This is a genomic window from Novosphingobium sp. ERW19, from assembly GCF_012641315.1.
GTDB lineage: Bacteria > Pseudomonadota > Alphaproteobacteria > Sphingomonadales > Sphingomonadaceae > Novosphingobium.
Genome location: NZ_JABAIC010000012.1, coordinates 55,856 through 113,526, shown reverse-complemented (window position 1 = coordinate 113,526; position 57,671 = coordinate 55,856). Strand labels below are relative to the sequence as shown.

The 57,671-nt window shown below is 63.8% G+C and carries 49 protein-coding genes (1 of these 49 cut by a window edge); 25 read left to right on the top strand and 24 right to left on the bottom strand.

What is annotated here, in order from left to right; translation table 11 throughout:
* The first annotated feature begins 18 nt into the window (after positions 1-18).
* The 11 genes from cobA (at position 19) to HGI46_RS18995 (ending at position 10,666) form a co-directional block, all read left to right on the top strand.
* On the top strand, positions 19-789 hold the full coding sequence (gene cobA, locus HGI46_RS19045) for a uroporphyrinogen-III C-methyltransferase (RefSeq protein ID WP_084280642.1): 771 nt from the start codon (positions 19-21) through the stop codon (positions 787-789).
* A complete protein-coding gene (locus HGI46_RS19040; protein WP_168905433.1) occupies positions 786-1,082 on the top strand; it encodes a DUF2849 domain-containing protein in 297 nt (98 codons plus the stop codon). The genes cobA and HGI46_RS19040 overlap by 4 nt, the downstream gene beginning before the upstream one ends.
* A 1-nt stretch (position 1,083) precedes the next feature.
* Positions 1,084-2,736 (top strand): nitrite/sulfite reductase, encoded by a 1,653-nt coding sequence (locus HGI46_RS19035; RefSeq protein WP_168905432.1) that lies wholly within the window; start codon positions 1,084-1,086, stop codon positions 2,734-2,736.
* Positions 2,729-3,160: a DUF934 domain-containing protein gene (locus HGI46_RS19030; RefSeq protein WP_062343640.1), complete on the top strand. Its 432-nt coding sequence runs from the start codon at positions 2,729-2,731 to the stop codon at positions 3,158-3,160. Before HGI46_RS19035 ends, HGI46_RS19030 begins: the two co-directional genes overlap by 8 nt.
* A 23-nt stretch (positions 3,161-3,183) precedes the next feature.
* Complete coding sequence (locus tag HGI46_RS19025) at positions 3,184-3,984, top strand: phosphoadenylyl-sulfate reductase (protein WP_118074187.1); 801 nt, start codon at positions 3,184-3,186, stop codon at positions 3,982-3,984.
* Between the two features lie 72 nt (positions 3,985-4,056).
* Positions 4,057-5,460 (top strand): DASS family sodium-coupled anion symporter, encoded by a 1,404-nt coding sequence (locus HGI46_RS19020; RefSeq protein ID WP_168905446.1) that lies wholly within the window; start codon positions 4,057-4,059, stop codon positions 5,458-5,460.
* A 177-nt stretch (positions 5,461-5,637) separates the two neighbouring features.
* On the top strand, positions 5,638-6,303 hold the full coding sequence (locus tag HGI46_RS19015; RefSeq protein WP_168905431.1) for a DUF4331 domain-containing protein: 666 nt from the start codon (positions 5,638-5,640) through the stop codon (positions 6,301-6,303).
* A 35-nt stretch (positions 6,304-6,338) separates the two neighbouring features.
* Entirely contained in the window at positions 6,339-7,046 is a 708-nt protein-coding gene (locus HGI46_RS19010) for a DUF4331 family protein (RefSeq protein WP_168905430.1), read from the top strand.
* A gap of 16 nt (positions 7,047-7,062) precedes the next feature.
* Positions 7,063-8,409, top strand: a complete 1,347-nt coding sequence (locus tag HGI46_RS19005; protein ID WP_168905429.1) for a hypothetical protein — start codon at positions 7,063-7,065, stop codon at positions 8,407-8,409.
* Between the two features lie 43 nt (positions 8,410-8,452).
* Positions 8,453-9,517, top strand: coding sequence for a HupE/UreJ family protein (locus HGI46_RS19000; protein ID WP_168905428.1), 1,065 nt, complete (start codon positions 8,453-8,455; stop codon positions 9,515-9,517).
* A gap of 51 nt (positions 9,518-9,568) precedes the next feature.
* Positions 9,569-10,666, top strand: coding sequence for a potassium channel protein (locus tag HGI46_RS18995; protein WP_168905427.1), 1,098 nt, complete (start codon positions 9,569-9,571; stop codon positions 10,664-10,666).
* A 118-nt stretch (positions 10,667-10,784) separates the two neighbouring features.
* Here HGI46_RS18995 and HGI46_RS18990 read toward each other — a convergent pair whose 3' ends face one another.
* The 12 genes from HGI46_RS18990 to ccoN all read right to left on the bottom strand — a co-directional run bounded on the left by HGI46_RS18990 (position 10,785) and on the right by ccoN (position 23,726).
* Complete coding sequence (locus HGI46_RS18990) at positions 10,785-13,568, bottom strand: phosphoenolpyruvate carboxylase (RefSeq protein WP_168905426.1); 2,784 nt, start codon at positions 13,566-13,568, stop codon at positions 10,785-10,787.
* Positions 13,569-13,592: 24 nt separating this feature from the next.
* A complete protein-coding gene (gene eda / locus HGI46_RS18985) occupies positions 13,593-14,207 on the bottom strand; it encodes a bifunctional 4-hydroxy-2-oxoglutarate aldolase/2-dehydro-3-deoxy-phosphogluconate aldolase (RefSeq protein ID WP_118074194.1) in 615 nt (204 codons plus the stop codon).
* Positions 14,208-14,340: 133 nt separating this feature from the next.
* The gene (gene hemN / locus HGI46_RS18980) at positions 14,341-15,690 is read right to left on the bottom strand and encodes an oxygen-independent coproporphyrinogen III oxidase (RefSeq protein ID WP_240946891.1); all 1,350 of its coding nucleotides are present in this window, start codon (positions 15,688-15,690) and stop codon (positions 14,341-14,343) included.
* Positions 15,680-15,940: a hypothetical protein gene (locus tag HGI46_RS18975; protein WP_162896087.1), complete on the bottom strand. Its 261-nt coding sequence runs from the start codon at positions 15,938-15,940 to the stop codon at positions 15,680-15,682. The genes hemN and HGI46_RS18975 overlap by 11 nt, the downstream gene beginning before the upstream one ends.
* Entirely contained in the window at positions 15,937-16,086 is a 150-nt protein-coding gene (ccoS, locus tag HGI46_RS18970) for a cbb3-type cytochrome oxidase assembly protein CcoS (RefSeq protein ID WP_039335141.1), read from the bottom strand. Before ccoS ends, HGI46_RS18975 begins: the two co-directional genes overlap by 4 nt.
* On the bottom strand, positions 16,083-18,206 hold the full coding sequence (locus HGI46_RS18965) for a heavy metal translocating P-type ATPase (protein WP_346766777.1): 2,124 nt from the start codon (positions 18,204-18,206) through the stop codon (positions 16,083-16,085). The genes ccoS and HGI46_RS18965 overlap by 4 nt, the downstream gene beginning before the upstream one ends.
* Positions 18,203-18,673 (bottom strand): FixH family protein, encoded by a 471-nt coding sequence (locus HGI46_RS18960; RefSeq protein WP_168905425.1) that lies wholly within the window; start codon positions 18,671-18,673, stop codon positions 18,203-18,205. Before HGI46_RS18960 ends, HGI46_RS18965 begins: the two co-directional genes overlap by 4 nt.
* Positions 18,670-20,187 carry a cytochrome c oxidase accessory protein CcoG gene (gene ccoG / locus HGI46_RS18955; protein ID WP_168905424.1) on the bottom strand — a complete coding sequence of 506 codons (1,518 nt, stop codon included), beginning with the start codon at positions 20,185-20,187 and terminating at the stop codon, positions 18,670-18,672. The genes HGI46_RS18960 and ccoG overlap by 4 nt, the downstream gene beginning before the upstream one ends.
* A 23-nt stretch (positions 20,188-20,210) precedes the next feature.
* On the bottom strand, positions 20,211-21,146 hold the full coding sequence (gene ccoP / locus HGI46_RS18950; RefSeq protein ID WP_168905423.1) for a cytochrome-c oxidase, cbb3-type subunit III: 936 nt from the start codon (positions 21,144-21,146) through the stop codon (positions 20,211-20,213).
* Entirely contained in the window at positions 21,139-21,309 is a 171-nt protein-coding gene (locus tag HGI46_RS18945) for a cbb3-type cytochrome c oxidase subunit 3 (RefSeq protein ID WP_118074199.1), read from the bottom strand. Before HGI46_RS18945 ends, ccoP begins: the two co-directional genes overlap by 8 nt.
* A complete protein-coding gene (gene ccoO, locus HGI46_RS18940; RefSeq protein ID WP_168905422.1) occupies positions 21,306-22,055 on the bottom strand; it encodes a cytochrome-c oxidase, cbb3-type subunit II in 750 nt (249 codons plus the stop codon). Before ccoO ends, HGI46_RS18945 begins: the two co-directional genes overlap by 4 nt.
* A 24-nt stretch (positions 22,056-22,079) precedes the next feature.
* A complete protein-coding gene (ccoN, locus tag HGI46_RS18935; RefSeq protein WP_118074808.1) occupies positions 22,080-23,726 on the bottom strand; it encodes a cytochrome-c oxidase, cbb3-type subunit I in 1,647 nt (548 codons plus the stop codon).
* Positions 23,727-23,961: 235 nt separating this feature from the next.
* Between ccoN and HGI46_RS18930 the strand changes: the two genes are divergently transcribed.
* Positions 23,962-24,648: an OmpW family outer membrane protein gene (locus HGI46_RS18930; protein ID WP_118074201.1), complete on the top strand. Its 687-nt coding sequence runs from the start codon at positions 23,962-23,964 to the stop codon at positions 24,646-24,648.
* Between the two features lie 312 nt (positions 24,649-24,960).
* Entirely contained in the window at positions 24,961-27,432 is a 2,472-nt protein-coding gene (locus HGI46_RS18925) for a TonB-dependent receptor (RefSeq protein WP_168905421.1), read from the top strand.
* A gap of 78 nt (positions 27,433-27,510) precedes the next feature.
* Here HGI46_RS18925 and HGI46_RS18920 read toward each other — a convergent pair whose 3' ends face one another.
* The 3 genes from HGI46_RS18920 to HGI46_RS18910 all read right to left on the bottom strand — a co-directional run bounded on the left by HGI46_RS18920 (position 27,511) and on the right by HGI46_RS18910 (position 29,918).
* Positions 27,511-28,206 carry a Crp/Fnr family transcriptional regulator gene (locus HGI46_RS18920; RefSeq protein WP_168905420.1) on the bottom strand — a complete coding sequence of 232 codons (696 nt, stop codon included), beginning with the start codon at positions 28,204-28,206 and terminating at the stop codon, positions 27,511-27,513.
* A 254-nt stretch (positions 28,207-28,460) separates the two neighbouring features.
* A complete protein-coding gene (locus tag HGI46_RS18915; protein ID WP_168905419.1) occupies positions 28,461-28,949 on the bottom strand; it encodes a flavin reductase family protein in 489 nt (162 codons plus the stop codon).
* A 57-nt stretch (positions 28,950-29,006) separates the two neighbouring features.
* On the bottom strand, positions 29,007-29,918 hold the full coding sequence (locus HGI46_RS18910) for a CmcJ/NvfI family oxidoreductase (protein ID WP_168905418.1): 912 nt from the start codon (positions 29,916-29,918) through the stop codon (positions 29,007-29,009).
* A gap of 256 nt (positions 29,919-30,174) precedes the next feature.
* Between HGI46_RS18910 and HGI46_RS18905 the strand changes: the two genes are divergently transcribed.
* Positions 30,175-31,947, top strand: a complete 1,773-nt coding sequence (locus HGI46_RS18905) for a DEAD/DEAH box helicase (protein WP_168905417.1) — start codon at positions 30,175-30,177, stop codon at positions 31,945-31,947.
* Between the two features lie 63 nt (positions 31,948-32,010).
* Here HGI46_RS18905 and lepA read toward each other — a convergent pair whose 3' ends face one another.
* Entirely contained in the window at positions 32,011-33,828 is a 1,818-nt protein-coding gene (gene lepA / locus HGI46_RS18900; protein WP_118074206.1) for a translation elongation factor 4, read from the bottom strand.
* A 343-nt stretch (positions 33,829-34,171) separates the two neighbouring features.
* Here lepA and HGI46_RS18895 point away from each other — a divergent pair, with 343 nt between their 5' ends.
* Both HGI46_RS18895 and HGI46_RS18890 read left to right on the top strand, forming a co-directional pair.
* Entirely contained in the window at positions 34,172-35,572 is a 1,401-nt protein-coding gene (locus HGI46_RS18895; protein WP_240946894.1) for a porin, read from the top strand.
* 213 nt (positions 35,573-35,785) lie between these two features.
* Positions 35,786-36,160, top strand: a complete 375-nt coding sequence (locus HGI46_RS18890; RefSeq protein WP_118074207.1) for a glycine zipper 2TM domain-containing protein — start codon at positions 35,786-35,788, stop codon at positions 36,158-36,160.
* A 51-nt stretch (positions 36,161-36,211) separates the two neighbouring features.
* Here HGI46_RS18890 and HGI46_RS18885 read toward each other — a convergent pair whose 3' ends face one another.
* On the bottom strand, positions 36,212-38,260 hold the full coding sequence (locus HGI46_RS18885; protein ID WP_168905416.1) for a S46 family peptidase: 2,049 nt from the start codon (positions 38,258-38,260) through the stop codon (positions 36,212-36,214).
* 136 nt (positions 38,261-38,396) lie between these two features.
* Between HGI46_RS18885 and HGI46_RS18880 the strand changes: the two genes are divergently transcribed.
* The 5 genes from HGI46_RS18880 to HGI46_RS18860 all read left to right on the top strand — a co-directional run bounded on the left by HGI46_RS18880 (position 38,397) and on the right by HGI46_RS18860 (position 44,345).
* Positions 38,397-39,671, top strand: a complete 1,275-nt coding sequence (locus HGI46_RS18880; protein WP_118074209.1) for a cyclopropane-fatty-acyl-phospholipid synthase family protein — start codon at positions 38,397-38,399, stop codon at positions 39,669-39,671.
* Positions 39,672-39,752: 81 nt separating this feature from the next.
* Positions 39,753-41,270, top strand: coding sequence for a carboxyl transferase domain-containing protein (locus HGI46_RS18875; protein ID WP_168905415.1), 1,518 nt, complete (start codon positions 39,753-39,755; stop codon positions 41,268-41,270).
* 115 nt (positions 41,271-41,385) lie between these two features.
* Complete coding sequence (locus HGI46_RS18870) at positions 41,386-42,729, top strand: aldehyde dehydrogenase family protein (protein WP_168905414.1); 1,344 nt, start codon at positions 41,386-41,388, stop codon at positions 42,727-42,729.
* A 107-nt stretch (positions 42,730-42,836) separates the two neighbouring features.
* Positions 42,837-43,013, top strand: coding sequence for a hypothetical protein (locus HGI46_RS18865; RefSeq protein WP_162896088.1), 177 nt, complete (start codon positions 42,837-42,839; stop codon positions 43,011-43,013).
* A 102-nt stretch (positions 43,014-43,115) separates the two neighbouring features.
* The gene (locus HGI46_RS18860) at positions 43,116-44,345 is read left to right on the top strand and encodes an argininosuccinate synthase (RefSeq protein ID WP_168905413.1); all 1,230 of its coding nucleotides are present in this window, start codon (positions 43,116-43,118) and stop codon (positions 44,343-44,345) included.
* A gap of 875 nt (positions 44,346-45,220) precedes the next feature.
* On the opposite strand, the gene HGI46_RS18855 is transcribed toward HGI46_RS18860, so the two are convergent.
* From HGI46_RS18855 to HGI46_RS18830, 6 genes are all read right to left on the bottom strand, one after another.
* Positions 45,221-45,652, bottom strand: coding sequence for a CHRD domain-containing protein (locus tag HGI46_RS18855; RefSeq protein ID WP_168905412.1), 432 nt, complete (start codon positions 45,650-45,652; stop codon positions 45,221-45,223).
* A gap of 126 nt (positions 45,653-45,778) precedes the next feature.
* A complete protein-coding gene (locus tag HGI46_RS18850) occupies positions 45,779-46,447 on the bottom strand; it encodes a pilus assembly protein TadE (protein ID WP_168905411.1) in 669 nt (222 codons plus the stop codon).
* Positions 46,441-47,025: a TadE/TadG family type IV pilus assembly protein gene (locus HGI46_RS18845; RefSeq protein WP_168905410.1), complete on the bottom strand. Its 585-nt coding sequence runs from the start codon at positions 47,023-47,025 to the stop codon at positions 46,441-46,443. Before HGI46_RS18845 ends, HGI46_RS18850 begins: the two co-directional genes overlap by 7 nt.
* On the bottom strand, positions 47,022-48,971 hold the full coding sequence (locus tag HGI46_RS18840; RefSeq protein WP_168905409.1) for a Tad domain-containing protein: 1,950 nt from the start codon (positions 48,969-48,971) through the stop codon (positions 47,022-47,024). The genes HGI46_RS18845 and HGI46_RS18840 overlap by 4 nt, the downstream gene beginning before the upstream one ends.
* 142 nt (positions 48,972-49,113) lie before the next feature.
* On the bottom strand, positions 49,114-50,304 hold the full coding sequence (locus HGI46_RS18835) for a CoA transferase (RefSeq protein WP_168905443.1): 1,191 nt from the start codon (positions 50,302-50,304) through the stop codon (positions 49,114-49,116).
* Positions 50,305-50,317: 13 nt separating this feature from the next.
* Entirely contained in the window at positions 50,318-51,865 is a 1,548-nt protein-coding gene (locus HGI46_RS18830) for an acetyl-CoA acetyltransferase (protein WP_168905408.1), read from the bottom strand.
* A gap of 100 nt (positions 51,866-51,965) precedes the next feature.
* Between HGI46_RS18830 and HGI46_RS18825 the strand changes: the two genes are divergently transcribed.
* On the top strand, positions 51,966-52,934 hold the full coding sequence (locus HGI46_RS18825; protein WP_206065826.1) for a LysR family transcriptional regulator: 969 nt from the start codon (positions 51,966-51,968) through the stop codon (positions 52,932-52,934).
* Here the strand turns inward: HGI46_RS18825 and HGI46_RS18820 are convergent.
* Positions 52,916-53,965: an AraC family transcriptional regulator gene (locus HGI46_RS18820; protein WP_168905406.1), complete on the bottom strand. Its 1,050-nt coding sequence runs from the start codon at positions 53,963-53,965 to the stop codon at positions 52,916-52,918. The two genes, HGI46_RS18825 and HGI46_RS18820, sit on opposite strands and share 19 nt — an antisense overlap.
* Before the next feature lie 149 nt (positions 53,966-54,114).
* Between HGI46_RS18820 and HGI46_RS18815 the strand changes: the two genes are divergently transcribed.
* The 3 genes from HGI46_RS18815 to HGI46_RS18805 form a co-directional block, all read left to right on the top strand.
* A complete protein-coding gene (locus HGI46_RS18815) occupies positions 54,115-56,538 on the top strand; it encodes a TonB-dependent receptor (protein WP_240946890.1) in 2,424 nt (807 codons plus the stop codon).
* Positions 56,539-56,657: 119 nt separating this feature from the next.
* Complete coding sequence (locus HGI46_RS18810) at positions 56,658-57,395, top strand: SDR family oxidoreductase (protein ID WP_168905404.1); 738 nt, start codon at positions 56,658-56,660, stop codon at positions 57,393-57,395.
* An 11-nt stretch (positions 57,396-57,406) separates the two neighbouring features.
* Positions 57,407-57,671 carry the 5' portion of an acyl-CoA dehydrogenase family protein gene (locus HGI46_RS18805; RefSeq protein WP_168905403.1) on the top strand. It continues 962 nt past the right edge of the window, so the window shows 265 of its 1,227 coding nt (coding positions 1-265); the start codon lies at positions 57,407-57,409; its stop codon lies off the right edge, out of view.

The following is a 57,671-nucleotide window of genomic DNA, read 5'->3' as shown; positions in this document are numbered from 1 at the left end:
CGCGCCCATCTGGCGGCCATGAGCAATCCCTCTTCAAGAGTCGGAACCGTATTCCTTGTCGGCGCAGGCCCCGGTGATCCGGATCTGTTGACGCTGCGTGCGGCGCGGCTGGTGATGAATGCGCGGGTGCTGGTGCATGACGGGCTGGTCGATCCCGCGATCCTTGCCATGGCGCCAAAGGGTTGCCGGATGATCTCTGTCGCCAAGCAGCGGTCGCGCCACACGATGCGGCAGGAAGAGATCAACGCCCTGCTGGTGCGCGAGGCGCTGGCCGGGAACGACGTGGTGCGCCTGAAAGGCGGCGATCCGTTCGTGTTCGGGCGTGGCGGCGAAGAAGCGGAAGACTGCTTTGCCGCAGGCGTGCCGGTGCAGGTCGTCCCCGGCATCAGTGCAGCGATGGGCGCGGCGGCTTCGGCAATGATCCCCCTCACCCACCGCGACGCGGCAAGCATCGTCTCGTTCGTGGCGGGCCAGTGCAAGGGGCTGACCGACCAGAACTGGGCAGGTCTTGCCGGGGTTGGCAGGACGCTGGTGATCTATATGGGCGTGGCGACTTCGGAAGCGATTGCCGAAAAGCTGATGGCAGACGGGCTTGCGCCCGACATGCCGGTGGCGGTCATCGAGAATGCCGCGCGGCCGCAGATGCGGGTACTGCGCGGGACGCTGGCGGCTTTGGGGCCGCTGGTATCGGACAACAAGGTCAAGAGCCCTGCCCTGATCGTGATCGGCGAAGTGGCAGGCCGGGGAGACATGATGGAATTGAAGCAAGTTTTGGAGGCGGTTCAGTGAAGATCATTACCGGAAGTGATCTGCGCACCGGCGACGTGATCTGGTGGACCGGTGAAGGCTGGTCGCGCCATGTCAACGATGCGGTGGAAGCAGGCGAACATGCCGAGGCGATCATCGCCCGCGAGAACGCCAAGCAGATCGTCACCGACACGCAGGTGATCGAAGCCACCGTGACCGACGAAGGCGTGCGCCCGGCGCACATCAAGGACCGCATTCGCGCCCTCGGGCCGACCGTCCGCCTCGACCTTTCCCTCAAGCCTGCCGACCCTGACGCCGGCACCTGGGTGATCTGAGATGTATCAGTACGACCAATACGACCAGGCGATGGTCGATGCCCGCGTCGCGGAGTTCCGCGATCAGGTGGAGCGCCGCCTCGCCGGTGACATCACCGAGGACCAGTTCAAGCCGCTGCGGCTGAAGAATGGCCTCTACCTGCAGCTTCACGCCTACATGCTGCGCGTGGCCATTCCCTATGGCACGCTGAGCAGCCGCCAGATGCGCATGCTGGGCGATATCGCGGACAAGTATGACCGCGGCTATGGCCACTTCACCACGCGCCAGAACATCCAGTACAACTGGATCAAGCTTCAGGACGCGCCGGACATTCTGGCCGATCTCGCATCGGTCGAGATGCATGCGATCCAGACCAGCGGCAACTGCATCCGCAACACCACCGCCGACCAGTTCGCCGGTGCCGCTGCGGACGAGCTGGTCGATCCGCGCCCTTATGCCGAGCTGCTCCGCCAGTGGTCGACCTTCCATCCTGAGTTCGACTACCTGCCGCGCAAGTTCAAGATCGCCATCATCGGTTCGGAAACCGACCGCGCGGCGATGAAGCTGCACGATATCGGCATCCAGCTGGTGCAGAACGATGCGGGCGAGATCGGCTGCCGCTTCTACGTTGGTGGTGGCATGGGCCGCACGCCGATGATCGCTCCGGTGATCGGCGATTTCGTGCCGCCGCTGCAGATGATCTCGTACCTCGAAGCGTGCCTGCGCGTGTACAACCGCTATGGCCGCCGCGACAACAAGTACAAGGCGCGCATCAAGATTCTCGTCCACGAGATCGGTGCCGACGAGTACCGTCGCCAGGTCGAAGAAGAGTTCAAGCATATCCTGACGCTGGGCCTCGAACCGCCGGCGGCGGAGCTTGAGCGCATCAAGGGCTTCTTCGAACAGCCGGGCTTTGACGCCAATGCGCCTGACGAGCTGGACCTCAGCGATCCCGACTTCGCGCTGTGGGTGGATCAGAACGTCCATGCCCACAAGCAGCCAGGCTATGCCATCGTCAACATCAGCCTGAAGCCGGTTGGCGGCATTCCGGGCGATGCCACGGCGGACCAGATCCGCCTGATGGCCGATCTGGCGCTCGAGCATTCGTTCGACGAACTGCGCGTGACCCACGCACAGAACATCGTGCTGCCGCATGTGAAGAAGGCCGATCTCTACGGCCTGTGGCAGAAGCTCGACGAAGCTGGCCTGGCGTCTGCCAATCTTGACCTGATCGGCGACATCATCGCCTGCCCGGGCCTGGATTACTGCGCACTGGCCAATGCGCGTTCGATTCCGGTGGCGCAGAAGATCTCGGAGCGCTTTGCCGACCTCGGCCGCCAGCGCGAACTGGGCGAGCTGAAGCTGAAGATTTCAGGCTGCATCAACGCCTGCGGGCATCACCACGCAGGCCACATCGGCATCCTCGGCGTCGATCGCAAGGGTGTGGAGAATTACCAGCTCCTGCTCGGCGGATGCGAGGGCGCGGACACCTCGCTGGGCACGATCACCGGTCCCGGTTTCAACGAGGACGGCATCGTCGATGCGGTGGAAAAGGCCACTGATGTCTATCTCGCCCAGCGCGCCGAAGGGGAGCGCTTTGTCGATACCTTCCGCCGCATCGGCATGGCTCCGTTCAAGGAGGCGATCTACGCCAAGGAGACTGCAAATGGTTGAGCAGAACCTGCGTTTTCGCGATGACGAACCCGTGGGCGATCCGGCGGTGACGGTCGACGCCTTTGCCGACCAGAGCAACGCAACGGCTGTGCGGATCGAGCCGGGCGACGATGCGCGCGCGCTGCTGCCGCATCTCGATCGGCTCGCGCTCGTGGAAGTGAACTTCCCGGCCTACACCGACGGGCGCGGCTATTCGGCGGCACGTATCCTGCGCGAGCATGGCTATGCCGGCGAACTGCGGGCCGTGGGCGACGTGCTGCTGGACCAGCTTTCGCACATGCGCCGCTGCGGGTTCGACAGCTTTGCACCGAACCAGCCGATCAGCGTGGAGGCCGCCGAAAAGGCCTTCGCGACGTGGCCTGAAGTCTACCAGAAGACCGTCGACGGTCGCCCGGCAATCTGGGCGAAGCGTCACCCCGCCTGAGCTGCGGGAGAAGGACAGAAAGTATGGACAGCACCGTAAATCGCAAGATCGATCTGATCGATGTCCGCCCGCGCTTTACCGAGACGGACGCGATCCGCCTCAACAACCTGTTCCGGGGCACCGACACGCACGAGATGCTGCGTTCGGTGATCCGCGACGGGCTGGCGGGCGATCTTGCGGTGGTTTCGAGCTTCGGCGCGGAAAGTGCTGTCCTGCTTCACCTTATTGCCGAGGTCGACCCTTCTGTGCCGGTGCTGTTCCTTGAAACCGGCAAGCACTTCCCCGAGACCGTCGCTTACCGTGACGAGCTGATCGGGTTCCTGGGGATGACCAATCTCCAGATCATCGAGCCTGACCCCGAAGTGATCGCCAAGAAGGACGAGAACGGGCTGCGCTGGTCGTGGGACCCCGATGGCTGCTGCGAGATCCGCAAGGTCGAGCCGCTGGCCAGGGCGCTGCTGCATTTCGATGCCTCGCTGACCGGGCGCAAGGGCTTCCAGTCGAAGACCCGCGCGGGGCTGCCGCGCTTCGAGATCGACCATTCCGACGCGCAAGGGCGGTTGAAGATCAACCCGCTGGCGTCGTGGGACAAGGCGGCGCTGGAAAGCTACTTCGCCCAGCACGGCCTGCCCGCACATCCGCTGGTGGCGCAGGGCTATCCGTCGATCGGTTGCGCGCCCTGCACCAGCAAGGTCGCGCCCGGTGAAGATCCGCGTTCGGGCCGGTGGAAGGGCTGGGACAAGACCGAGTGCGGGATCCACTCGCCCACAGACGCCCAGAAGCCGGGCGACGAACTGCCTCCGGGCTACGACCCGATCTTCTGATCGGCATTTGCCAGTCGTGACAGTGCTCTGCTAGGTCCCTTCGCCGGGACATGGGGGAGTGATCGGTTGGCACTGGATGCGCGCAGGATCGGGTTCGGGGCAGGGCCGCTGGGGTTTGCTGTAACGCAACTGGCGGCAGCGCCGGCCGGCATGCCCGATACGGCGTGGAGCGCGGCGGGCCTCGTCTGGTGGATGGCGGCCTGGTGGATGACCGAGGCCATGCCGCTTTCGGCAACGGCCTTCCTGCCCTTTCTCGTACTGCCGCTGACCGGCGTGGCCGATGCCAACAAGACGGCGGGCGCCTATTACTCACCGATCATGTTCCTGTTCGTGGGCGGCGCGTTTCTGGCGCTGGCGATCGAGCGGACCGGGCTGCACCGGCGGCTGGCGCTGTTCATCATGGGTCTGGCGGGTGCGAAACCGGGGCAATTGCTGCTGGGCGTGATGACGGCGACCGCCGTGCTCTCGAGCTTTATCTCCAACACATCGACTGCCCTCATCATGATGCCGATGGCGATCGCCATGCTTCGCGCGGGCGGCGTGCGCGAGGGCGAGACCGGAGGCATGGCCGGGGCGCTGCCCATGGGCATTGCCTTTGCCGCATCCATTGGTGGCCTTGCCACTCTAATCGGCACGCCGACCAATGCCATCGCGGCGGGACTGATCGAGAAGGCGCTGGGGACTAGGGTCACCTTCCTGCAGTGGGCGATGTACGGCGTGCCGATTGCGGTTGCCGCCGTGCCGATTGCGGCGTGGATCATCGCGCGGGTGCAGAAGCTGAAGGACGATGCGTTCGATCCTGCGGCCGCGCGGGATGCCATCGGCCATTCCGCGCAATGGAGCGTGGCCGAGCGGCGGTTGCTGCCGGTGGTGCTGCTGGCCTTCCTGGCATGGGTATTCCAGCCGCTGATCGAGGGCGTGTTTCCCAAGGGCGGCTTCACCGATGGCACGGTGGCGGCGATTGCCGGGCTGATCCTGTTCTTCCTGCCTGATGGCACCGGCCGCCCGATGCTGACCTGGCCGGAAGCCAATCGCGCGCCGTGGGACGTGGTGCTGATGTTCGGGGGTGGCCTTGCCATGGCGATGGGCATGACCGAGAGCGGGCTGACCAAGTGGATGGGCGAGATGCTGCTGCCGCTTGCCCATGTCCCGCTGCCGGTGGTGGCAGTGGTGCTGGTGGCCTTCGTGATCGTGGTAACCGAGTTCGCCAGCAATATTGCGGCGGCGAGCGGGATCATGCCAGTGGTGGCAGCACTGGTGGCGGCGCTGGGGGCCGATCCGATCCTGCTGGCTCTTCCGGCAGCCTTCGCCGCGACCTGGGGGTTCATGCTCCCGGCGGGCACCGGCCCCAACGCCCTCGCCTGGGCTACCGGACACTGTTCGATGCGCGCGATGGTCAAGGCCGGCTTCGCGCTCGACGTGGTCGGGGTGTTCCTTCTGGTCGGCGTGGTGTGGAGCGTCGCAGCCTTTTCATGATCATGTTAGGTATTCTTGCTTGATTTGGGCTTCACCAATCGGTGCAAAATAGTCTAACGTCGAAGAAAGAGGCCTCCCGCTGACTCCCTGTGAACAAGTTCACAGCAGACGGCGCAGAATGAGGCGAAAGAGTGGTCGCACGTTCTTTCGTCTGATTCCGAAGTGGGGAGATTCGCCGTGCGCCGCATTTTCAAGACACTGCTGGCGGGCAGCGCCGGGGCCGCAAGCCTCGCTGCGCTGATGCTGGTGCCGACTGGCGTCGCAGAAAGCGCCGACCACCTTGATCCGGGCGCCCGGACCGACGCTGGCGTTGACCCAACGCCCGATATTCCCGCCGACATAGCCGACGTCTTTGCCTGGCATGCCAATGGGACGACTCGCATCGTGATGACGTTTGCCGGGCCGGTGCCAACCACCGCGCCGACCTATTATGACCGCGATGTGCTCTACAAGATCAACATCTCGACCCAGGCACCTGGCAATACGCCCGAGTTCGTTATCAAGGCCCGCTTCGGCAGAGGCCAGGGCGCAAACGACTGGGGCGTTCGGTTCGAGGGCATTCCCGGTGTTGCCGGGGCGCTGGAGGGACCGGTCGAGACGACGCTGACCAGTGGCGGCGTCAAGGCTACCGCTGGCCTATTCGACGAACCGTTCTTCTTCGACCTCATCGGCTTCCGCGAAACGCGCTCCTTCGGAACAATCCGCATCCGCAACGACCGCAATTTCTTCGACGGACAGAACGACACGGCAATCGTCTTCGAGATTCCCGATGCGAACCTCGGTTCCAACGTAAGCAAGATCGAAGTCTGGGGCCAGACCGCGCGCTGGGGGGGGAACCTGTGATGTTTTCCAAGTCAAGCTCTTCCATGCGCAAGCTCGTGAAAATCGCAACCCCGCTCGCGCTGGCCACCATGCTGGTGTCCTGCGGTGAAGACGGCGCAGGCAGCCAGGTCGTCGTTCCGGCGCCGCTGCCGAGCACGACCGCAACCGGCACGCCAACGCCAACGGCAACGGCGGTCAATTACAACGTCGACCGCTGCTTCACGCAGACAATTCAGGGAGAGAACGGGGCGACACTGACCTCCATCCTGATCCCGGATACGTTGAAGCTCGACCTGACGCGGACATCGCACTTCCCGAATGGGCGCGATCTGGACGATCAGGTAATCGACATCCTGCTGGCAACGCTGTTGCTGGACATGACGGTAACCGGACAAGGCCCGAACACGCTTGCGGGCGTCCCGCTAAACCCGCCTGCCAATGACAAGCCGTTCAGCATCACCTTCCCGTTCCTGGCCCCGCCAAATGGCGCACCGCAACTGGCATCGGGCACCGGCAGCGGCTTCAACTTCCGCAATGATCCGGACTCAGGCTACGTATCCGTTGACCGCATGGGCAACCCGGCGGTTGCCACGGCGCTGATCGGATCGTCGATGAAGCTCACCTTCAACGACGACACCCCGACCGGCGATGCCACGAACCAGAAGTATCTGGCCGAGTACAAGAACGAGTTGCACAAGCTGTTCGACCTGATCGGCGACGATCTGGAGAAATTGCAGCTGAGAATCTGCGCAGACAAATCCTGAGCGAAGGCTTCTGGCGATGACCATTGGGCGCGGCCTGAAATGGCCGTGGATCCTGTTGGCGGCGGTGTTCATCATCACTGCCGCCAGCATCGTTTCCGACAAGATGAAGTCACGGCAGGGGCCACCTGATCCCCTGCCATCGGAAATCAAGCCATGGTTTGGTCCACGCAACCAGACCGAAGCTCTGGCGGCGGCGGACAATGGCGTGAACAACGCCCGCGAAAGGCTGAAACAAGGGCCGGACGAATGGCTGCGGCTCGAAATGCTGGGGCGCGCGCTCGCCGCACGCTTTCGGGTAAGCGGCGACTATGCCGACCTGGCCGAGGCCGACAGCTTTCTGGCAAAGGGCATGGCGAAGTCCGAACCTCCGGCTGGGCCAAGCCTTTCGCGCGGGGCGGTTGCGGTTCTTGCACACCGGCTTGATGAGGCTGACGAAGCCTTGAAGCGCTTCGATTCGCAGAAGGGTGAGCCGACGTCCGACGAACAGGCCGATGGCTGGGCGATCAAGGGCGACATCGCGTTCCAACGTGGCGACATGAAGCGGGCACGCCTCACGTATGCGCGGGCAGAGGAAGCAGAAAGCAATGCCAGCGTCGCTTTGCGCCAGTCCATGCTGGAGCTGCGCTATGGCGATGCCCTGCTCGCCCGCAGGCGGGTCAACGCCGTTCTTCGCGCAGAAAAGCTGACGCGCAGTGCGAAAGCACAAGCGGCGCTGATGCGGGCAACGATCGCCTACGGCACCGGCGAGTGGAACATGGCAGGCGAATGGGCCCGTTTTGCCGACGGCTTTTTCCCGGGCAATCCCTTGGCGATGGCATACGTTGCACAGCAGAAGGCTCTCGAAGGGGACGTGGCTGGAGCAGTTCGGCAATATGAAGCGATTGTGGCCAAGGCCCCCTTGCCCGAGATCATGGACGCGCTTGCCTTTACCCTTCGCTTGCAGGGCCGCGGCGCCGAAAGCCGGGCGTGGGCCGAGAAGGCCGGCGCGCTGTGGGCCGGACGCTATCGCCTGATGCCAGAGGCGGCAGCGGCGCACGTGGTGGAGCACGAACTGGCCTTGGGCGATCCGGCCAAAGCCCTGCCAATCGCGAAGGCCGATGCACGGGCGCGTCCGCACGGGGCCAGCCTGATCCTGCTGGCACGGGCGCAACTTCTGACCGGCGACGCCAGAGGCGCGCTTGCAACTCTCGAACGTGCCGAGAAAACCGGCTGGCGAACGGCAGGACTTTACCTTGCCTTGGCGGACGTCCACACCGCGCTTGGAGATACCGATGCCGCCGAAGATGCGCGGGAGGACGCGCTTGATCTCAATCCCAAGGCCATGGATCCCGCGGCGCGCTACATCTGGTTCGGTCACGATTAGGGCGCTGCTGGCTGCCCTGGTCTGGCTTTGCCTCGCCAGCCCCGTGGCTGCCCATCTGACGCCCAATTCGGAAATCCGGCTCGACTTTGCGCCGGGGCTGGTCAAGGCCGACGTGGTCGTGCCGCAGGCCGAGTTCGGTTATGCGACCGGCCTGTTGACCGACAACAGCCCGGACAGTCTTGCCATGGCGCGGGCGCGGGTGCTGGCGGACATGGCGGTGCTGGATGCGCAAGGGCGGCCGTGGCGCATTGCCGTGGATCGCATCGCCTTCGAGCAGATTGCAGGGCCACCCGACCTGCATCTCGAACTATCGCTATCGCCGCCGCCCGGAGCTTCGGACCGGTCACTGCTGTGGCGCTGGCACGTGGTCACGCGCGAGGCTCCGAGCCACTTTGCGCTGCTGGTGGTCGATGGAGATCTGGCGGGCGGTGTACTGGGCGAACGCGAACTGGTCGGCGCGCTGACGGCGGGGCGCAGCGAATTGCTGGTCAACCGTGGCCACGCTAGCCTCGGCAGCCTGTTTGCCAACGCCTTCGGGCTTGGCGCGCATCATATTGCCGAAGGCTATGATCATCTGCTGTTCCTGCTGGCGCTGCTTCTACCGGCCCCGCTGCTCGTGTCAGACGGGCGCTGGGGCGAGGCGCGGCCGGCAGCAGCCACGTTGCGCAAACTGGCGTGGATCGTCACGGCCTTCACGGTCGGTCATTCGACGACGCTCATCCTGGCCGCATTCTTCGGCGTTCGGCTTCCACCGCAGCCGGTTGAAGCGGGTATCGCGCTTTCGGTTCTCGTCTCGGCCATTCATGCGGCGCGGCCCGTCTTTCCTGGCAAGGAGCCACTCGTTGCGGGGCTGTTCGGCCTTGTCCACGGGCTTGCCTTCGCCACGCTGGTCAGCAACTTCGGCCTTGGCACAACCACGCGCGTCGTCGCCATCCTTGGCTTCAACCTTGGCATCGAGGCGGTGCAGCTTGGCGTTGTTGCGCTTGCTCTGCCGGTCCTTTTGATGCTGGCCCGCTGGCGACATGGACATCGCGCAAGGCTGGCTCTGGCAGTGCTGACCGGTATCGCCGCCCTTGTCTGGCTGACGGAGAGACTGGGCCTTTCCTGATATGGACATATCGGGCCGCGGCACCCTATCAGGAGGCCGAGGGGGCTGTGAATGATACGCGATGATGACAGCTCTGCCCTGACGCAGGGGGCAAATTCAGTGCTCGGATCGCCGTTGCGCCTGCTGACGGGGACGCTGATCTTTGTGCTCGCCGTCTATGTCGTGTCGACGTGCGGGTTCGTCTACGCGGGCTGGCCGTTCGGCGATGCCGCCTACATGGTGCTGCTGACGGTGTTCTCCGTGGGCTATGGCGAGATCCGCCCGGTCGACACCCTGTTCCTGCGCTGGTGGACGAGCGCGACGATCATGCTGGGCTGCACCGGAATGATCGTGCTGACCGGCGCGCTGGTGCAAGTGTTCACCCTCTTCCAATTTCGCCGCCTGCTGGGCCTGGACAAGATGATGACCGAAATCGAGAAGCTGACCGGCCACGTGATCATTTGCGGTTATGGCCGCATCGGCGTGCAACTGGCCAAGGCGATGACCGAGGCGAAGAAGCCATTCCTGATCCTCGAGCGCGACCATGCCAAGGCAGAGGATGCCAAGGCGCAGGGCTTCCTGTGCATGGTAGGCGAGGCAACGCACGAGGAGACGCTCAAGGCTGCCGGGATCGCGCGGGCGAAGGTGCTGGCATCGGTCCTGCCCGACGATGCGGCGAACGTGTTCATCACGCTATCGGCGCGCAATCTCAATCCGGGCATCGAGATCATCGCCCGCGGCGAGGCGCCGACGACCGAGAACAAGCTGTTCCATGCCGGCGCCGACAAGGTGGTGATGCCGACGCATATCGGCGCCGAGCGCATCGTCGAGATGATCCTTTACCCCGCCACCGGGCAGCTGGACGACATCGGCGCAGTGCGGCGCAACCTGCACGACTTCGGGCTCGACATCGAAATGGTCGAGATCGCGGCGGACAGCGCCCTCAATGGCGAGACTGTCGGCGAGGCCGAGCGCCGCGGCAACGGGGCGTTCTTCGTGGTGCAGATCGATCGGGCGAGTGGCCAGTCGATCCAGCACCCCGGAGAGGATGTGACGCTGGAACAGGGCGACAAGGTGATGCTGGTCGTGCGTGGTAGCAGGCTGTCAGCCGGGGCCGTGTTCAGCGCGGTGAAGGCACCGGTGCGGCATGGGCGGACGTTTGTGGGGTAACGAATTGCCCCTCCGTCAGCGCTGACGCGGCCGCCTCCCCATTTGTCCTGCAGAAAAATGGGGAGGATCATAGGTATCTGGCCCATTCGTCCTGCGGAAAAATGGGGAGGATTCTCAGTTACCCGTGGGCGCCGAAGTAGTTGGCGATGGCGACGGCGACGCGGATGTTGAGGGCGTGGGCGCGGTCGATCGGGTCGATGAAGCGGGCGCGGATGGCGCCGTAGTCCTCGCCGCGATGGTCGGGATAATCGGTCGGCTCGTCCACCGGGAAATCGGTGATTTCGGGCTCGATCACCGGATAAGCGCGGCGCAGCTGGGCGAGCGCGTCGTCCACGCGGAGCGACAGGACCATTTCCAGCACGTCCTCGCGGCTGACGTCGTTCGAGCGGGCGAACGGCGGGACCTGAACAGCGCGGATGAACATGTGCATCAGCAGGGCAAGGCGCACCGATTGCAGCAGGCCGATGTTGCGGCGGTCGGCGTCCTGCGCGGCATCGCGTCCGGCCTTTTGCCCGGGCACGAGCGAGAGCAGGCGGTGGACCTTCATCCAATCGACCCGCAAGCGCGAGGTCAGGCGGCGGAAGACCCCAGACCTGTCATCCTTGGTCAGGTATTCGGCAAGCGCGAGACATGCGCCTTCCAGCGCGGTTTCGGTGCCGCGATAGGGACGGCTGGCCCAGTAGGCAGAGTTGAACAGCTCACCATGAGCGGCCACGGTCTTGATCGAGGCGAGACCGTTGGCGGCGCGCAGCAGGCGCACCAGCTGGTTGCCACGTTCGGAGCGCCCGAGCAGTTCGGCGACCGACTCCATCTCCTCGCCGGCAGCGGTCCCTGCTCCGGCGATGACGTTCACCGGATAGCCGATCTGCTGGAGGATCGCGTTGTGCGGGATCGCGCGGATCTGACGCAGGCTCATCGTGCGGTCGGCGCCAATGTCGGACTGGCGGCGCGAGACACGGCTGCCCGTGCCTTTGAGGAGGCCCAGACCGAACGCCGTCAACGCCCGCGAATAGGTCGCGCTTTCAAGATGTTCGCGCTGAACGCGGCGGATCGAGCGGTAGAAATCGAGGCTGAGATCGGTGCGGTCGTAGAACGGGTCCTTGGCCGAAAGATCCTGATCGCGCGCCTCGTGCTCGGCAATGCGGGTAAGCGTAGCGAGGGCGAGTTCATCGTTGCGGAAGAACAGGTAGCCGTCGCCACCCTGAAAGCTCGCTTCCGGCTCGATCGTCACGCCAGCGCGGGCAAAACGGCGGCGCGCCCAGCCGGACAGCGGCCAGGTCAGGCGGTCGGCAAATCCCGAGGGATGTGCGCCGCGGCCCATGGATTCGCCATGGGTATTGAAGATCAGCGCGGCGACGTCGGTCAGGCCGTTGGCCTTCATCGCTTCGGCAAGGCGGCCCTGCAGGCGTTCGATGGCGAGCGCTGCGGGGATTTGCCCCATGAAGCGGCCAGCGTCGGAAAAGCCGGTCTGGATCGAAACGCGACCGCGCTTCCGGGCGTAGCTGCGGTAGGATTCCTCGGACAGCAAAGCTTCGAGGAAGCGGCCACCGTGTTCCAGCGCGGTCTCGGTCTCGAACAGGGGGGAGACGTCGACCTTGCCTTCGATGCCGAACAGCTTGGCGAAATAGAGCGCGGCCAGAACCGTCTGCGGTTGTTCGCATTCGGCGATCAACATGCGGATCGGCGCATCGGCGTCGATGTGCTGAAGCATCTTCGCCATGACCAGGAACTGGCGCATAGCGGTGCTGGTCTCGATCGCGAGCGCGCCGAAGTTGACGCGCAGCGGCTTCACGTCGGCCAGGAGTTCGCGCAGGCGCGACAGCGCGCTCTTGCTGCCGAGATCGAGCGTGCCTTCCGGGTCGATCCGGCGGCGCAGCGCATTGAGCAGCTGCGACGAGTTCACGCGGAAGTGGATCCAGCCGATGCCGAGGCCATCGGCGCGCATCGCCGCGGCGAGCGTGGCAAGCGGGATGGACTTGGCCTCGTCGGCCTTCTTCGCTTCGCTTTCCAGCGACTCGATCAGCGGAGCAAGGCTGAGCAGCTTGGCATCATCGTCCGCGCTCAGGCGGTTGGCGGCGGCGGCAAGCGCTTCGGGGCTGTCGAGCGGCGAGGAGAAGAGCTCGGCCATCTCGGATGAATGAGCGTGAGCGGCATCGAGCGTGGCGAGCAGCGGGTGGGAATCGTCGATCGCGCGCAGCGACGCCGCATAGCTGCCCAGCCGCAGCGCCTTCTCGCGCAGGCGGAAGGCGATAGACGTGGTCCACCCGATATCGGTGCGGCCATCCATGTCATAGCCGACCCAGGTGGCGAAGCGGAACGGCAGCGGCCTGAAATCGAGCCAACGGCCCGGCCAGCGCTGACGGGCATGGCCGAGCAGCGTGGCGTTGATCGCGTCACGAGCCTTCGCGGCGCGCTGGATGGCGTTGCAGACTTCGACATGCTCGAACTCGAGCGTGATCTTCGGGCCTTCGTGCGGGACGGTGCAGACGGTCGAGGCCTGCGGATCATCAGACAGGGCGGCTGTGGCAACAGCGTCGGACTGCGCGGGGCTGAGCAGGAATGTTGGGTGCGCGGTGAATACCGCGTGGAGCAGCGGCTTTTCCCAACGCTGGCGGAACTCGGAAAAGCCCGCCTCTTCCGGATTCAGCGCTTCGATCTGCGCGAGGTTTTCGGTAGCGGAGGTCGGCGCGACAAGGCGCTTGAGGCGCGCTGCACGGCTCTTCAGCGCCTCGCACTCCAGCTCGGCAACCAGCGCGTCCATATCGGACAAGGAAATCTCGCCACCTTCAAGCGAACGCGAGAGATCGTGGCTGAGCTGGAAGACCGGGTTGAACAGCGGCGTTTCGGCCGTCCGCTCATGGAGTTTCTGCAACCTGGCCTTGAGCTTGGCGACCGTCTTCATGGCCCTTGTATTCCCTTGAATTCGTTACTTCCCCAAAGCCGAGGCTTCGCGCGCTGCGGCTTCGATCGCTGCTTCATCGGGCGTGCCCTTGCCGACCACCCAGCTGCCACCGACGCACAGGACCGGATCGAAACCCAGCCATTCCGGCGCGGTGGCGGCGGTAATGCCGCCGGTGGGGCAGAACTTGCACTGGTAGAACGGCGCAGCCAACGCCTTGAGCGCGGGAAGTCCGCCCGAAGTGGAAGCGGGGAAGAACTTGAAGTGGTTCAGGCCAAGGTCGAGACCGCGCATGATATCGCCCGCCGAGGCGATGCCCGGCAGGAACGGGATGCCCGAAGCCACGGCGGCCTTGCCGAGATTTTCGGTGAGGCCGGGCGAGACGATGAACTCCGCTCCTGCATCGATGGCAGCCTTGAGCTCGTCGGGATTGGTCACCGTTCCGGCGCCGACAATGGCACCCTCAACCGCTTTCATCGCGTGGATGACATCGAGCGCGGCAGGCGTGCGCAAGGTAACCTCGAGCACGCGCAGCCCGCCCTTCACAAGCGCGCGGGCGACGGGAAGCGCGTGGTCGACGTCCTCGATCACCAGAACCGGGATGACCGGCGCGGTGCGCATGATGGATTCGATCGGCTTCATGGCGTCTCCCCTGGCGCAGAACTGCCTGCGCGCTTCCTTTGATGGAAGCGGGCTTAACCCGACTCAGCCGGATTGTGCACCTGCTAAGGGCAGGCGCATAGCTATTCTTGGGAAACGCAGGACTGCAGGAACGTCACACGGCCGAGCTGAACTGGCGCTCACCGGTGCGATAGGCATCGAATACCGAGGCGATTGACCGGGCGTAAGGTTCATTGCCCGGCAAGAGGATGAGCACGTTGCCTTCGAGACGGGCGAGGCCCCGCGCGACGAACGGCTCCAGGCGGCTGCGGTTCATGGCCAGAAGATCAGCGTCGATCTCGGCCCGGCCCCGGCAAAGGATATCGTTGATGATCCCGCCGCGACGGCGATCTTCCGCCGTGCGCACGATCCCCTTGCGTCCCGGCAGCTGATCGGCGCCGACCAGCATGCGGTAACGGCCGGCGTTCTTCTCGGTTTGCACGTAAAGCTCGGGGAATTCGCTGATCGAGGATGCGCCGAGGCCGATGAGGACTTCGGACTGGTCTTCAGTGAAGCCTTGGAAATTGCGCCGCAACGTGCCCGAGCGCGAGGCAACGGCAAGATCGTCGTCCGGCAGAGCGAAATGATCAAAGCCGACGGCCTGATACCCGGCACCGACCAGACGCTGATACCCTTCGGCGGCCATGCGAAAGCGCGCGCGCTGGTCCGGCAGTTCGCTGGCATCGATCCGCTGCTGGCGGGGGATCATGTGGGGCACATGGGCATAGCCGAACAGGGCAAAGCGATCGGCACCCATGGCGACCGACTGGTCCAGCGTTTCGGCGAGAATGTCGTCGTTCTGGAACGGCAGGCCGTACATCAAGTCAAAATTGATGGAATCGACCCCCGCCTTGCGCAGGCCTGCGACGGCGCGCTCGATATCGTCCCGCGGTTGAACCCGGCCGATGGCCTGCTGGACGCGAGCATCGAGAGTCTGCACGCCGAGGCTGGCCTTGATCACGCCGATACCGCGGATCGCCATGAACCAGCCCGGCTCCAGCGTGCGGGGATCGAGCTCGATCGACAGGACCGGCTTCTCGAGACGGAAGCTGAGAGTCAGCTTGTCGACGAGGCGGACGAAATCGGTGGGCTTGATGGCGTTGGGGCTGCCGCCGCCGAAAGCAATGCGCGAGACCTTTACCGATGGGTGCAGCAGGCGCGAGACCAGATCGATCTCGTGGTGGAGCGCCTCCATGTACGCAGCGAGGCGCTGGGTCTTGTTGGCGGCGCCGGTATTGCAGCCGCAGTACCAGCAGATTTCCTTGCAGTAGGGGATGTGGAGATAGAGCGAGACCGTACCGCGCAGGGCCTGCAACGCTTCGCGCTGACGATCCTCGAAGCTCTCCTCGACGAATTCGGCAGCGGTGGGATAGCTGGTGTAGCGCGGGACCGGGCGTTCGAGCAGCTCGGGCCAATAGGTCCACTGGCCGAAGACTTCAGGCCCGGTCATCATGTCAGCAGCCATCGCCTTCGCCTTCTCCGTCATCGCCATTGTCACAACAGCTATCGGCGCTGGCGCGCTTGCGCATTGAGATATGACAAATCTTGCAGCAGGGCAGATTCTCGCTGCCATCGTCCTTGGCGGGGATGCGGATCGGGATTGGCGCACCGCTGCCGCCGCAGGAGGCGACCATCATGACGCTGGCGTGCGACGGCGCGGGGCTGGCCATCTGCAGAACGGCCAGTGGCGCGAGAAAGCGCATGAGTCGGCTCATGGCTGATCCTCTTCCTCGATAAGGATGCGCGCCGCAGCGCCATCGAGATCGCTGAACTGGCCACGCTTCAGGGCCCAGAAGAAGCCGGCCAGCCCGAACAGACCCATGCCGAGCGCGATCGGGAGCATGAAAGCGATGCCGTTCATTTCGTCTCTCCGGCAAGGCGCAGCGAGTTGGCGACGACGATCAGCGAACTGGTCGACATGGCGACGGCCGCGATCAGCGGGGTGACGTGGCCGAGGATGGCCAACGGCACGGCCAGCACGTTGTAGCCGATGGCGAGCGCGAAGTTTTGGCGGACGACGCGCATGGTCGCCCGCGAGACTCGGACCGCGCGGGGGATGGCGAGGAACGACTCTCCGGTGAAGACCATGTCCGCCGCTTGCCGTCCGACATCGCTGGCCGAGCCGGGCGCGATCGAGGCGTTGGCGGCAGCGAGCGCGGGACCATCGTTCAGGCCGTCGCCTGCCATCATTACCTTCCAGCCGACACGTTGCAGGCGCTGGAGCGCTTCCTGCTTGTCGGCCGGAGAGGCGGCGGCTTGCGCCGTCAGGCCAGTGGCGCGGGCAACGGCGGCCACCGCCGGGACGGAGTCGCCCGACAGGATCGAAGGATCGACGCCAAGAGCCTGCAACTGCGCAAGCGCTTCGGGCGCATCGGGGCGCAGGCGGTCGGCGAAGGGGATGACGCGGACGGCATCGCCTTCGATGCGGAAGGCCGTTGCCATGCCTTGCGACGAGGCAGGACGGCCCAGCGCGACCGCCAGACCGTTCCAGCGTGCGGTGATGCCCTGCCCTGCTTCCTCGCGCACATTTTCCAGGACTGCCGCCCGCACGCCGCGTGCACCAAGCGCCTGGACCAGTCCGAGCGACAGCGGATGGCGGCTGTGGCTGGCAAGGGCCATGGCCACCGAGGCCTGCGCATCCGTCAGCGCACCGAGCGCGACCTCATCCGGCACGGGACGGCCGAGCGTGAGCGTGCCGGTCTTGTCGAGCAGGATGCGGTTGACTTCGGCCATGCGTTCGAGCGCGGAACCGTCCTTGACCAGAATGCCCTTCTTCATCAACGCGCCTGCCGCGACGACTTGCGCCACCGGCACGGCGAGGCCGAGTGCGCATGGGCAGGTGATGATCAGCACCGCGATGGCGATGACGAGCGACTGGTAGACCCCTGCCCCGGCGATCATCCATCCGGCGAACGTCAGTGCAGCCAAGGTGTGGACAGCGGGCGCGTAGAGCCGCGAAGCGCGGTCGGCGATGCGCACGAACTTCGAGCGCGACTGGCCTGCCGCTTCCATCAGCCGGGCGATTTCGGACAGGGCGGTGTCGTGCCCGGTGGCAGTGACGCGCACGTCGACCGGGGCATCGACGTTGAGCGTTCCGGCGTGGACCAGCGTGCCCGGAGCCGCTTCGACCGGGGCGCTTTCGCCGGTCAGCAGCGACTGGTCGAAGCGGGTGGTGCCGCGCAGGACTTCGCCATCGGCGGCGAGGCGTTCGCCGGCTGCCACGCGCATGAGCATGCCGGGCTGCAGCGATTTCGTATCGAGCCAGCGGGTTGCGCCGTCTGCCTCGACGACCATAGTGCCGGTAGCCACCTGCCGCAGGAGTGCATCGACGCCCGAGCGGGCGCGGTCGCGCATCATGGCGTCGAGCACGCGGCCTGCCAGCAGGAACATCAGCAGCATCAGCACGCCATCGAACCATGCCTCAGTGCCGCCGGTCAGCGTTTCGTAGAACGACAGGCCGGTGGCGATGGTCACGCCGATGGAGATCGGCACGTCCATGTTGGTCCTGCCGTGGCGCAGCACTTTCCACGCCGAGGTGAAGAACGGGCGTCCGGCATAGACGATGGCCGGCACGCCGATCATCGCCGAGACCCAGTGGAACAGCGACCGCGTGGTGCCATCGGCGCCGGACCAGACGCTGACCGACATCAGCATGACGTTCATGCAGGCAAAGGCAGCGACACCGAGCGGTGCAAGCAGCGGCTTGACCGCCGAGACAGGCTCGGCCTCGATCTCGCGCGGTTGCGCCTCGAAGCCAGTGGCGGCGAGCGTGGCGACCAGCGTGGGCATTTCGACCTGGCGGGCGTGGACCACGTCGACCGTTCGGGCAGTGAGGTTGGTCCGGGCGCTGGCGACCCCATCGAGCGAGGCTAGCGCGCGCTCGACCTTGCCCATGCAGCCTGCGCAGTGCATCCCCGGAACCGCAAGGACGGTGTGGATCGCATCGTCAGGCACGGCACGAAGGCGGGAAGGCGCAGTCACAGGACTTCTCCCACCGTGCGCCAGACCTTGCCCTCGGCCTCGACCATCACGCGCAGGCGCCAGCGGCCGGCTTCCAGCGGAGCGGCGTAAGTGCCCAGTGCGGTCTCGCGTAGGGTCAGGTCCGTCTCGGGACGCTGGCCAAGCGGGTGTTCGGCCACGGCGGTGACCCGGGCGGCAGTGATGGCTTGACCGGTGCTGTCACGCAGGGTGATGGCTGCCCTGCCCTGTTCGTCGCGAGCGATGCCGGCCTTCCAGCCAAGCGCCTGCTCGGCACTGGCTTCCTTGAGCCAGCCGTTGAACTGCTGGCTGGCGACATAGGAATTCTCGACCACGACGCCGCCGAACGTGGATGACGCCAGACGCGCCATGAGAACGTTGACGGCGATGACTACTCCGAAAAAGCTGACAAGGATCAGGGTGATGTGCTTGCCGGTGAACGGGCGAGCGGTACGGCTGCGCTGGGTCATTCGCCGTGTCCTTCCGGAGTTGTGAAGCTGGTTTCGCTGCGGTCCGTGCCGCCTTCATCGTCGGGCGCGGTCAGTACGAAGGCGAATTCGCCGTGGCCCCGTTCGTGGTGACCTTCGTGGTGTTCCCGATGGTGCTCGCCGTGTTCAGCACGGCGCTGGTCGACGACGTAGATGCGCAGGCGTTGCGTGGTGTCGGCGGGGACGCGGAACGTTAGATCGCGCTTGGCGGCGGCAGCGTCCATCTCGTCGGTGAACATGGCCGCGCCTTCGAGGCCTTCCAGAGCGACGCGGAAGTTGCGCGGGCGCTCTTCCATGTTGCGCAGCTTGATCGTGTAGGCGTTGCGGATCGTCCCGTCAGACAGCGTCACGAACTCCGGGTTGCGATCCTTGGCGACGGAGATGTCGAGCCGCGCGCGCTGGCCGAGCATGAACAGCATGGCCGCGCCGATCGCCGACCACACGCCGAGGTAGATCAGCGTTCGCGGACGGAACATGGTCTTGAGGACCGGCGTCGGTTCCTCTCCCCGCTTCTCCTTCTCGGCATCGACCAGTGTGCAGTAGTCGATCAGGCCGCGCGGGCGGCCGACGTCGGCCATGGCCTTGTCGCAGGCGTCGATGCACAGCGCGCAGGTGATGCAGCCGATCTGCGGCCCTTCGCGAATGTCGATGCCGGTGGGGCAGACCGCGACGCACTGCATGCAGTCGATGCAATCGCCCAGCGGAGTTGCCGCCTTGACCGCGCTCTTGACCGAACCGCGCGGTTCGCCGCGCCAGTCCTTGTAAGTGACGATCAGGCTCTTCTCGTCGAGCATGGCCGTCTGGATACGCGGCCAGGGGCACATATAGATGCACACCTGCTCGCGCATGAAACCGCCGAAGATGAACGTGGTCATCGTCAGGACGAAGGTGGTGGCATAGGCGACGGGCGCGGCAGTGCCGGTCCAGAACTCGTACTGTAGCGTCGGCGCGTCGGCGAAGTAGAAGATCCACGCGCCGCCGGTGGCAAAGCTGATCGCGAGATAGATCGTCCACTTGAGCGCGCGCTTGCCAATCTTCGCCGCGGTCCACGGAGCCTTCTGCAGGCGCAGTTGCGCGTTGCGGTCACCGTCAACGAAGCGATCGACGTGCTGGAACAGGTCGGTCCACACCGTCTGCGGGCAGGCATAGCCGCACCACGCGCGGCCCACCGCCGAGGTGACGAGGAACAGGCCGATGCCGGCCATGATCAACAGGCCCGCCACGAAATAGAATTCGTGCGGCCAGATTTCGATGTCGAACATGAAGAACCGGCGATGTGCGAGATCGATCAGCACCGCCTGGTCGGGCGCGTAGGGGCCGCGGTCCCAGCGGATCCACGGCGTGCCCCAGTAGATGCCCAGGCACACGATCATGACCAGCCACTTGAAACGGCGGAATGGTCCGTTGATGGCCTTCGGGAAAACGCCTTTGCGCTTTTCGTAAAGGCCGATTTCATTCGAGTGGTCCGCGCGGAGTTTGGGATCGTGCGCAGTCATGACCGTGTTGTCCTGTGTTCGGGTTATTTGGCAGCAGCGGGGGCTGCAGCAGGGTCGGGAGCGGCAGGATCAGCGGCAGGAGCCGGAGCTTCCTCGCCGCCACCCAGCGAGTGGACGTAAGTGGCCAGCATCTTCACCGTCACCGGATCGAGACGCGCACCCCACGATGGCATCACCCCGTATCGGGCGTTGGTCACCGTCTGGGTCAGCGCCTTGCGGTCACCACCGTAGAGCCAGATCGCATCGTCAAGCTTCGGCGCGCCGAAGGCCCGTCCGCCCTCCCCGTTGGTCCCGTGGCAAGCGACGCAGTTGGCGGCGAAGATTTCGGCACCGCGCTGCGAAGAGCCGCTCGGCTTTTCCTGTCCGCTGATCACGCGGACATGGCTGACCACGTCCTGCACCTGCGCCGGAGTCAGTATGCCATCGCGCCCGAAGGCTGGCATCTGGCTCATGCGCGTGGCGTCGTCGCCGGGCTGGCGCACGCCATGCACAAGCGTCTGGTGGATCGTGGCAACGTCGCCGCCCCACAGCCAGTCGTCGTCGTTGAGGTTGGGATAACCCGCACTGCCAGCCGCGCCATTGCCATGGCACTGGATGCAGTTGACCTTGAACGCGGCGCGGCCGCCGTCGATCGCGGCGCGGCGCAGGCGCGGATCGGAAGCGATCTGTTCGATCGAGGCCTTGTCGAGCTCTGCCATGAGGCCCGCCTTGCGGGCGGCTTCTGCCTTCATTTCCTGATCGAGCTGGCCGCGGCTGGTCCAGCCGAAGGTTCCTGCCGTCGCCTTGTCGATCATCGGCCAGGCCGGATAGACCACGCAGTAGGCGATGGAAAAGGCGATGCAGGCGTAGAAGCTCCACAGCCACCAGCGCGGCAGCGGATTGTTCAGTTCCTCGATGCCGTCCCATTCGTGGCCGACGGTTTCGACGCCGGTTGCGTCGTCGATGCGCTGCTTAGACATCGGTTTCGTCCTTGAAGATCGAGTTCGCGGCTTCGCGGTTCAGCGGCTTGGCGCCGGGACGGAACGGCCATGCGCTCAGCCCCAGGAAAATCGCCGTCATGACCACAAGCCCCCAGCTGTCGGCGAGGTGCCGCAGCAGGTCGTAGGTGGAGTGGGTGCTCATCGACCCTTCTCCTTCGCGAGCTTCTCCTGCGCGGCAGGGGCATTCACGTCGACCAGCGTGCCGAGCATCTGAAGATAGGCGACAAGCGCATCCATCTCGGTCAGGCGCTTCGGATCGCCATCAAAGTCGCGCGCCTGAGCCTTGGGATAGCGCTTGAGCAGATCGCTGGCATCGGCGTCGGGATCGGCCTGGGTCTTGAGGTCCTCGTTGGCCTTGTCGATGTCGGTCTTCGAGTAGGGCACGCCGATCTGGTAGAGCGTGCGCAGCTCTGCCGTCATGTCGCCCGGGTTCAGGTCATGGTCGGCCAGATGCGCGTACGTGGGCATGATTGATTCCGGCACCACGGCGCGCGGATCTTTCAGGTGCTGCACGTGCCATTCGTCGGAGTAGCGATTGCCGACGCGGGCCAGGTCTGGCCCGGTGCGCTTGGAGCCCCACTGGAACGGATGGTCGTACATCGATTCCGCAGCGAGGCTGTAGTGGCCGTAGCGCTCGACCTCGTCACGGAACGGACGGATCATCTGGCTGTGGCAAACGTAGCAGCCTTCACGGACATAGATGTCGCGTCCGGCCTGCTCGAGCGGCGTGTAGGGGCGCATGCCGTCCACCTTCTCGATCGTGTTGTCGATCCAGAACAGCGGGGCAATCTCGACGATGCCGCCAACGGTCACCGCGGCAAAGGCCGCGAGCCCGAGGAGCGTCACGTTGCGCTCCAGTTTCTTGTGCTTTTCCACGATTGTCGTCATGGGATTTTCTCCGGATGCGTCTGATCAGGCTGCGGCAGGCGCGGCGAGGATCGGACGGTCCTTTTCGGGATCGTAGGCGGCGTCGCTCATCGGCGCTTCGTCACGCAGATGGCCGAGGATCGTGCGCCAGACGTTGATCGTCATGACCACGGCCCCTGCGAGGTACAGCAGGCCACCGAAGGCGCGCAGGAAGAACATCGGCTTGAGCGCAAGGACGGTTTCGGCAAAGCTGTTCACCAGGTAGCCGTCAGCGCCATATTCGCGCCACATCAGGCCTTGGGTGATGCCTGCCACCCACATCGAAGCGGCGTAGAACACGATGCCCACGGTCGCGAGCCAGAAGTGCCAGTTGACCATGCGCAAGCTGTAGAGGCGTTCACGGTTCCACAGGCGCGGCACGAGGTAATAGACCGCGGCGAAAGTGATCATGCCGTTCCAGCCCAGCGCGCCGGAGTGAACGTGGCCGATGGTCCAGTCGGTATAGTGCGACAGGCTGTTGACCGACTTGATCGACATCATCGGGCCTTCGAAGGTGCTCATGCCGTAGAAGGCGAGCGCCATGACCATCATGCGAATGATCGGATCGGTGCGGACCTTGTCCCAGGCGCCGTTGAGCGTCATCAGGCCGTTGATCATGCCGCCCCAGCTCGGCATCCACAGCATGACCGAGAAGACCATGCCCAGCGTCTGCGCCCAGTCGGGCAGCGCGGTGTAGTGGAGGTGGTGCGGACCTGCCCAGATGTAGAGGAAGATCAGCGCCCAGAAGTGGATGATCGACAGGCGGTAGGAATAGACCGGGCGTTCGGCCTGCTTCGGGACGAAGTAGTACATCATCGCCAGGAAGCCGGCGGTGAGGAAGAAGCCGACCGCGTTGTGGCCGTACCACCATTGCACCAGCGCGCCCTGCACGCCTGCGAAAATCGGGTAGCTGCGGCTGCCGACGAAGCTGACGGGCCAGTTCAGGTTGTTGACGATGTGCAGCATCGCCACGGTGACGATGAACGACAGGTAGAACCAGTTCGCCACGTAGATGTGCGGTTCGGTGCGCTTGACGATCGTGCCGACGAAGACCGCGAGGTAGGCCACCCAGACGATGGTCAACCACAGGTCGACGTACCATTCCGGCTCGGCGTATTCCTTGCCCTGCGTGATGCCGAGCAGGTAGCCGGTTGCCGCCAGCACGATGAACAGCTGGTATCCCCAGAACACGAAACGGGCGAGGCCGGGGAAGGCCAGCCTCGCCCGGCAAGTGCGCTGCACGACGTAGAACGACGTGGCGATCAGCGCGTTGCCTCCGAAAGCGAAGATGACCGCAGAAGTATGCAAGGGCCGCAGGCGGCCGAAAGCGGTCCATTCCAGACCGAGGTTCAGCACCGGCAGCGCCAGTTGCAATGCTATGTAGAGTCCGGCCAGGAACCCGGCCATGCCCCAGAAGACTGTCGCGATCACGCCCCAGCGGATCACGTCGTCGTCATAGCGGCCCTGGTCTGGGGCCAGGATGGCCTTGGACAGATCCACCCCGCGCAGCGTGACGATCAGCCCGAGGATGCAGGCGAGCGCGACGATGCCCATGTGGATCGCGAAACCCGTGTCGACGGCTGCAGCGCAGGCGGCGACGGCGATAAGGAGCGCAACGAGCCATAGCCCTGTGCGCGATAGTGCCGATTCCATGGAGCCTTCCCTTCCATGAGTGATGTGCATGTCGCGCTGCACCCACGGGAGGGAAGGAACATTGATCGGAGTCAAATCACGCAAAATCAGTCTTATACTTTGGTCGAAGATCGCGATTTCGCATTTTTGCGCTTCGTCAATGTCTGATGATTCGGTGCGGTGCATCAGGCTGTCCAAGCCATGGACGATCTGGGGCCAGCGAGGGGCTGGCCATCCGTGGCGCAGGACAAGAGCAATGAAGAAGCTGATTACCGCCGCCCTGCCCCTGGCCTTCGCAGCCGCCGCGCTTGCACCGGCACCGGCCCTTGCCGGCTCGGCCGAAGGCAAGTTGCAGGTCAAGGTGCTCGGCACCGGCGTGCTTCCGGACGGCAAGATCGTGGAAGTGAAGAACGACCCGCTGGGCCTGACCACCGGCGCACAGACCAAGGCCAACGACAACTACGTGCCGACGCTTGCGGTCGAGTATTTTCTGACGCCGAACATCTCGGCCGAGACGATCTGCTGCTTCACCCAGCACCATGTCAGCGGCGTCGGTGCCCTCGCGCCAGCAACCAACATCGTTGATCACGTGTTGGTCCTGCCGGCCACGTTGACGCTGAAGTATCACCTGCCGCTGGGCGGCGGAATCAAGCCCTATGTCGGTGCAGGTCCGTCGATGTTCCTGATCTTCGGGGAGAAGCCCGGCTCGAGCATCACCGGCCTCGGCGTGACCAAGGTGAAGATGTCCAACGAAGTCGGCTTTGCTCTTCAGGCCGGCGTGGATATCCCCGTCAACGACAAGGGCCTTGGCGTCAGCATCGATGCCAAGAAGTACTTCCAGGACACGACCGCGCATTTCTACGCGGGCAATGCCGAAGTCCTGACCACCAAGCACTCGCTTGACCCGTGGGTCGTGAGCGCCGGGCTGGCCTACCGCTTCTGACGAAATCCCCTTCCCGTCCGGCGCCCCCCACGCGCGTCGGATCTGGGGACGGCGGGCAGGAGATCACGAGGTTCTGGGATCGCCTCGCTGGTTTCCTGCCCGCCACTTTTTTGTTTGTCGAACTTACGAATCCCAACATTTCAGGGCGTTTCAGGCCTGTTGCGCCGCCGCCACAGGTGTGGCTGAATAGGCGGAACTTCCCCAAAGCCTGATTGCGCCGACCCGTTGCCCTGGCGCATGGGAACTCCAGCGCTTGTCAACGAACAAGTTGCCATCGCAACGACATTTGCGCCATTTTGGGAGGATACAACAATGGCTAACCCAGCCCGCATTCGCAGGATTCTGCTCTCGTCCGTCGCCTCGCTGGTGATCGCGACGCCCGCCCTTGCCCAGTCCGCCGATGAAGCACAGGCTGAAGACGGCGGCACCGGCAACGAAATCGTCGTCACCGCCACCAAGCGCGCCCAGACCATCCAGGAAGTGCCGTTCTCGGTGAACGCGCAGACCGCAGCCGATATCGAGAAGACCGGCGCCACCTCGATCGAGGACATTTCGCGCTCGGTCGCTGGCCTCACTGTCCAGAACCTCGGGCCCGGCCAGAGCCAGGTTTCGGTACGCGGCGTTTCCGCAGGCCAGATCGTCCGCGACCAGCCGGGCGTGAAGGAACAGGTCGGCATCTACCTCGACGAATCCGTCACCTCGCTCTCGCTGTTCACGCCCGATTTCGACCTGTTCGACCTCAATCGCGTGGAGACGCTGCGCGGCCCGCAAGGCACGCTGTTCGGTTCCGGCTCGGTCGGCGGCACTGTCCGCTACATCACCAACCAGCCGAAGCTGGGCCAGACCGAAGGCCAGATCGCTGCTGACGTCAACGTGCTCGATGGCGGCGATGTCGGCTATTCGGCCAAGGGCGCGGTCAACGTGCCGCTGGGCGAGAACGCCGCGCTGCGCGTCGTCGGCTATGGCGAGCACTTTGCCGGCTTCATCAACGCAGTCGGCCCGGCTGCCGGCAAGAACATCAACGACGGCGAACGCTACGGCGTGCGTGCGGCAGTTCTGTTCGAGCCTGTCGCCGGCGTGAAGATTACCCCGCGCATCGTCTACCAGGACATCAAGACCAACGGCTTCAACCGCGCGGACGTGTACCACTTCTACCAGAGCCCACTGGCCGGCGCTCCCGCGCTGCCGGAAAACACGCAGTACCTGAAGCTGCGCGAAGGCTTCCGCGACAAGACCACCTTGGCTGATCTCACGATCTCGGCGCCCGTTTCGGATTCGATCGAGGTCACCAGCGTCACGACCTATATCAACCGCGATATTCTGGTCAGCCGCGATGCTTCGGCCCTGACTGGTTCGGTATCGGTGTCGTTCGCCGGTCTGGAACCGCTTGTGGCACCGGGCGCAAACCTGCCTTCAAACCTGCGCGATGGCACCAAGCTGAAGACCTGGACGCAGGAAGTGCGCCTTGCCTCGTCAGGCAAGGGTCCGCTCCAGTGGGTCCTTGGCGGGTTCTACAGCAAGATCGACCGCAAATACGCACAGCGCCTGCCCACCCCGGGTTACGACGCCTTCGGCAACCTGTTCCTGGCCGCCCTCTGCCAGGCCGAAAATACGTGCCGCGTTCCCAACGCCAATCCGGCGTTGCGGACCCCGTTCGTGTCGACCGATGCGGCAATCGCCAACGGGTTCCCCGCGAACTCGCCGTACAACGCCGATATCCCTTACGACATCGAGCAGTTCGCGATCTTCGGTGAAGCCAGCTACAAGATCGGCGATTTCAAGATGACCGCCGGCGGCCGCTACTACGACTTCAAGGAATCGCGCGACTTCATCTCGGGCGGCGTCTTCGCCAACGGTGACCGCCGGATTGCCGACAAGACCAAGAGCGACGGGTTCAACCCCCGCTTCATCGTCAGCTATCAGCCGAGCCGGGATCTCTCGATCAACCTGCAGGCTTCGAAGGGCTTCCGTCTTGGTGGCGTGAACGACCCGCTGAACCTGCCGCTCTGCTCGGCCAACGACAAGGTCATCTTCGGCAACAGCCAGACCTACAAGGACGAAAGCCTGTGGAACTATGAGGCAGGCGTGAAGCTCGCCAGCGGCCCCGTCACCTTCAATGCGGCTGCGTTCTACAACGACATCCGCAACCTGCAGGTCACGGCCGACGCCGGAAGCTGCTCGTCGCGCGTGGTGTTCAATGTGCCGAAGGCCCACACCACCGGCGTTGAAATGGAACTCGCTGCCGAGCTTGGCATGGGCTTCTCGCTCGCGGTCAACGGCTCGGTGATCGAATCGCAGTTCGACAGCAGCGTCAAGGATGGCACCGGCGCGATCATTGCGGGAATCCGTGACGGCAACCGCCTGCCGACCGTGCCGAAATTCCAGATGTCGGCAACTGCGGGCTATACGACCGAAGTCTCGAATGGCATGGACTTCTCGGCCAATGCCAGCTTCCAGCATGTCGGCAACCGCTTTACCCAGCCCTCGGATCAGGAAGCCGGCGCGGGCGTATTCAGCAACTCGCTGTTCTTCAATCCGGCAACCGGCGCCTATGGCAGTGGCAACTACAACTTCGGATCCTACCAGCTGCCCAGCTACAACCTCGTCAACATTTCGGCGGGTCTGAACTGGGAAAACGGCCTTTCGGTCCTCGTCTATGCCAACAACCTGTTCAACGAAACGCCGTTGCTTTCGCTGGACCGCGAACGCGGTGGCCGTGCACGTCTCGGCTACAACGTCGGCACGCCGCGCAAGATCGGCATGACCGTGCGCAAATCGTTCTGATCTTCTCGGTCGGACAAGAAAAAGGCCGGTCCCGCAAGGGGCCGGCCTTTTTCGCATCCGAAGCCTTGGAGGCCGGGATCAGCCCGCCAGCGAGACCAACGCCTGCCGGTTGAGAATCTCGACCTCACGACGCGAAGGCAGTTCGATCACGCCGTCGTTCTTGAGCTTGGTGAACTGACGGCTGACCGTCTCGATCGTCAGGCCCAGCACATCGGCCACCTGCTGGCGCGAGAACGGCAGGGAAAAGCGCTTGGCCGGGCCGAACGCCGGGGTGCAGCCGGTCTCGGCCAGTCTGTCCGACATCTCGAGCAGGAAGGTCGCGATCTTTTCCGATGCGTTCTTGCGCCCCAGCAGCATCATCCACGACCGCGTACGGTCGAGTTCGGCCAGGGTGCGCTCCAGCAGCTTGTGCTCAAGCTCGGGATGTTCGCGGGCGAAGCGGTCAAAATCGTTGCGCGAGAACACGCAGACCCGCGCGTCTGTCAGCGCGACCACGCTGGCGCTGCTGGTCTGGCCGAAAGGACGGCCGATGAAATCGGAAGGGTAGGCAACACCGACGATCTGCTCGCGCCCGTCTTCAGTGCTGGTGGTCAGCTTGAGCACGCCCTCGATGACGTTGGCGACGAGCAGCGAGTCATCGTCTTCCCAGATCAGCGGCTCACCCGCCGTGACCGTACGTCGCCTGCCCATCTGATTGAGCGATTCAATCTCGCGATTGTCGAGTCCGGCGCAGATGGCGCGATTACGAACGACGCAGGTGTCACAAGAAGACATGGGGCTTCGTTATCATTCCGAACCATTTCGGGCAATTGGCGAAAAGGATCGGTCTTCGGGCTCTCCGAAGCACGAAAAAATTGGGCGGTCCGTTTCTGCCGGGCCGCCCGAGTTGGGGAGAAATCGCCGAAGCGGGGCGGAGGCCGGTGGGGTGCATCCACCCCGCTTCGTCGAAGTCATGACTATCCGCGCGCGCCCGAGCCCGCGTTGACGGAAGTCAAAAACACCAACAATTTTTAGGATTGCTGCAGAATTCAGAGCGCGGGGAGCTGCGTCACGTCGTGATATTGGCCCCGGAAGAACAGCAGCGGCGTGCCTTCTTCGCGCCGGTCCAGCGCCTCGACTGCGCCGACCACGAGGAAGTGATCGCCGATGTCCTCGACCCGCTCGACCGTGCAATCGATCCAGGCAATTGCATCCTCGAGCAGCGGCATCCCCGACGGCGTGTGATCGTGCGCCAATTCGGCGAACTTGTCTTCGGCCTTGGCCGCGAAGCGCTTGCACAGCTCCAGCTGGTTGGCGCCCAGAACGTTCACGCAAAACCGGCCCGTTTCCGCGATCTTGGGCCAGGTGCTCGATCGCTTGTCGGGGAAGAAGCCTACAAGCGGCGGATCGAGCGAAATCGAACTGAACGAGCCCACGACCAGACCGTGCCGGGTTCCGTCCGGCTCGACCGAAGTGATGACGCAGACACCGGTGGGCCAGGTGCCGAGGACGTTACGGAAATGGCGGGAATCGATCATGCGCGCCTGCCTGTCGCCAAATCGCGCGCGCGTCAACCATCCCCGAATAACGCGAGACTATTCGAAAAAGGCGATGCAGCGCACCTCGATGCTTTCGCGCGTCTGCGCATCGGGCAGGCTGGTATCGTGAAACGCCGTGTGCGGGCAGCGCCAAGTCACAGAATGGTCGCTGTCCTGGAACTTGAACAGCAGGACGTCATCGGTCTGCATGTTCGAGAAATACCACCAGCGATGCCGTTCGCGATGGCGAAAGATCGTGGCTGCGATCATCTGGTCCTCGCCTTCGACGGGCGCGGTCAGGGCATCGCCCGTGGGAAATTCGTCGACTACGAACAGCGTGTTCGATGCCGTTTCCTCGTCACGCACCGTACGCCCATCGCATACTGCCAGCGGCCAGTCCTGCGGGCCGGGGGAGAACGTGCGCCACAGCGAAAAGCAGATGTAGCGCTTGTACCCCGGCCCGTCGGGAAACCGGTCGGCATAGACCCGGGCGGCAGCGCGACGCCCGGTGATCTCGTTGTAATCAACGTGCGCTTCGCCAGCCGGGGGCTGGATGCCGCCGGAGTGCTTGTACCCTTCCACCTTTTGCTTTGCCCTTGCCGAAAGATCGGCTGACGTCCGGATCATCCACCCTTGGGCAGCAGTGCGGCTCGCCCCGGAAAGGCGCGTCACCAGTTGCTCGACTTCGGCAAGATAGGCCGCATCGACCGCTGGCCTGTCATGAAAGTCGGCAATGGACGAGCGATGATTGCCGAGCACGAAGCCGTGCACGTCGAGCGTGAAGTGATCGCGGATGGTCATTCCGTCGCGCACTTCGCAGGGGTAATCGAAATAGTCCCCGGTATTCATCTCCGCGCCTTGGGAGACATAGCGCCGCGTGACGTAGTCCCCCTCGCCCAGATAGCGGATCAGCGCGGGCGCGCGGCGGACAGAGTCCTCGATCGGTGCAAGTTGCGCAGTCTCGTTCATCTGCCTCTCCCAAGGCCTCGTTCCTGATTGCGGCGATCTTCCCATATGTTAGGCTGCCTAATCAAGTGGCGCCTTGAAAAGAAATGCAAGCCAAACGCGCAAAAGGCGTGTAGGGGCCGCCGCACAGGTATCGCCGTGCACTGTGTGGGAACGGGCTGAGGCGATTCGTGCCGGGTAAATCACCCGGCCACCCAGCCGATATTGGCCCAACACATATGCGAATGTCGCTCCGGCGGCAGGAATGGCGATTTTGACGATGACTTTTGCACACCTCCCCAGCCCGCTCGCGCAGGCTCTCGAAGCGCATGGCTACACCGCGCTGACCCCGGTCCAGGCTGCCGTTACCGAACCCGAAGCTGCTGGCCGCGACCTTGTCGTGTCGGCACAGACCGGCTCGGGCAAGACCGTGGCCTTCGGCCTTGCCATGGCGCCCGAACTGATCGGCGATGAAAGCGCCCTGCCCTTTGCCACCGCGCCCCTCGCACTGGTCGTGGCGCCAACCCGCGAACTAGCACTGCAGGTCAGCCGCGAGTTGCAGTGGCTCTATGCACCGACACACGCGCGCATCGCCACCTGCGTCGGCGGCATGGACCCTTCGCGCGAACGCCGCACGCTGCAGGGCGGCGCCCATATCGTCGTCGGCACGCCCGGCCGCCTGCGTGACCACCTCGAACGCGGTGCGCTCGACCTCTCGGCGCTCGCGTGCGTCGTTCTCGACGAGGCTGACGAGATGCTCGACATGGGCTTCCGTGAAGACCTCGAGGAATTGCTCGACGCAACGCCCGAAAACCGCCGCACCCTGCTGTTCTCGGCGACGATGCCCAAGCCGATCGAGGCTCTGGCAAGGCGCTATCAGAAGAACTCGCTGCGCATCTCCACCGTTGGCGAAAATCGCGGCCATGGCGATATTGCCTACCGCGCCGTTGCCGTTGCCCCGGCAGAAATCGAAGCCGCAGTGGTCAACCTGCTGCGCTTCCACGAAGCGGAAACCGCGATGCTGTTCTGCGCCACGCGCGACAACGTCCGCCGCCTCCACGCCACGCTGGTCGAACGCGGCTTCACCGCCGTCGCGCTTTCGGGCGAGCATAGCCAGTCGGAGCGCAACAACGCGTTGCAGGCCCTGCGCGATCGCCGTGCCCGCGTCTGCGTCGCTACCGACGTCGCAGCGCGCGGCATCGACCTGCCGTCGCTCAGCCTTGTCATCCACGTGGAAATCCCGCGCGATGCCGAAACGCTGCAGCACCGCTCCGGCCGCACCGGCCGCGCCGGCAAGAAGGGCACCGCCGTGCTGATCGTGCCGTTCCCGCGCCGCCGCCGCGTCGAGATGATGCTGCGCGGAGCCAAGATCAACGCCGAGTGGGCCGAAGTGCCGACGCCGGAAGCAATCCGCGCGCAGGACCGCGAACGCCTGCTCGAAACGATCCTCGCGCCGGTCGAGCCGGACGAGGCGGATCTCGATATCGCCCGCACCCTGCTCGAACAGCGCAGCGCCGAGGAACTGGCCGCAGCGCTGGTCCGCGCCCACCGCGCCGCCCTGCCCCAGCCGGAAGAGCTGCTTTCGGGCAGCGACGAAGGCCGCAAGCAGGCGGCGCACCGTCCGGGCTTTGACGATGTGGTGTGGTTCCGCATGGACGTGGGCCGCCGCCAGAACGCCGATCCGCGCTGGATCCTGCCGACGCTGTGCCGCCGCGGCCACGTCTCGCGCCAGGAAATCGGCGCGATCCGCATTGCTCCCAACGACACCTGGTTCCAGGTCCCGCGCGCCATTGCCGACCGCTTCGCCGATGCCGTGCGCCGCACCGCCGATCCCAAGGGCGAGGACGAGAACGGCATCCACATCGAGGCCGCGCCCGATGGTCCGCGCGAAATGGCGCGCGACAACCGCCGCGGCGCCAACGATGGCCCGCGCAAGTTCCACCGCAATGATGGCCCACGCGGCGAAGACCATCGCGGTCCGCGCCGCCCTCACCCCGCCGGCCAGCGCCCGCAAGGCAAGCCGCACCGCAAGGGCCCGCAAGGCGCCCGCTAGGAATCAAAAGGCCCGCCGGAGCTGATCCTGCGGGCCTTTTCATGCCGAGCTTCAGGCGGAAACTTATTCCTCGCCCATGCGCAGCGCGGCGATGAAGGCTTCCTGCGGGATCGAGACGTTGCCGTACTCGCGCATGCGGGCCTTGCCCTTCTTCTGCTTTTCCAGAAGCTTCTTCTTGCGGGTAATGTCGCCGCCATAGCACTTGGCGGTGACGTCCTTGCGCATTGCCGCGATCGTCTCGCGCGCGACGACCTTGCCGCCGATTGCCGCCTGGACCGGGATCTTGAACAGGTGGCGCGGGATCAGGTCCTTGAGGCGTTCGCACATGTGACGCCCGCGCGCCTCGGCAGCGCTGCGGTGCACGATCATCGACAGCGCATCGACCGGCTCGTTGTTGACGAGAATGCTCATCTTCACAAGGTCGCCCTCGCGCAGGCCGATCTGCTCGTAGTCGAATGAGGCATAGCCCCGGCTGATCGACTTGAGACGGTCGTAGAAGTCGAACACCACTTCGTTGAGCGGCAGTTCGTAGGTGACCTGCGCGCGCCCACCGACATAGGTCAGACCGGTCTGCACGCCGCGACGGTCCTGACACAGCTTCAGCACCGAGCCGAGGTATTCGTCGGGCGTGTAGATGGTGCCCTTTATCCACGGTTCGTCGATCTGTTCGATACGGCTGGGATCGGGGTAGTCGGCCGGATTGTGCAGCAGGATCTCGCGCGCATCGTCATTGCGGCTGGCGCGCAACTGGATGCGGTAAACCACTGAAGGTGCAGTGGTAATCAGGTCGAGATCGTACTCGCGGCTGAGGCGTTCCTGAATGATTTCGAGGTGCAGCAATCCGAGGAAGCCGCAGCGGAAACCGAAGCCCAATGCTGCGCTCGATTCCATCTCGAAGCTGAACGATGCGTCGTTCAGACGAAGCTTGGCGATGCTCTCGCGCAGCTTTTCGAACTCGGCTGCGTCGACCGGGAAGATGCCGCAGAACACCACCGGCTGGACTTCCTTGAAGCCCGGCAGCGCTTCCTTGGCACCCTGCTTGACGGTGGTGATCGTGTCACCCACGCGGGCCTGCGCCACTTCCTTGATCTGCGCGGTGATGAAGCCGATTTCGCCCGGGCCCAGTTCGTCGAGCGTCTCGATCTTCGGCCGCATGCAGCCGACACGGTCGATCAGGTGCTCGGTCCCGCCGGCCATGAACTTGACCTGCAAGCCCTTCCTGATCACGCCGTCGATGACGCGAACGAGAATGACGACGCCAAGGTACGGATCGTACCACGAGTCCACCAGCATGGCCTTCAATGGCGCGGTGCGGTCGCCCTTCGGCGGCGGAATGCGCTCCACCACGGAATCAAGCACTTCCTCGATGCCGATGCCGGACTTGGCGCTGGTCATCACCGCGTTGCTGGCATCAAGCCCGATCACGTCCTCGATCTCCGCCTTGACCTTCTCGGGCTCGGCGGCGGGCAGGTCGATCTTGTTGATCACCGGCACGATCTCGTGGTCATGCTCGATCGACTGGTAGACGTTGGCGAGCGTCTGCGCTTCCACGCCCTGCGCCGCATCCACCACCAGCAACGCGCCTTCGCACGCGGCAAGGCTGCGGCTCACTTCATAGGCGAAGTCGACGTGGCCCGGCGTGTCCATCAGGTTCAGCTGATAGGTCTTGCCGTCCTTGGCCTTGTAGTCAAGGCGCACGGTCTGCGCCTTGATGGTGATGCCGCGCTCCTTCTCGATATCCATGTTGTCGAGCACCTGCTCGGACATTTCACGCTCGGAAAGGCCGCCGGTGTACTGGATCAGACGATCCGCCAGCGTCGACTTGCCGTGGTCGATATGGGCGATGATGGAGAAATTGCGGATCAGCGAAAGGTCGGTCATGTCGGTCTTTGAATGAAGCGGTGCGGTGCGCACCGGAGGGCCGTTAGCAGGTGTGCACCTGCGAGTCACGATGGCCCGAGTCTGCATTGGCGAAAGCACCAAAGCGCGATTCTTTGCAGATGCGCGTCAGTTTTTCGACATCGGACACAAAGCCGAAATATTATCCTTCCCTGCAGAATCAGGTAGATAAGTCGAACTTCTCGAAGCGAAATCCGCCATTGCGTCAACTGACTGTCACAAACCCGTCATTTTCAGCGCCTAGCGGCTCCGGCAACACAGTGAACGGAGAAGCAAAGTGTCGGCAAGCAAGGCGTTCAAGGCGGCGTTGGCAGCAACCGTCTTCCTGTCTGCACCGCAAGTCGCGGCAGCGGCGGAAGATCAGGACGCAAAGATCGCCAATCTTCAGCGCCAGGTCGACGAGCTGAAGGCCATCGTCAAGGCCATGCAGGCCGCCCAGGCTGCTCCGCAAATGGCTGCTTCTGCCCCTGCTGCAACTTCGGCCCCAGCCACGACAGCCTCATCGCAAACCGGCACCGCCGCCGCTCAACCGGTAGTGCTTGCTGCAGCGACGCCCGAGGCCAAGCCTGCGCCCAAGAAGAAGGCCTGGCACGAGAAGCTGATGATCCGCGGCTACACCCAGTTGCGCATGAACGAAATCGTCGGCGGCCCGAAGAACGCGCCTGCGGGCGTATCGCGCCTGCGTTCAGTGCAGGACAGCGGGATCAGCGAGAACGGAAACTTCACGCTACGCCGTGCGCGCCTTGTCGTGCAGGGAGACATCTCCGACCGCGTCTCGCTCTACATGCAGGGCGATATGGCCGCCGCGGTCAGCAACCAGTCGGCGAATGAATCGCGCCAGCATTTCTTCCAGATGCGCGATGCCTATGCCGACGTGTTCCTCGACAAGGCCAAGACCCTGAAGGTGCGCCTTGGCCAATCGAAAGTGCCCTACGGCTGGGAAAACCTCCAGAGCTCGTCGAACCGTGTCCCGCTGGATCGTACTGATGCGATCAACGCCCCTGTTCCCGGCGAACGTGATCTGGGCGTCGTGCTCTACTATACCCCCCCGAAGATCCAGAAGATCTGGGACGAGCTTACCCAGGATGGCCAGAAGCTGTTCGGCAATTACGGCGCCTTCGCGCTTGCCGCCTACAACGGGCAGGGCATCAACAAGGTTGAACGCAACGGCGGGCTGATGACGGTTGCCATGGCTACGATGCCGTTCCGGCTCGACGGCATTGGCCTTGACGGGCAGGTCGCGGAATTCGGCGTGACCGCGATGCGCAACCAGTTCCGTCCGGAAGTCCGCACCGGTGGCGTTTCGACGATCTCCTATGACGACAACCACGTGAACTTCCACGGCATGATCTATCCCAAGCCTTTCGGCATTCAGGCCGAATGGACTTTCGGGACTGCACCACAGTGGGACCGCACGCTTGGCGCAATCCGTTCGCAGCGCGCGTCCGGCGGCTATGTCATGGCCATGTACCGGATGCCGGAAACCCCGATCGGCCAGCTCATTCCGTTCGCACGCTGGCAGAAGTATCGCGGTGGCTGGAAGAGCGCGATCAACGCACCCCGCCTCGAAACCGACGAGTATGAGGTGGGCGTCGAATGGCTCCCGCTGAAGGAGCTGGAAGTGACGCTCAACTACGCCAATGTTTCCCGTACCGAAGCAGACGAACGACGGACCGGGCAGGCCAAGGGCGACGTGATCCGCGCGCAGGTGCAGTGGAACTACTGAACTCTCGCTCCTGAGGGTATCGGGCACTCCGGCACCGAAGGAATGGCTACCCGCTGACGTCCGTTTATCGCAGGCCAAAGGCGGGTCGTCGCTTGCTGCGCACAAGCCTCGCCCGTTCATCCGACGTTGTGGATCGTGCCGCAAGGATCGCCGTTGTCGCAGCAAATCGGTTCAACCGAACTGCAAGCATAGTTTCGACTACGGGAGCATCCCATGAGAAAGACCATTCTGGCCGCAACCCTGGCGGCCATCGCCCTTCCCGCTGCACCGGCCCTGGCAGATCCCCCGCACTGGGCTCCGGCTCACGGTCATCGGGCCAAGCATGACCGCATCTATGACAGCCGCGGTCGCTATCTCGAGCCGCGCCGCATCAGCAGCCGCGATACGGTTTGGCGCGGTCGCGACGGTCGCTATTATTGCAAGCGCAGCAACGGCACGACCGGGCTGATCATCGGCGCCGCCGGCGGCGCGCTTCTGGGCCGTGCCATCGACACGCGCGGCGATCGTGCGCTCGGCACGATCCTCGGCGCAGCCGGTGGTGCGCTGCTCGGTCGCGAGATCGAACGCAGCGGCGGTCGCTGCCGCTGAGCGGATTGCAGCCAGACATATTGGGGCGGTTCTGCGGAGCCGCCCCTTTTGCTATTTGTGGACCACTTCCTTGACCAGCGCCGGCGCCGGGTAGATCACTTCCAAGGCATGCTGGATTGCTGCCGTACTCACGACAACGGTCCTGTTTAACGCGCCCTGATAGCCGTAGTTGCCGCCGATCGAATGGATATTGCCGTCAAACGCCGCGCCGATCACGCTGCCGTTGCGGTCAATTACCGGCGAGCCTGAGTTGCCGCCAATGATGTCGTTGGTCGTGACGAAATCGAACGGCAAGGACTTGTCGATCTTCGCCTCGTTCGCCGCAAATGCACTGGCCAGATCGAACGTTTCGGCGCCTGTCGCCCGGTCGAATGCGCCGCCGATGGTGGTTACCGGCGCAACGTCCTGCCCGCGCTCCTTCCAGCCTTCGACCTTCCCATAGCTGATGCGCAGCGTGAACGTGGCGTCGGGATAGACATTGTTGCCATAGGCCATGAACCGCGCATCGGCGAGCCGGGCTCCCGCCTCGGCCAGAGGTCCGGCGTAGCGTTCGTCCACCAGCTTCTTCAGTTCACGCTCGCGTGCGTCGATCTTGCGGGCATAGACGATCATCGGGTCGGACGATGCTTCGATAGCCTTGCGCCCGCCATCCCACAGCGCCTTGCGTGCGGCGGGATCGGCCAGCGTCGTGCCGCCAACCAGCCGCTCGGCCAGCCCGTCCGGCGATTCCTTGCCAAGCAGGAGCCGGGTATCGGGATCATCGGCGCCGAGATACTCGCGCGCCTTCGACAGGCTCCATGCCAGCTCCAGTTGCTCCATCCACGGATAGACCGGGGCCTCGTCGAGCAGCGTCTTGGCGGTGAGTTCGAGGCTGGAATCGCGAAATTCCGGCAGACGCTCGGCGTTGGGCTTCTCCCGCTCTGCCGCGCCCTGCACCAGCTTCATGGCCTGATCCATCAGCGCCGAGTGCGGCACGATGAAACGCCACGGCACATAGATGTCGCGATAGGCCTGCACTGCCTTGGCGGTATCCGCCCAAGGATCGCCGATTCCCGGCTTGCCCATGGTCTTCGCCTTCAGGTCCGCCTCGGCATCGCCCAGCATCCTGAGGAACGCCGGATCGTTCAGCGCCTTCTGCCGCCCGATATAGACCTTGAGGCTGTTCTCGATGCCGAACAGTTCGTCAGCGCCCTCACGCTTCTGCTGCGGGCTCTTGTCCATGGCCGCGATCAGGCGCCCGCGCAGTTCGGACAGGATCGTGGTGGTCAGCGGAAGTCCAACCTCACGCTGGAAGGCGATCTGGTCGGTGGTGAATAGCCGCTGCGTTGCACCCGGATTGCCCACCACGAACGTCGCTTCGCCTACCTTCGGCCCGCGAGAGTTCCATGAGAGATGGGCAGGAGTTGGAACCGGTTTGCCATTCTCGTAAGCCCGCAGGAACGCAGCGTCGAGCGCATAGCGCGGGTAATTGAAATTGTCGGGATCGCCGCCGAAGAAGGCTGCCTGGAACTGCGGCGCCCAGGCCAGCCGCACGTCCGAATACTTGCGGTAGGTATAGAGCTTGTACTGCCCGCCTCCGAACAGCGTCACCACCTCGCAGCGCGTGGTCTTGCCATCCTTGCACCCGTCCTTCTCGATCCTCGCCACTTCCGCATCGCGCGCCTTGACCAGCGCTTCGCCAGTCGAAGCGCCGATCGCCGCCTTGACCCGCGCGGTCACGTCGGAAATCGCGGTTACGACCTCGGCCTGCTGGCCCGGGCATTTGAGTTCCTCCTCGCGCCGGGTGGGCACGAAGCCGTCCTTCAGGAGATCGCGCTTGTCGGTGGAGTTGTCCTGCGCGCATTCGACGACGCAATGGTGGTTCGTCAAGATCAGCCCCTCGGGCGAAACAAAGCTGGCCGAGCACCCTCCGGTCAGGCGCACCGCAGCGGCCTGCACGCGGCCAAGCCACTTGGCATCTGGTGCCCAGCCATAGTCCTTCTGCATCCTGGCCGTGGGGAAAGCATCGAAAGTCCACATGCCTTCATCGGCCAGCGCCTGCGAGGAATGGAACGACAACGCCAGCAGCGCAGCGGAAGCAGCGAGACGGAACTTGGCCATGCACCCGGTCCTGAAAGTTACAATTGCAATCGCATTAACCATTGCACGACATGAACGGATTTTAAAGTGACAATGTTACATGCACTGTTCGTCAATAAAGTCTTGCGACAGGATCGGCTTCGCATAACCTGTGTGCATGTGGCTGCTAGACCAGATGCTCAAAAGGCTGATCCGCAAGGGTAAGCTTGTCGTAATCGATCATGATGGCAAGGAGTATGCCTATGGCGAGCCATCCGCCCCGCCCCTGAAGATCCGTTTCACGGACAAGGGCGCGGCCATGCATGTCGCCAAGGACCCGCGAGTCGGCGCGGGCGAGGCGTACATGGACGGACGCATGGTCATCGAACCGCCGCACGATGTGCGCGATTTCGTCCTGTTCGTCATGGGCAATGCCAGCAACGCCGGCGGGATTGACCGCAAGGGCCCGGTCCGCAAGGCGCTTTCCAAGGTCGTCTCGCGCATCGACCAGATCAACCAGCGGGCGCAGGCCTCGAAGAACGTCGTTCACCACTACGACCTGACCCGCCAGTTCTACGAGCTATTCCTCGACGAGGACCGGCAATACACGATGGCCTACTTCCGCGATCCGGAAAACACGCTGGAGCGCGCTCAGGTCGACAAGAAGGCGCTGATCGCCTCCAAGCTGCGGCTGGTGCCGGGGCAGAGTTCAGGGATGCGCGTGCTGGACATCGGCTGCGGCTGGGGCGGCCTGGCGCTCTATCTCAACCGTCACTTTGGCTGCGAAGTGCTGGGCGTCAGCCTCGCCCCTGACCAGATCAGGTTCGCGCAGGAGCGCGCCGAGGAGGCCGGCGTGGCCGACAAGGTCAAGTTCCAGCTGATAGACTACCGCGATGTGCAGGGCCAGTTCGATCGCATCACCAGCGTCGGCATGATCGAACATGTCGGTGCGCCCAACTTCGGCGAGTACTTCGCCAAGACCAACGAATTGCTCGATCCTGATGGGATCATGCTGACCCACACGATCGGCCGCAAGGGCGCACCGGGAACGACCGACAAGTGGACGCGCAAGTACATCTTCCCGGGCGGCTACATCCCGGCGATGAGCGAACTGGTTTCCGCACTGGAGAAGACCGGCTGGGAAGTCGGCGACATCGAGGTCCTGCGCTACCACTATGCCTATACGCTGGCCGAATGGTACCGCCGCGCCACCATGCACCGTGAGGAGATCGTCGCGCTTTATGACGAGCGCCTGTTCCGCATGTGGCAATTCTACCTTGCCGGAGCCGAACAGAGCTTCCGCCACGGCGGCATGGTCAACTTCCACATCCAGAGCGTGAAGCGTCGCAGCGCGCTGCCGATGACCCGCGACTACATGCAGCAGGAATGGGCGCGACTGTCCGCTCTGGACGAAGCGCCGGAATGGCATCTGGAGCGCAAGGCGGCGGAGTAGGCGCGAAAGCGTCAAGCAATGGCGATTGCGCTGTTGGGGCAAATCGAGTGAACTGCCTCTCATAAACAGAGAGGACATCGCTTGAGCTGGGAACCCGAGGTCGAGGAACTGCGCCGTCGTGAGGCGCTGGCCGAGCAGATGGGCGGCGCCGAAAAGGTCGCCCGCCAGCACGGCCGCGGCAAGCTCGATGCCCGCGCGCGCATTGCCGGGCTGGTCGATGCCGGATCGTTTCGCGAGATCGGCAAGATCGCCGGCAAAGGCTCCTACGGGCCTGACGGCGAACTGCTCGATCTCGCCCCCTCCAACCTGATCTTCGGCCGCGCCAACATCGAAGGGCGCCCGGTCGTCGCCTCGGCAGATGACTTCACCGTGCGCGGTGGGGCAGCCGACGCCGCCATCGCGCGCAAGTTCATCCAGTGCGAGCAGATGGCGCACACCCTGAAGATTCCGCTGATCCGCATGATCGACGGGACCGGCGGCGGCGGATCGGTGCGGACTCTCGAAGACATTGGCGCGACTTACGTCCCGGCCACGCCCGGCTGGGGCCAAGTCGTCAAGAACCTCGAGACCGTGCCGGTCGTCGCTCTATCGCTCGGCCCGACTGCTGGCCTTGGTGCGGCGCGCGTTGTCGCCAGCCATTATTCGATCATGGTCAAGGGCCTCTCCCAGTTGTTTGCTGCAGGCCCGGCAGTCGTTTCCGCCATCGGTGAAGACCGCAGCAAGGAAGAGCTTGGCGGCAGCGCCATCCACACCCGTAACGGCGTGGTCGATGAGGAAGTTGCCAGCGAAGCCGAGGCGTTCGCCCGTGCCCGCCGGTTCCTCTCCTACCTGCCGAGCCACGTCGGTGCCCCTGCCCCTCGCGCCGCCGCGACAGACCCGGCCGAAAGGCGCGAGGACTTCCTGATCGATCTTGTCCCGCGCGAGGCCAAGCAGGTCTACTCCATGCGCCGGCTGCTCGACGCCGTGGTTGACAGGGGTTCATTGTTCGAGATGGGTCGTCTGTGGGGCCGCGCTGTCATCACAGCTTTCGCCCGGCTCGACGGCTGGCCCGTGGCGGTCGTCGCCAGCGACCCCAGCTATCTCGGCGGATCATGGGATGCGCGCAGCAGCGAGAAGGCCGAACGCTTCATCAAGCTCGCCGATCAGTTCCGCCTGCCGATCGTCCACCTGGTCGACAACCCCGGCTTCATGATCGGCCACACCGCCGAAAGTACCGGCACGATCCGTTACGGCGTGCAGGCGATGAATGCGATCTACAAGGCTACCGTGCCGCTTTGCTCCGTTATCGTCCGCCGCGCCTACGGCATCGCCGGCAGCGCGATGAGCAATGCCGAGAGCTTCCAGTACCGCTTTGCCTGGCCATCGGGGGACTGGGGCAGCCTGCCCATCGAAGGCGGTATCGAAGTGGCTTACAAGTCAGAGATCGAGGCAGCCGAGGACCCGACAGCGCACCTCGAAAGCATCCGCGACCGGCTGAACCGGGTGCGCTCACCCTTCCGCACCGCCGAGCGTTTCGGTGTGGAAGACATCATCGATCCACGAGACACCCGTCCCCTGCTCTGCGAATTCGCCGATCTGGCCTGGCGGACCCTGCCCTGAGCCATCAGGTGAAATCTGCGGCACTGGCAATGGAATGAAACTCGCCGAGACGTTGCCATCGAAGAGACTGTTCGTTAGCAAGACTAACGAACAAATCTCAGCAGGGTGCCTTTCGATGACCGCTCCTACCGCAGCCGACCTCTCCGCCGAAATCCAGCGTGTCTTCGCGCTCCAGCAGGCCCATATGTGGGAAGCCAAGGCCTCGAGCGCCGAAGTCCGCAAGGAGAAGCTCGCGCGCCTGAAGGCTGCGGTGGAAGCCCACGCCGACGATATCGTCGCAGCCGTGCTGGAAGACACCCGCAAGCCGGTCGGCGAAATCCGCGTGACCGAAGTGCTCAACGTTACCGCCAACATCCAGCGCAACATCGATAATCTCGATGAGTGGATGAAGCCGACGGAAGTCCAGACCTCGCTGAACCCCGCGGACCGCGCGCAGATCGCCTATGAAGCGCGCGGCGTCTGCCTGATCCTCGGGCCGTGGAACTTCCCTCTCGGCCTCGCACTTGGCCCGGTGGCCGCCGCCATTGCGGCCGGCAACACCTGCATCGTCAAGCTGACCGACCTGTGCCCGGCAACGGCGAAGATCGCCTCGGTCATCATCAAGGAAGCTTTCGACGAAAGGGACGTAGCGCTGTTCGAAGGCGACGTTTCGGTGGCAACTGCCCTGCTGGACCTGCCCTTCCACCACATCTTCTTCACCGGCAGCCCCCGCGTTGGCAGGATCGTCATGGCCGCCGCCGCCAAGCACCTCACCAGCGTGACTCTGGAACTCGGTGGCAAGTCCCCGGTCATCGTCGACGACAGCGCCGACATCGACCAGATCGCCGCGCAGCTTGCCGCTGCCAAGCAGTTCAATGGCGGGCAGGCTTGCATCAGCCCTGACTACGTGTTCGTGAAGGAAGACAAGAAGGCTGCGCTGGTGGAAGGCTTTCGCGCCAACGTCGCAAAGAACCTCTATGACGAAAGCGGCGCGCTGAAGAAGGACAGCATCGCACAGGTCGTCAACAAGGCGAACTTCGACCGGGTGAAGGCAATGTTCGACGATGCCGTTGCCAAGGGCGCGACCGTTGCCGTTGGCGGCACGTTCGAAGCCGCTGACCTTACCGTCCACCCGACGATGCTGACCGACGTGACACCGCAGATGACGATCCTGCAGGACGAAATCTTCGCCCCGGTCATCCCGGTGATGACCTACGACACCCTCGACCAGGCCATCGGCTACATCGAGGCACACGACAAGCCGCTGGCGCTCTACGTCTACAGCAAGGACGAGGACAACATCGAGAAGGTCCTCGCCCGCACCTCGTCAGGTGGCGTAACCGTCAATGGCGTGTTCTCGCACTACCTTGAGAACAACCTGCCGTTCGGCGGCGTGAACACCAGCGGCATGGGTAGCTATCACGGATACTTCGGCTTCAAGTGCTTCAGCCACGAGCGCGCGATCTACCGGCACAGCTGAGCCAGGCCCCAAGCCTCGGAACCAGACGCAACTCCGGAGGTTGCTGCACCAAACGGTGCAAAGGCGGCGGCGCACCATTCCGCCGCCTTCGTCTTGGGAGGCGCCTCGTGTCGGCATTGAGTTATCACGCAGCAAGCGCTGCCAATCTGGTAGAGGGCGTCGCCGAGATCACCACCGACGTACTTCGACACCACCTCTACCAGTCGCTGATGCTGGCGGATGAACTCAAGATGCACGCCCTCAGCGCGAGCGTATGCGAACTTCTCAGATCACTCGATCCCTGAGCCCGGAGGTCTCGGTGAGGCAGGGTATTCAAGCTTTGGTTGCACCCCTGCCCCCCGCCTGTTAGGCGCGCGGCGCGTTATTCAAGGGGAGTCGCTCCGCCCATGTCCGGTCCTGACAAGTCAGATATCAAGAAGGTCGTCCTCGCCTATTCCGGCGGCCTCGACACTTCCGTCATCCTCAAGTGGCTGCAGGTCACCTACAACTGCGAAGTGGTGACCTTCACCGCCGACCTCGGCCAGGGCGAGGAGCTTGAGCCCGCGCGCGCCAAGGCCAAGCTGATGGGCGTGCCCGACGAGAACATCTACATCGATGATCTGCGCGAGGAATTCGTGCGCGATTTCGTCTTCCCGATGATGCGCGCCAACGCCCGTTACGAGGGCGACTATCTGCTCGGCACTTCGATCGCCCGCCCGCTCATTTCCAAGCGCCTGATCGAGATCGCGCGGGAAACCGGCGCCGACGCCGTCGCCCACGGCGCGACCGGCAAGGGCAACGACCAGGTTCGCTTCGAGCTGTCGGCCTATGCGCTCGAACCTGGCATCAAGGTCATCGCCCCGTGGCGCGAATGGGACCTCACCAGCCGCACCGCGCTGATCGCATGGGCCGAAGCGCACCAGATCCCCGTCCCCAAGGACAAGCGTGGCGAAAGCCCGTTCTCGACCGACGCGAACCTCCTCCACACCTCGTCCGAGGGCAAGGTGCTGGAAAATCCGTGGGAAGAAACCCCGGATTACGTCTATTCGCGCACGGTCAATCCCGAAGACGCGCCGGATACCCCGGAATACATCACCATCGACTTCGAAAAGGGCGACGGCGTGGCGCTCAATGGTCAGGCGATGTCGCCGGCCACCCTGCTGGCTGCGCTCAACGACCTTGGCCGCAAGCATGGCATCGGCCGTCTCGACCTCGTCGAGAACCGCTTCGTCGGCATGAAGAGCCGCGGCATGTATGAAACGCCGGGCGGCGAGATCTATGCGCGCGCCCATCGCGGGATCGAAAGCATCACGCTCGATCGCGGTGCGGCGCACCTCAAGGACGAGCTCATGCCCAAGTACGCAGAACTCATCTACAACGGCTTCTGGTTCAGCCCCGAGCGTGAGATGCTGCAGGCGGCGATCGACCACAGCCAGGCCCGGGTCAATGGCACGGTCCGGCTCAAGCTGTACAAGGGCAATGCCTCGGTCGTTGGCCGCAAGTCGCCCGACAGCCTCTACTCCGAACGCCACGTGACGTTCGAGGACGATGCCGGTGCCTATGACCAGAAGGACGCAGCCGGCTTCATCAAGCTGAATGCGCTCCGGTTGCGCCTTCTGGCGCAGAGAAACCAGTAAACGCTTGCGCCTTCTGGCCCAGCAAGGCCGCTGATTGCTGCGCTTCGGCGTTGCACAATAGCTATCCACCGAAAGGTGCGGGGGTTGTGGATAACTCCCGCACTTTTTGCTTGCGCGACTCAGGGATGAGGCGCAGCTTTTACATGTCGAGGGTGCACAAAGCCTTGGAAATCAGGACTTAAAGACCTGAACTTTCAGGATTAAGTGCACAACGGCACGAACACGGACAGTTTGCAGCGTAACCAACCGGCAGGCACCTTCGGGCTGATCTGCGGATGCGCGAAACTGCGGCTTTCGTGATCGGACAAGGAATGCAAAACGGCATCGTTTTCCACGGTGCAGCGCGCGGTCAGGCTTCGGTCTCCATCCGGCGCGATGCGGCGCAGACAAAGGTGACGGACAGCATTTCACCCCGCCGAACGGGGGCAACCAACCGGCCAGATATCGGTCTGGACGGAAGTGGGCCACTGGCCGAAGGGGAAACGCCCACGAACGGCTTTACCGGATCGCTTGCAGAAGCAACCGGGACAGTCGCGGAAATGCGGAGCGACGGAGGAGTGCCTGCACTCGACCGGCGCAGGCGGACGAAAGGACGGATAGCGGCGCGACCTTGTGCGAAAGCACGGATCGGCAGCAGCCCAGGGGCTACGCGCCCCGGACGGCATCCGCCTCGACGACCGCCAAGCGCAAAGCGCGCTCCGTCAGGCAACGCCAGGCAGCGTTTGGCCGTCAGCAATGACAGCCCAGCGCGAAATGGTCGAAGCCAGCCGCGACCAGACAAGCCGGAACGGACGTAGAGTGGGGGCCGGCAGCAATGCTGGCCCCCATTTGCTGTCCCCCCGCGCGACCTTCAACCTGTGAAGCGAGCAGGCGCGTCACTTCACCTCAAGCTGCCCCCGCACCGCACCCTTCGGGAAATCGGCGGTATGGACATTGACGTAGTAGCCTCCCGGCGCAGCGACGATCTTCTTGAGAAGTTCGGGTTCCATCGCGATGCAATCATCGCTGTCCTTGCCGGTCACGTCGATCGTGGCGACTGGCTTGCCGTCGTTGCCGGCAGTGCCTTCATGGACGTGGGCCATGGTCGGCTTGGCGATCTTGTCGGCCCACAAGGTAAAGCAGAAATCGCCAGTCTCGTCATCGGCGTCGGCCTTGAAGCCGCCCATGCCATCGGGATCGCCGCCCGCCGTCTCGGCAGCGCCGCCAAGCGTGGCGACAAGTGTTACCGGCTTGGCCACAGCCGGGCTGGTCGCTCCTGCGGCCAAGGCAATCATAGCGGTCATCGCTGCGACGTCTGCATGCTTCATCGCGATCTCTCCCTGTTTCGGCCCGTTCGCAAGCGACTCCGCCTGACTGCAGGCCACTCCGCCAGACTACACCCTCCTAGCACTTGCGGAAATTGATTGCGCGCAAGCTGTCAGTTCTGGCTCCGCTCAGCCACAGGGATAGGCCCCGCCTGTTCCGGTAACCCCGGGCGTGAGGTTGCGGTTGTCGCGGATCAGGAATGCTCCCTCCTTGCGCATCACGGGATTGTCGACGAACAGATCACCCATCAGCCCCTGATGCTGATAGTAGACTTCGACAAACATCACCGCGCTGTTGGCCGACGCCGTGATCTTGGTCGGCCCGCTTCCCATTCCGGCCAGCGCCGTACCGTTTAGCCCGTTTCGCGTGCTGTCATTGCCATAAGCGGATTGCCGCGATAGCCGCCCGTAGCAGCGCTGCCAGCGGATGTACTGCTTCCCCGTTGCGGCATCGCGTTCAAGGCTTGAGAGAATGATCCTGCCCCGGGTCGCGAAATCAAGGCCTGCTGCCTGCTCCTGCGCGCCACGCATGACCTCGTTGATGTCGCCTTCGCTTACTGTCGGCGTGACCACGCTGTTGTCAGTCTGCCCGATGCGCGAAGCATTGTCCGCCAGCGAGAGCGCGATCTCGCTGATCTTCATGTCGACAGAGTTCATGTAGGCCACTTCGAGCCCATAGAGCGCGATCGACAGGATGAACGGCGTGATGATCGCGAACTCGACGACGGAAACGCCCGAGCGATCCCGAGCGAGACGTTTGGCACAACGGCCTAGTTTGGCGGAAACTGTCCTCAGCATACGCGCGGAGTCGATCCGTAGCTGCCGTCCTGCAGAGCGAAAGGCTGGTTGCGCTTCACAGCAATGGCGGTGATCTCGCGCCGGCTCCAGTCAAGCGGCACGATGGGCACGGCGAACACGGGATCGTATTGCACCCGCACCGTATAGACGATCACATCGTTCGCGCCGCCATTGCCGGTCCGGCCCAGGTCCTCGTCCCACGATCCGTTGCCGTTTTCGTCCGTATACCCCTCGCCCGGCGAGCACGCCCCATCGCCGTTCTTGTCGTCGAGCGGCTCGCCCTTGTTGGTGCGGGCAAAGTCGTAATAGCTCTTGCGGGTGGAAGTCACCTGCGCACCGGGCACGATCGGGCGCATGGCGCTGATCACCTTGGCGTCGGCAACGGAGGTGTCGCCGGTCTCCAGCGTGGAATCGCGTGCAGCCTTCTCGACCGCGCCATCCAGGACACCTTTGGCGTAAACCATTTGGCCAAGGTCGAGGCAACCCACCAGCGCCAGCAGGAACGCCGGAGCCACAAACGCGAACTCGATGGTGGTGACGCCGCCGTTCTCGCCGTGCAGTGTAAGAAGTTTCTTCATTGATACACCCGCAATTCGCCCACGTTCTTCGCGATTTCCTGGAAGGCGCTGTTCAGCTGTGTCGCATTTGTCGCCAGAAACGAGCTGTTGCTCGATGCGCAGTACGTCAGATCCGAAGTGAGGCTCGAGGCGAAGGCGATCACCCACACGCGAAACCCCTTGTCCTTGGCGTTGTCGCAAAGGGCGCGGAAGCGCAGCGTGTGGCGAGCGGCCTGATTGCTCGAGCCATCGTCGGTTATCCGGCGATCATGCCATTCTATGCCATAGCTCGACTGGATCGTGTTACTCGGCTCCATCTGCCCGTCGGTCATGAAGATGATGTGGCGCGAAACCTTGCCACCGTTGGTCGGCGCGATATTCACGGTGTCTGCCCATGGCCCCTGCGGGGAACTCAACCGCAGCCCCCAAAGCATGCCCAGATCGTGGTAGGTCGAACCGGCAGCGGCCAGTGCGTCGGCATAGCCATAGAACGCCGACTGGTTCATGGTTGACAGCAGTTGCGCCTGATAGGGGCAATAGGACGAGGCCCTGCTCCCTTGCGAGGTCTGCACGGCATCGGTCAGGTAGGTGTTGCCCCAGTACGTCGTCGTTCGATAGTAGGCCAGTTCAGGCCACATCGGCCCCCACTTGGTTTCGGCGTCACCATCCGGAACAAGATCAACGTCAAGATCCAGCGCAGTCGAGGGGGACATGCCCGTGACGCTGGAGTAGCTGATGCTGCTCGTGGCATCGGTCTCGCGCTCCTCGATGCAGCCACCCCAGGTGTAGCTGACCGCCGCACCGCTGCTGCCGTTAGGTTTGCTGACCGCCGCGAATGTCTTATACACGCTTGTGTCGACATTGCTCACCTCCCGATAGATCCAGTTGGCGAACTCCTGGCGTGTCCGCGTTTCGTAGATGGGATCGGACGTGGCGTAGTTCCGCGTGATGAAGTCGCGCGTGGTATTGTAGTAGTCCACACGCCAGCGGTTGTTGTTCCTGCGCTGGCAAATATAGGTGGTCTTGCTTTGGGGCTGAGCGGTGGTGCTGGTCACGACCTGCTGCCCCGCCCCGTTCGTTGTCGTGCTCGACGAGGTCGTCGCACTGCCACTGTTGGCCCAGTCAATATCGGCAGGGCGAGCGCTGTTGCAGGCGGCCTGCGAGCTATAGTTGGTCGAACTGTATTGCGTCGTGCCGCCGATCGTTTCGGTCGAGTAGGTTTGCTCGCTGGTGTTGACCGGTGCGGCCCAGCCGGTGAACACCCGCTCGGTAATCGTGTTGAATACCGGCTCGCGCGTCTGGATCGGCCATGTGTCCGCCAAATATGCCGGATTCAGGTTGTAGATCAGCCGCCCCACGTTCACCGACGAGCTGTAGGGTACAAACGAATAGCGGATGCGTGCGTTCGAACCTTGCGTGGCCGTGGCAACCGTATCGTAGAAGTTCTTCATTGCCACGCGCAGCGCCTGGATGCGGGTCTGGCTGGTGCCGGACAGCGTGTTGCCCATGGAGCCGGTGGTATCGAGCACCATGGTAATGTCGCTGTTGCCCACGCCCATCGTGGCGCTGCAGGCCACACTGACCGGGATCGTTTCCACGCCCAGCAGGTTCATCACTGCCGTCTGAACCGTCGTCGAAGCCGTGCCCGAGATCAGATTGCCGTTGTTGGCCGATGCCGTGGCGAATGTTGTCCCGGTCGCACCAAGCTCCCCTTCCACGAAGTTGGTATTGAAGTAGGCGTTTGCCTGATTCCGCGCGGCCGTGTCATAGCCGTTGGTCGTAACAGCGCGTCGTCCGGCGAGTGTGCCAGCATCACAAGCCGTCTGCAGCCGGTTGCGCGCCTTGTAGACCCGGTTGATATCAAGCCCGCCGCCGATCAGCGCGACGATGACCGGCACGCTGGCAGCAGCGATCGGCAGAACGCTGCCGCCAGTGCTCGCAAAAAGCCTTCTGATGAACCTCGCCATGCCGTCCCGCTTTGCCCTTGCCATCGCTGACACTGGCTAAAGCGGCTCAAGACGGTTTCCAGAACCTTACCTTTATCGGGAATTCATAGGAGCTTTAGTCGTATTTAATCCGTAGTTTTATCAATAGAAACAAACACATATTTTAACCATCTTTTGTGGCTGAAAAAGCCTGCCATCCGTGAGCCCTGACCTCCTCACTGTTGGCACCGGCCACCGGCGGGAAGAGCACCGGTTTACCATTCCCGGAAACCGCAAAACGCACCGGAGCGGCCTGCTCGAAGTATGCGCCCTCCACCGGGTGCTCGCGTCGGCGGAAAAACCCTGTCTCCTGCAGATGCGGATCATCCATCACGTCGGCCAGATCGCGTACCGCTTGCGCGGGGATCTGGGCTGCATGGCACCGCGCCAAGATCTCCGCAGTCGGCAAGGCCAGGGTGAACCGCGCTATCGCCTGATACAGTTCGGGCTGGGCCTTCAACCGAAGTTGCGGCGTCGAGAGGTGCTCCTGATTCAGGAAGTCCGGCTGCCCGAGCAGCGCGAAGATGCGTATCCAGGCATCGTCGGTATAGGCAACGATGCTGATCCAGCCATCGGCTGTCGGGAAAGGCTGGCGATCGGGATCGATCTGCCGTGCATAGCCCGCAGGCCCGTTGGGTGGGTCGAACGTCTTGCCGCCAAGGTGTTCAAGCAGCATGAAGCTTGAAAACACCTCGAACATCGGCACTTCCACCCTTTGCCCTTCGCCTGTCCGCTGCTTGTGCACGATAGCGGCCATTGCTGCATAGGCGGCATGCAGGCCTGCCACCTTGTCGGCGATCAGCGACGGGAGATAGCGCGGGCGCGGGTTGCCATCGACACGAGGCAACAGCGTCGCCGCGCCGGTCGCCGCCTGGATCACGTCATCGTAGGCCTGCAGGTCGGCATAGGGACCGTCCTGACCAAAGCCGACGCAATGGACGTAGATCAATCCGGGATTGACGGCCTTGAGCGCCTCGTAATCCAGCCCGATCCGCTCGAGCGCCTTGCCCCGCACGTTCACCACGAACACGTCTGCATCGCGCAGCAGTTTGAGCATGATGGCGCGGTCGGCCTCGTCCTTCAGGTCGAGGGCAACGGACTTCTTGCCACGGTTGAGCGCCATCCATGCCGGTGCCATGCCCGGCGTCACCGCTGCTCTTGCCGACCAGCGAAACGCATCGCCAATGCCGGGCGCCTCGACCTTGATCACGTCTGCGCCGAGATCCGCCATGATCTGGGTGGCATAAGGGCCGAAGACCACGGTTGTCAGATCGACAACGCGGATGCCCTCAAGGAGAACCGGATTTTCCGCCACCTGCCCTGTCCCTTCAGTCAAACGCAAAGCTGTTTCTTTTGTCACCAGGCGTAATCACGACGCGCCTGCCGAGCGGATCGCTCTCCAGCATCGTGGCAACGGTGGTGGCATCGCGCGTGGTGGCAACGAAGCGCCCACCTGTGTCGAGTTCGCCGATCACGATGGCCTGCTCGGGCACGCCTTTGGCAAAAATCACCGTAAATGTGCCGATGCGGCCCTGCCCTTGCGCTGCAACCGCCATGGTGGCCATCGGCACGGCATCAAGTTGCGCCTGCAGTTCCGCACTCTGGCACCCCGGCCATTCACGCGGTTCGCTGGACAGTACCGCTGCACCATACTTGGACTGGAAGCCTCCGTTCAGGCCAACCAGACCCTTGGCTCCAGGCTTGCCGCGCAAGACCTCGACCATGCTCGCCAGCGCATGGGTGGAGTAGTTGTTGCCAGCGCCGCCGAAGTAGGGAAGGCCGCCGGTAACCGTCAGACCGCGCGGATCGTCTGCCGCAAGGCCCAGCCCGTCTATCGCGGCATTGAACACCGGAACGGGGAAGCAGGAGTAGAAGTCGAACGCTGCGATTGCGTCCGCGGTGGCGTTCGCCTGCGACAGCGCGGCGGCGATGGCAGCATTTGCAGCGGGATAGGCCCCGATATCCGGCCGTTCCAGCAGTTCCCGCTCGTTGGCCAAGGCGGCCCCATGAAGATAGATCCACCTGTCTTCGGGTACCGCGGCCGCGCGCGCCGCCCTGGCCGACATCACAACGAGCGCCGCTGCCTGGTTCACCTGATCGCGGGAGACGAGCTTCAGCGGATAGGGATCGCAGATCATCCGGTTGCGCTCGGCGGGGGTGGCAATCTCCGCGGCGCTCATCGGCTTGACCGCGCCTGCGCTGTAGGGATTTCCTGCCGCAACATTCGTGAACGGCGCGAACAGGTTCCCCATTTCGCGGCCATAGGCTTCGCGCGACAGCCCCAGCCGCGCTCGGCGCGCATTCTCGCACAAGGCATAGGCCGTAACCGGTGCGCGAATGCCATGGGCTATGCTGGTGGCCGAAAGCGTACCTTCAAAGCCCAGGCCTTTGTCGATCCACTGCACACCCATCGCATCGGGGTCATCGCTCTCCGCCCAGTCCCGCATCTCACCCTTGGCCACGAGATGGCGCACCGTCGAAATCGCCTCGCTGCCGAACATCAAGCCTGCGGACACGGCACCTGCCGCGATGCGATTCCCAAGATCGGCCAGCAGGGCCAGCGGAGACTGCCCCCCCACCTTCTCGAGGATCGCGACCTCAGGCTTGATGCCAAGCCTCCGGGCAACTGCCAGCGGCAGCTTGTCGGCCCGGCCGAACGGAACCTGCATGGCGCCTGATTCCTCGAACGTCCGGATTGAACCGACCGCTTGCACCAGCGCAGCGACCGCCGGACCTGCTTGCGTATCGGCAAGAGCCGCGCGGGCTGCCGCAGCCGCAAGATCGACAAACGACAGGCCGACATATCCGGGCTCGTCGATCCGTTCGACGAACTGGCCAACCCCGACAATGACCGGGGTGTTTTCCGACAGGGGCATGGCATCCTTTCCTGCTTTTTCGACAGGCTAGGAGCGCTCGGTCGCAGCGTCCAATCGATTTAATCTTTCGATTTATAGTAAGTCCGAATATATAGACGCGATGCAGTCCGATGTTGATGTGAAAGCGATCCGTTGCTTCCTCGCACTTGCGCAGGAACTAAGCTTCGGCCGCGCGGCGAAGCGCATGAACCTGACGCAGCCCAGCCTGTCTGCGCAGATCCGCAAGCTAGAAGAACAGATCGGCCAGCGTCTGTTCGACCGGACGACGCGCGCGGTCCAACTTTCACCGGTTGGCAGGGCGCTGCTCGACCAGGCCGGCACTTTCGTCGCCCAGGCCGACGCCTTCGCCGCGCAGCTCGCCGCCTGGCGGGACCGCCCTGATCGCCGGATCGTCCTCGGAGCGCCGATCTATACGTTCGAGCTGCCGCAGCATGGGGCGCTGCTATCGGCGATCGCGCGCGAGATTCCGGACATATCGCTGCGGGTGGACAACGACTTTGCCTATTCCCTGTGCGAAGGCCTGATCAAGGGCACCGTCGACCTTGCCTTGGTCGTTGCCGCGGTCGTGCCTCATGACAAGTATCTGGCCGACATGGCACGCCAGCAATGCGGCGAACTTGAAATTCCCGATGGCCTGCCCCGCCTGACGCTGAGCCGCGAACCGATCGGCCTGGCCATTCCGCAAGAGCACCCTCTCGCCCGGTTCGATGTCGTGCCGCAGGCTGCTTTGTCCGGATCGGTCATTGCCATGCTCGCGCCGCTGCACGGCAAGAGCCTGTACCAACCGATATCGACGTGGCTGTCAGCTGCCGGGGCGACAGGCTTCCTCCCGCCCGAAGCGCACGCCTTTGCGCTGGAGCGATACTGCCGCGAGTATCGCATCCCGGCGATCTCCATCGCGCAATTTCGCCCCAGAGATCATGGGAACGTGGTCTACAGGCCCGTCGCAGGCCTTTCCGTCGTCACGGAGCTGGCGGTTCTGCGCAGCTCTCGCCACATGCGCGGGGCGAGCGAGGAGCAGCTCTGGAAAATTGCAGAATCGCTTGTGCCTCAGGCATTTATCGACTGACCGTCGGGGCCCTTGCGCGGGCGCGCTTGCGCCATCAGGGCCCGCGCTCCGGTCGACATATGCTGGCGCAGGAAGCGGCTTGCCGCGCTGGCATCGGTATAGCCCAGGCGATGCGACAGTTCGGTCAGGTTGGGCCTTCGCGCAGTGCGGAAGTACTCGTCGGCAGTGTGCTTGCGTACCTGTTCGAGAATGACCGCAAAGCTCGTGCCCCGTTCCGCGAGGCGGCGCTGAAGGCTCTGCGGCGAAAGACCGGCAAGCCCCGCGACATGAGGCAGGTTTGCGCGCCGCTCCGTGAGATTGGTGGCGATGAAGTAGCGCACCTGCTGCATCAGGTCGCCGGGCCACTGGCTGTCAGCTTGGGCCAACTGCCTCTCAAGGTAGCGAACCATGTTGGGATTGGCTCGCTGCGAAGGCCGATGCAGGTCAGACTTGCGGAAGACCAGCGCGCAGCGATCGGATCCAAACTCGATCGGACAGCGGAACACCGCCTGATGGTATCGCGAACTCTGCGGCGCCGGATGATCCAGCTCCAGCCTGATCGGCGTCCAATCCTCGCCAAGCAGCATTCGCGTGATGCGCAACTGGAGCGTCAGCGTAGCCTGCAGGAATTGGGAACCGCCGAACCGTGCCGGAACCATGAGCACATGGCGCAAGGCCGCCTCATGACCGGTGATGTCAGTGCTCGACCGCATCGCCGCGCTTTCGAGGTGCATGTAGCGTCGCGTTATCCGGGTCGCCTCGTCAAGCGTGGTGCAATGATCCCACAGCAGGCTGATCGGGCCAAAGCCGCGCACGTTGCACCACATCGAGAACGCCACGCCGAGGTCCTCGCGGCCCGATGCGATCGCAGCTGCCTGCAGAACGTCGACATGGGCGCTTGCCGGCAGCCATTCCGCCTCGTTGGCCTGTTCCACGTGGGCGAACACGTCAGGAGGGCAAAGGCTTCTCAGGTCGAGCCCGGATACCTCCGCGAAGTGGGCGAACTGACGCATGGCGCTGGAATGTGCGAGACCGGTTTCCGATTCCATCATGATGCAATCTGACAATAGTGTGCCGCGATCCGTCAAGATCAATTAAGCGATTAAACGCACAATGCCGATGCAGCCAGCTTCTGTCCAGTCAGGGACAGCGTTTGGAACACCAATTACAGCCGCCACAAGGCGGCGCATGGGAGGCAGCCTTGAAAGCATTGTACTTGCGTAACGCAGCACTGGCCGCAATCGTCGCCTCGGCCGCCGTGCCGAACCTCGCGCACGCCCAGCAGGCCGAAGAACAGTCTGCCACCGGCCTCGCTGAAATCATCGTGACGGCGCAGCGCAGGACCGAGAACCTTCAGGACGTGCCGATCGCGATAACGGCGGCCAACGCCGAAACCCTCGCGCAGGCGCGCGTCGAAAACGTCGCCAACATTCAGGCCATCAGCCCCTCGATCAGCTTCCGCGTCACCAACATCGCAACGTCGAGCGCGAACCTCATCATCCGTGGCCTTGGCACGACCGGCAACAGCCGCTCGTTCGAAGGTTCGGTCGGCGTCTTCATCGACGGGGTCTATCGCACCCGCGCGGCAGCGGCGCTGCAGAACTTCCTCGACATTGACAACCTGCAGGTGCTGCGCGGCCCGCAGGGCACCCTGTTCGGCAAGAACACCACCGCCGGTGCCCTGTTGCTCGCCTCGGCATCGCCATCGCTCAACGACGTCAATGGCGCCGTTGAAGTGACCTACGGCAATTACGATACGCTGATTGCCCGCGGCGCAATCAACGCTCCGCTTTCCGACAAGGTGGCATTCCGCATCGCCGGACTCGCCTCATCGGCCGATGGCTTCTTTACCGACAGCACCACCGGCCAGAGCCTCAACGACAACAAGACCCGCGCGGTCAAGGCGCAGTTGCTGTTCGAACCGAGCGAGAAACTCACCGTCCGCCTGATCGGCGATTACTCACACAGCCAGGGCAACTGCTGCTACGCCACCTCGGCGTTCATTGATGGTCCGACCCAGCCGATTATCGACCTGCTGACGCTCTACCAGCCGGCCAGCAGCCAGCAGTTCCTCGGCGTGCTTGCCGGCCTGATCCCGGCCTCGTCGATGACGCCGACCGGCCGCAAGCTGCCCGCGCGCGATCCTTCCAAGTTCGAGCAGACCCTGAATGGCAACGGCCAGCAGGAGATCGAGGATTACGGCGGCACCATGCTGATCGACGCTCAGGTTGGCGAAGGGACGCTGAAGTCCGTCACGGCTGTGCGCAAGTTCACCGTCGACCAGCGCGATCTCGACCCTGATTTCTCGGGCGCTGACATCTTCCGCTACAACGAAAGCTTCTCCAGCCGCTTCATCTCGCAGGAACTGACCTACAACACCAAGATTCCGGCGCTCAACGCCGAGGCGGTCTTCGGCCTGTTCTTCTCGGACGAGAAGCTCAAGATGGGGCGCAGCCTGCCCTGGGCCAACCAGGCGCAGTTCTACTGGGATGCGATCTTCGCCAGCCTCGGCGTTGCGCCGGGCACCGCTAACGCCGCCCCCGGCACCTGGACCACCGAGCGCATGGGCGGCACGGCCAAGTCCTATGCAGGCTTTGCCCACCTCGATTTCGCGGTGAACGACACGTTCAACGTCATCGCTGGCGTGCGCTACTCGATCGAGAAGAAGCGCGGCTTCTTCAACAACGCCTTCTATCGCCCGAACCCGACGGATGTGTTCACCCTGCTCGGCATCGCCCCGTCGCCGGCATACGACGCCACGACGACCAACAAGGCGCTTTCGGGCACTCTTGGCCTTCAGTATCGTCCAAACGACGATATCATGCTCTATGCAACGTACAACCGCGGCTTCAAGGCGGGCGGCGTCAACATGGACGTCAACGCGGCGGGCACGCTGATCAACAACGCGGCTGTCTACAATGCCCTGCCCGCCGCCATCCGCATCGGCTTCTTCGGCAATGCGCCGGCACAGGCCCCGCTCAACCCGCGCTACAAGCCGGAGAAGGTCAACGCATTCGAAGTCGGCGGCAAGTTCCAGTACCTCGACGGACGCGCCCGCACCAACATCGCCTTCTTCTACTATGACCTGTCCGATCTCCAGATCGCGCAGTTCATCGGGCTGCGCTTCACCGTGCTCAATGCCAAGTCGGCAAAGGACTACGGCCTCGAAATCGAGAACCTGTTCCAGATCACCGACAGCCTGACGCTCGGCCTCGATGGCACGTGGATCCCGCATGCCCAGTACGGCAAGGATAGCAACATCGACCCGGTCCTGTCGGGCTCGCGCTTCCGCTTCAGCCCGAAGTTCTCCGGCAATGCCACGCTGAACCTGGACCAGCCGGTCAACGACAACCTTAGCGTGCTGGCCCGCGTGCAGGCGCAGTATCAGAGCCGCCAGTTGATCAGCACGGCCACTTCGGCCGAACAGGGCGCGGTGACCTTGGTCAACGCCAACCTCGGGTTCAAGCTGCCCAAGACCGGCCTGCTGATCGAAGGCTGGGTGCAGAACCTGTTCGACAAGACGTGGTTCACCCAGTCCTTCCCGACGCCGCTCCAGACCGGCGACCAGAACGCCTATCCGGGCTCGCCACGCACCTACGGCATCCGCGTCCGCGCTTCGTTCTGACCTCGCAGGAATGGATGCAAAGACCCTCGCTTTCGAAAGATGGCGAGGGTCTTTTGCGTGGCGAATGGGCCATTAAGCTGACTGCACAGAGTCGCATGCAGCGGCCGAAAGGGAGAATGATGATCGACGATACAGACTTCACCGGCAGGCATGTCCTTGTCGTCGGCGGCTCCAGCGGCATTGGCAACGGCATCGCCCACGCCTTCCGCGAACGCGGTGCCACGGTCCACGTCTGGGGGACCCGGCCAAGGGCGGAAGACTACGATCCTGCCGAAGGGTCCGATCTCTCCGGTCTCGTTTACACCTGCGTCGATGTCGGCGATCCTGATGCCATCGCGGCCGTCCCGTTCCCCGCTTCCAGCCTCGATGTGCTCGTCCTTTGCCAAGGCACCGTCGTCTACAAGCGCGGAGAATTCGCGCGGGAAGGCTGGGACAAGGTCATGGCCGTCAATCTCGACAGCGTGATGCACTGTTCGATGAAGTTCCGCCCGCAGCTTGCCGAAAGCAGCGGCTCGATCATTGTCGTAAGCTCGATCTCCGGTCTCAAGGCCAATATCGGCAACCCCGCCTATGCTGCCTCCAAGGCCGGCGCGATCAGCCTGACCAAGACGCTGGGGCAAGCGCTCGCGTCTGAGGGTATCCGCGTCAATGGCCTCGCCCCCGGCTTGGTCGACACCAAGCTGACCAAGGTCACCACTGCCCACCCGCAGCGCCTAGAAGGGGCGCTCGCCAGCATTCCGCAACGCCGGATGGGGACCCCTGCCGACATGGCCGGTGCCGCAATCTTCCTCGCCTCCCCGCTCGCTTCCTACGTCACTGGCCACACTCTCGTGGTCGACGGCGGCCTCTCGCTCTGAAAGATTCCGGGATGCACTTCGAACATACCGACAAGGTCAAGGACCTCCTCGCTCGCCTCGAAGCCTTCATGGACGAGCACATCTATCCGGCCGAACAGGACTATTATGACTTCGTCCATGACCAGCAGAACCTCTGGGCCGAATGGCCGGGGATGGAACCGCTCAAGGACAAGGCGCGCGCGGCCGGCCTGTGGAACCTGTTCCTGCCCCATGAATATGGCGCATGGTCACCCGGCCTCACCAACTTGGAATACGCGCCCCTGGCCGAAATCATGG

Bases quoted from the DNA above. Each gene is read 5' to 3' on its own strand.
- HGI46_RS18995 (WP_168905427.1), top strand. From the start codon at position 9,569: ATGATACGCGATGATGACAGCTCTGCCCTGACGCAGGGGGCAAATTCA.
- HGI46_RS18830 (WP_168905408.1), bottom strand. From the start codon at position 51,865: ATGCCCCTGTCGGAAAACACCCCGGTCATTGTCGGGGTTGGCCAGTTC.
- HGI46_RS19005 (WP_168905429.1), top strand. From the start codon at position 7,063: ATGACCATTGGGCGCGGCCTGAAATGGCCGTGGATCCTGTTGGCGGCG.
- HGI46_RS19030 (WP_062343640.1), top strand. From the start codon at position 2,729: ATGGTTGAGCAGAACCTGCGTTTTCGCGATGACGAACCCGTGGGCGAT.
- lepA (WP_118074206.1), bottom strand. From the start codon at position 33,828: ATGACCGACCTTTCGCTGATCCGCAATTTCTCCATCATCGCCCATATC.
- eda (WP_118074194.1), bottom strand. From the start codon at position 14,207: ATGAAGCCGATCGAATCCATCATGCGCACCGCGCCGGTCATCCCGGTT.
- HGI46_RS18915 (WP_168905419.1), bottom strand. From the start codon at position 28,949: ATGATCGATTCCCGCCATTTCCGTAACGTCCTCGGCACCTGGCCCACC.
- cobA (WP_084280642.1), top strand. From the start codon at position 19: ATGAGCAATCCCTCTTCAAGAGTCGGAACCGTATTCCTTGTCGGCGCA.
- HGI46_RS18825 (WP_206065826.1), top strand. From the start codon at position 51,966: ATGCAGTCCGATGTTGATGTGAAAGCGATCCGTTGCTTCCTCGCACTT.
- HGI46_RS18880 (WP_118074209.1), top strand. From the start codon at position 38,397: ATGTGGCTGCTAGACCAGATGCTCAAAAGGCTGATCCGCAAGGGTAAG.
- HGI46_RS18810 (WP_168905404.1), top strand. From the start codon at position 56,658: ATGATCGACGATACAGACTTCACCGGCAGGCATGTCCTTGTCGTCGGC.
- HGI46_RS19025 (WP_118074187.1), top strand. From the start codon at position 3,184: ATGGACAGCACCGTAAATCGCAAGATCGATCTGATCGATGTCCGCCCG.
- HGI46_RS18850 (WP_168905411.1), bottom strand. From the start codon at position 46,447: ATGCTGAGGACAGTTTCCGCCAAACTAGGCCGTTGTGCCAAACGTCTC.
- ccoG (WP_168905424.1), bottom strand. From the start codon at position 20,187: ATGACTGCGCACGATCCCAAACTCCGCGCGGACCACTCGAATGAAATC.
- HGI46_RS18930 (WP_118074201.1), top strand. From the start codon at position 23,962: ATGAAGAAGCTGATTACCGCCGCCCTGCCCCTGGCCTTCGCAGCCGCC.
- ccoP (WP_168905423.1), bottom strand. From the start codon at position 21,146: ATGTCTAAGCAGCGCATCGACGACGCAACCGGCGTCGAAACCGTCGGC.
- HGI46_RS18905 (WP_168905417.1), top strand. From the start codon at position 30,175: ATGACTTTTGCACACCTCCCCAGCCCGCTCGCGCAGGCTCTCGAAGCG.
- ccoS (WP_039335141.1), bottom strand. From the start codon at position 16,086: ATGAACGGCATCGCTTTCATGCTCCCGATCGCGCTCGGCATGGGTCTG.
- HGI46_RS18885 (WP_168905416.1), bottom strand. From the start codon at position 38,260: ATGGCCAAGTTCCGTCTCGCTGCTTCCGCTGCGCTGCTGGCGTTGTCG.
- HGI46_RS18820 (WP_168905406.1), bottom strand. From the start codon at position 53,965: ATGATGGAATCGGAAACCGGTCTCGCACATTCCAGCGCCATGCGTCAG.
- hemN (WP_240946891.1), bottom strand. From the start codon at position 15,690: ATGGCTGCTGACATGATGACCGGGCCTGAAGTCTTCGGCCAGTGGACC.
- HGI46_RS19035 (WP_168905432.1), top strand. From the start codon at position 1,084: ATGTATCAGTACGACCAATACGACCAGGCGATGGTCGATGCCCGCGTC.
- HGI46_RS18840 (WP_168905409.1), bottom strand. From the start codon at position 48,971: ATGGCGAGGTTCATCAGAAGGCTTTTTGCGAGCACTGGCGGCAGCGTT.
- HGI46_RS18920 (WP_168905420.1), bottom strand. From the start codon at position 28,206: ATGTCTTCTTGTGACACCTGCGTCGTTCGTAATCGCGCCATCTGCGCC.
- HGI46_RS18960 (WP_168905425.1), bottom strand. From the start codon at position 18,673: ATGACCCAGCGCAGCCGTACCGCTCGCCCGTTCACCGGCAAGCACATC.
- HGI46_RS18845 (WP_168905410.1), bottom strand. From the start codon at position 47,025: ATGAAGAAACTTCTTACACTGCACGGCGAGAACGGCGGCGTCACCACC.
- HGI46_RS18855 (WP_168905412.1), bottom strand. From the start codon at position 45,652: ATGAAGCATGCAGACGTCGCAGCGATGACCGCTATGATTGCCTTGGCC.
- HGI46_RS18860 (WP_168905413.1), top strand. From the start codon at position 43,116: ATGTCCGGTCCTGACAAGTCAGATATCAAGAAGGTCGTCCTCGCCTAT.
- ccoN (WP_118074808.1), bottom strand. From the start codon at position 23,726: ATGGAATCGGCACTATCGCGCACAGGGCTATGGCTCGTTGCGCTCCTT.
- HGI46_RS18975 (WP_162896087.1), bottom strand. From the start codon at position 15,940: ATGAGCCGACTCATGCGCTTTCTCGCGCCACTGGCCGTTCTGCAGATG.
- ccoO (WP_168905422.1), bottom strand. From the start codon at position 22,055: ATGACGACAATCGTGGAAAAGCACAAGAAACTGGAGCGCAACGTGACG.
- HGI46_RS18890 (WP_118074207.1), top strand. From the start codon at position 35,786: ATGAGAAAGACCATTCTGGCCGCAACCCTGGCGGCCATCGCCCTTCCC.
- HGI46_RS18870 (WP_168905414.1), top strand. From the start codon at position 41,386: ATGACCGCTCCTACCGCAGCCGACCTCTCCGCCGAAATCCAGCGTGTC.
- HGI46_RS18910 (WP_168905418.1), bottom strand. From the start codon at position 29,918: ATGAACGAGACTGCGCAACTTGCACCGATCGAGGACTCTGTCCGCCGC.
- HGI46_RS18990 (WP_168905426.1), bottom strand. From the start codon at position 13,568: ATGAAGACGGTCGCCAAGCTCAAGGCCAGGTTGCAGAAACTCCATGAG.
- HGI46_RS18945 (WP_118074199.1), bottom strand. From the start codon at position 21,309: ATGAGCACCCACTCCACCTACGACCTGCTGCGGCACCTCGCCGACAGC.
- HGI46_RS18925 (WP_168905421.1), top strand. From the start codon at position 24,961: ATGGCTAACCCAGCCCGCATTCGCAGGATTCTGCTCTCGTCCGTCGCC.